Here is a 54,060-nt window from a genome sequence, read left to right as displayed (position 1 = left end):
GCCGCGCTGAAGGAGCGCAAGAAGGCGCTGGAAGAAACCAACCCGATGCTGGGCCATCGCGGCTGCCGCCTTGGCATCAGCTATCCGGAAATCTACGAGATGCAGGCGCGTGCCATCTTCGAGGCGGCCGTAGCGGTATCGAAGGCCGGCGGCAAGCCGGTCGAGCCGGAAGTGATGATCCCGCTGGTCGCCACCAAGGCCGAGATCGACATCCTCAAGGCCCGCATCGACGCCATCGCCGGCGCGGTGTTCAAGGAACAGGGCAAGAAGGTGAAGTATCTGGTCGGCACCATGATCGAGCTGCCGCGCGCCGCCCTGCGCGCCGCCGAGATCGCTGAGACCGCCGAATTCTTCTCGTTTGGCACCAATGACCTGACGCAGACCACGCTGGGCATCAGCCGTGATGACTCGGCGCTGTTCATGGAAGATTACCTGAAGGCCGGAATCTTCGAGCGCGATCCGTTTGTCACTATCGACCAGGCCGGTGTCGGCGAGCTGGTGAAGATTGCGGCTGAGCGTGGCCGCAGCGTGCGCAAGGATATCAAGCTCGGCATCTGCGGCGAGCATGGCGGCGATCCGTCGTCGGTGCGCTTCTGCCACAATGCCGGACTCGATTACGTGTCCTGCTCGCCTTATCGCGTGCCGATCGCCCGCCTGGCGGCGGCGCAGGCGGCGATTTCCGAGGAAAAGGCCAGCGAGGCCTGAGCCGAACGGCAGCCGATACGAAAAAGGCCGGACAGTGTCCGGCCTTTTTTTATGCCTGATGGATATCCGGGTTACTGAATGGTGATCTTCGGCATGCGGCTGGCGGCGGCGTCGCGGTCGATCTTCTCAGCCACTTTGGCGGCAATCGCGCGATAGGCCTTGGCCTCGTCGCTGTCGGGCCTGGAGGCCACGATCGGCGCGCCGCCATCGCTGGTTTCGCGGATCTCGATCTTGAGCGGCAGTTCGCCCAGGAAATCGCAGCCCAGCTCCTCGGCGGTTTTGCGGGCGCCGCCATGGGCGAAGATATCGCTGCGATGGCCGCAATTGGGACAGCAGAAATAGCTCATATTCTCGATGATGCCGAGCACCGGCACATCGACGCGGCGGAACATGTTCAGGCCCTTGCGCGCATCCAGCAGGGCGATGTCCTGCGGCGTGGAGACGATCACCGCGCCGGCCAGCGGCACGCGCTGGGCCATGGTCAGCTGGGCATCGCCGGTGCCGGGCGGCATGTCGACCACGAGCACGTCCAACTCGCCCCATTCGACATCGCGCAGCATCTGCTCCAGCGCGCTCATCACCATCGGGCCGCGCCAGATCATCGGCGTGTCTTCCGGCACCAGGAAGCCCATGGACATGCAGGGGATGCCCCAGCCCTGCAGGGGATGCAGGCGCTTGCCGTCGGGCGAATGCGGCTTGCCGGTGATGCCCATCATGCGCGGCAGCGACGGGCCATAAATATCGGCATCCAGCAGGCCGACCTTCTTGCCGCTCTGGGCCAAAGCCAGCGCCAGGTTGACCGCAGTGGTGGATTTGCCCACGCCGCCCTTGCCCGAGGCCACGGCGATGATCGACCGGATGCCGGGGATGGCGGGGCGGGCGCCCACTTCCGGCGCCTTGCCGGCCTGGCCGCCAGAGGCGGCGGGCGCGGCATGGCTATGTCCATGATCGTGCGCATGATTATGCGCATGGGGGGCTGCTTTGGCGGCGCCGGACTTGCCCTGGCTTTCGGCCGTCAGCACCACGGTGGCCGAGGTGACGCCCGGCAGGCGGGCGACCGCCTGTTCGGCGGCCCGGCGCAGCGGTTCCTTGGCGGCCCCCTCTTTGGCCGGCACTTCCAGCACAAAGCCGATATTGCCGCCCTTGATCACCAGCCCGGACACAATTCCGAGATCGACCACATTCTTGCCATGATCGGTGTCTACCACACCGCGCAGCGCGTCCATGATCTGCGCTTCTGTAACCCCGGTCATGCTTGAAATCCCTGTAAACGTTCCAATATTCTTGATCATCGGCAGGCAAAGCCGCGCTTATGCCAAGCGATTGATATATCGCGGGTAGGGGGCGCCGGCAATTCATCTGCCCAAGTGCTCTCGTTGGGCGCTGATCCGGGGTACAAGACTTGAAGACCGGGTGATCTTGACGACCGGGTAATAACGCAAATTTTCCGCCGCAGCGCCGTCCATGGTCGCATCGGACGGGTAGGCAAAGAAGGACAGTGGGATGCCCTGGAGCAATCAAGGTGGGGGTTTTGGCGGTGGCGGCAGCGGCGGTGGCGGCGGTCGTGGACCCTGGGGCCAGGGCGGTGGCGGCGGGCGTGGCCCGGGTGGCGGCAATGGCGGCGGCCCGTTTGGCGGCCCCAATCCGCCCAGCCTCGAGGAAATCCTGCGACGTGGCCAGGACAAGTTCCGCGGCATGCTGCCCGGTGGCGACGTTTCCGGCCGCGGTATCCTGTTACTGATCCTGGTCGCGGTGGCGATCTGGTTCGGCACCGGCTTCTACCGCGTCGATACCGACGAACAGGGCGTGGTGCTGCGCTTCGGCAAGGTGCATGCCGTGACCGAACCGGGCCTGCGCTATCGCCTGCCCTGGCCGGTTGATTCCGTGCTGACGCCGAAAGTGACCAGCGTGAACCGCGAGGAAATCGGCTTCCGCAGCCTGGGTGAGTCGCCCACGCGCGGCGTGCAGCAGCGCGATGTGCCGGAAGAAAGCCTGATGCTGACCGGCGACGAAAATATCGTCGACATCGATTTCACCGTGCTGTGGCAGGTGAAGGATGCCGGCCAGTATCTGTTCAATGTCGTCGAGCCGTCGCGTACCATCAAGCAGGTGGCCGAAAGCGCCATCCGCGAAGTGGTCGGCAAGAACAACATCCAGTTCATCCTGACCGAAGGCCGCACCAAGATCGCCGACGACACCCGCCGCGTGATGCAGGCGGTGCTCGATGGCTACAGTGCCGGCGTTGTCGTCACCCAGGTGGCGCTACAGCGTACCGAACCGCCGGCTTCGGTGATCGATGCCTTCCGCGACGTGCAGTCGGCCCAGGCCGACCGTGAGCGTGCGCAGAACGAGGCGGAAGCCTATCGTAACGACATCATCCCGCGTGCCCGCGGCGAGGCGCAGCGCCTGCTGCAGCAGGCGGAAGCCTACAAGCAGGAAACCATTGCCAATGCCCAGGGCGATGCCAGCCGCTTCAGCCAGGTCTATGCCGAATACCGCCAGGCCAAGGATGTGACCACCAAGCGCATGTATCTTGAAACCATGGAATCGATCATGCGCGGCACGACCAAGGTTATCGTGGACGGTCAGAATGGCGGCAGCGGCGTGGTGCCGTATCTGCCGCTGCCGGAGCTGCAAAAGCAGCGCCAGCAACCGGCGCAGCAGCGCTAAGAGAGGAGACGCATCATGAACCGTTCGCTCCTCACCATCGTCGTCATCGTCCTGGTCGCCCTCGGCTTCCTGGTCAAGGCATCGCTGTTCACCGTGCACCAGGCCCAGCAGGCCCTGGTGGTGCAGTTCGGCGATCCGCGCCGGGTCATCACCGAGCCCGGCCTGAATGTGAAGATCCCGCTGATCCAGGATGTGGTCTATTTCGACAAGCGCATTCTCGGCCTCGACGCGCAGCCGGAGGAAATCCTGACCTCCGACCAGCGCCGCCTGGTGGTCGACAGCTTCGTGCGCTATCGCATCACCAATCCGCTGCTGTTCTATCAGACCGTCCGCAACGAGCTTGGCCTGCGCGGCCGCCTGTCGCCATCGGTGGCCAACGCCTTCCGCGGCGCCTTCGGCCGCCTGGATGCCAGCACGATCATCTCGGGCGATCGTCCGGCCGCCATGCAGCAGGTCACCACCACGCTGCAGGAAGACAGCCGCCGCCTCGGCATCGAGCTGGTCGACGTGCGCATCAAGCGCGCCGACTTCCCCGATACCATCGGCCAGGCGATCTTCCGCCGCATGCAGACCGAACGCCAGCGCGAGGCCAATGAGCAGCGCGCCACCGGCTTCGAGCTGTCGGAAAAGATCCGGGCCGAGGCCGAGCGCCAGCGCACCATCCTGATTGCCGATGCGCGTCGCCGCTCGGAAATCCTGCGTGGTGAAGGCGATGCCGAACGCACCAAGATCTTCGCGGAAGCCGCCAATCGCGACCCGGAATTCTACAACTTCTACCGGTCGCTGCAGGCCTATACCAAGGTGCTGCAGCCGGGCGACACCACCATGGTGCTGTCACCGGATTCCGAGTTCTTCCGGTATTTTGAAAGCCCGACCGGCACGCCGCGGCGTCCGGCTGGTCGCTAAGCGTCGGGCTGCCGCGACAGCGGCAGCGAGGAGGGTATATGGGTGCGATGACACAGGTTCGCCTGATCCGGAATACTGCTCTGGCGGCAAGCCTTCTGCTCGGTCTCGGGCTGGCTTCGGCTGCCCAGGCCCGCGCACCGGAAGGTGATTTCGCCGATCTGGCGGAGAAACTGCTGCCGGCGGTGGTCAATATCTCGACCACGCAGACGGTGCAGAACAAGGGCGGCATGCCCGAGGGCCTGCCGCAATTCCCGCCGGGTTCGCCGTTCGAGGATTTCTTCAAGGAGTTCTTCGAGCGCCAGCAGCGCGGCGAGGGCAACCGGCCGCCGCGCCAGGTCTCCTCGCTCGGCTCGGGCTTCATCATCGATGCCCGCGGCTATGTGGTCACCAACAACCACGTGATCGCCGAGGCCGACCAGGTGCGCGTCATCCTGCATGACAACACCGAACTGGAAGCCAAGGTGGTTGGCCGCGATCCGGAAATCGATATCGCCGTGCTGAAGGTCGAGCCCAAGGGCCGCACGCTGACGGCGGTGAACTGGGGCGATTCCGACAAGATCCGCGTCGGGCAGTGGACTTTGGCCATCGGCAATCCGTTTGGCTTGGGCGGCACCGTCACCGCTGGCATCATCTCGGCGCGTGGCCGCGACATCAATGCCGGCCGCTACGACGACTTCCTGCAGACCGATGCCTCGATCAACAAGGGCAATTCCGGCGGCCCGCTGTTTGACAAGGACGGCAATGTCATCGGCATCAACACCGCGATCTTCTCGCAGTCGGGCGGCTCGATCGGCATCGGCTTTGCCGTGCCGGCCAACCTGGCCCGTCCGGTGGTGCAGCAGCTGATCGAATTCGGCCGTACCAAGCGCGGCTGGCTCGGCGTGCAGATCCAGTCGGTCACCGACGAGATGGTCGAGGCGCTCGGCCTGCAGCAGGCGCGCGGCGCGCTGGTCGCCAAGGTCGTGCCCGGCGGCCCGGCCCAGAAGGCCGGCATCGACTCCGGCGACGTGATCACCAGCTTCGACGGCAAGGCGATTGCCAGCACCAACGCGCTGACCCGCAGCGTCGCCGAGACGCCGGTGGGCAAGAGCGTGAATGTGGAGATTATCCGCAAGGGCAAGAAGCAGACCGTGAAGGCGACGCTGGGCGAGCTGGAAGCCGCCATGGCATCGGCCAAGCAGGAGAACAGCCAGAAGGCCGATGCGGCCCGGCCGAAAGCCGGCCGCAACGAGACCGACCTGGCCGATCTCGGCGTGCGTGTCGCGCCGTTGACCAAGGAGCTGCGCCAGAAGCACGACATCAAGGATGACGTGAAGGGCGTGGTGATCACCGATGTCGAGGCCGATGGCCCGGCGGCCAAGCGCGATGTGCGCGTGGGCGACGTGATCATCGAGATGGCGCAGTCGGAGATCCGCAACACCGAGGATGCGGTGGAGATGCTCAAGGCGCTGAAGGATGCCAAGCGCAAGGTGGCGCTGCTGCAGATCCAGCGTTCGGGCGAGCCGCGCTTCGTGCCGGTGCCGCTGAAATCCTGATCCCGGCCCCTGCCGGACCCCAAAGCCCCGGGTGACCCCCGGGGCTTTTTTTATGCCTGCGGCGGCCAACGGCTTGACCGAATCGATTTCCGTATATTGAAATAGTTTTCATGAATGTGAAAACAGCGGTCCGCACCCTCGACCTGTTCGAAACCTTCGCCCGCGAGGGCCGGCCGCTGCCGCTGTCCGAACTGGGGCGGCTGCTCGCCATCCCGGTCTCCAGCTGCTTTGCCCTGGTCCAGACCCTGCAGAACCGCGGCTATATCTACGAGGTGCAGCGCCGCAGCGGTTATTACCCGACCCGCCGCCTGCAGGCCGTGGCCGAGCAGATCGCCGCCAGCGATCCCTTGCTCGACCGTATCCGGCCGACCCTGCTGGAACTGCGCGACCAGACCGGCGAGACCGCCGTGGTCGGCAAGCTGCAGGACGCCCGGGTGCTCTATCTCGACGTGGCGGAATCGCAGCAGCGCATCCGCTACATCGCCAGCATCGGCGAGTTCCGCCAGCCACATGCCAATTCGCTCGGCAAGGCCTTGCTCGCGGCCCTGCCGCAGGGGGAACGGGCCCGGCTGCTGAAGGATTACGACTGGACGGCGCCGACGCCGCGCACACTCAGCAGCCCGGCAGCATTCGAGCGCGAGATGGAGGCGATCACGCAACGCGGCTGGGCGGTCAATGCTGGCGAGAGCGTGGCCGATCTGGCCGCCGTCGCCTGTGCGCTGCGCCTGAACCGCGACTGGTATGCGATCTCGGTGGCCGGGCCGCTCTATCGCATGGAGCCGCATCTTGCCGCCTATGGCGAAATGCTGCGGGCCGCCTGCGCCACCCTCACGGACGAAAGCTGAGACCATGACCAAGCGCCGCTATTTCATTCGTGCCGGCGAGGTGCCCGGCTATCACCCGGCCAATCATGTCGGCACGCTGAATCGCCGCCTGATCGGCCGCGAAACCGTCGGCGCCGAACAGCTGGAGGTGCTGCTCGGCGTGATCGAGAAGGGCAAGGGCGCGCTGCCCCATGCGCATCCCGGCATCGAACAGGTCTGCTACATGCTGGAAGGCCGCGCGCGTGCCGAAGTCGCCGGCGAGGTCTGCGAACTGGGCCCCGGTGACTGCTGCTTCTTCCCGCCCGATCAGCAGCACACCTTCACCGTGCTCAGCGACGAGCCGGTGAAGGTGCTGGTGATCTATGCGCCGCCCTATGAGGAAAATCCCGACCGGGTGATCCGCCCGGCCTGACGATTGCACAACACAGAACAAAAAACCGGAGGAAACACCAATGATCAGAACTCTTGCCACCTTTGCTGCGGCCCTGCTGCTGTCATCTGCCGCCCTGGCCCAGGCCTATCCGAATAAGGTGGTCAAGCTGGTGGTGCCCTTTGCCGCCGGCAGCGGCACCGATGCGGTGGCGCGCATCACCGCGCAGAACCTGACCGATGCGCTGGGGCAGCAGGTCATCGTCGACAACAAGCCCGGTGCCAATGGCGCGATTGCCGCCGAATTCGTCGCCCGCGCGGCGCCGGATGGCTACACGCTGTTCATGACCACCAACACCACCCATTCGGCCAATCCCAGCCTGATGAAGAAGATCAGCTACGATCCGGTGAAGGATTTCGCGCCGGTATCACGCATGGGCAACCTGCCGTTCATGCTGGTGGTCAATCCCGACCTGCCGATCAAATCGGTGAAAGACCTGATCGAGTATGCCCGCAAGAATCCGGGCAAGGTGTCGTATGGCACCGGCAACAGCACCGGCATTGTCGCCGGCGCGACCTTCGGGCTGGCCAACAAGATCGAGCTGCTGCATGTGCCATACAAGAGCACGCCGCCGGCGATGACCGATGTGATGGGCGGCCAGGTGACGATGATGTTCACCGATCTCGCGTCGGGCATCGGCAACGTCAAGGCCGGCCGCATGCGCGCGCTCGCCGTCACCACCGCCAAGCGCAGCGCACTGGTGCCCGACCTGCCGTCGATGGAAGAGGCTGGCGTGCCGAATTTCGATCTCAATTCGTGGAATGGCGTTTTCGCGCCCGCCGGCACGCCCGCCGAGATCGTCGCCCGCCTGAATGCCGAACTGGTGAAGATCGTGGCCCGGCCCGAGGTGAAGGATAAACTCGCCCAGATCGGCTTCGATGCCTTCACCAGCACCCCGGCCGAACTGGATGCCTTCGTCCGCTCCGAGCTGGTCAAATGGGCCAAGCTGGTGAAAGACGCCGGCATCGAGGCGGAATAGCACCATGGACTTCCAGTTCAACGCCGACCAGCAGGCGATCCGCGAGGCGGTGAGCCGCATCTGCGCGCGGTTCGGCGACGAATACTGGCTGGAGCGCGATCATGCGGGCGGTTTCCCGCATGATCTGCACCAGGCGCTGGCGAAAGACGGCTGGCTGGGCATCTGCATCCCGGAGGCCTATGGCGGCGCCGGCATGGGCATCACCGAAGCCGCGATCATGATGCAGGCGATTGCCGAATCCGGCGCCGGCCTGAGCGGCGCTTCGGCCGTGCATATGAATATCTTCGGCCTCAATCCGGTGGTGGTGTTCGGCACCGAAGAGCAGAAGCAGCGCATGCTGCCGCCGCTGATCGCCGGCCGGGAGAAAGCCTGCTTCGCCGTCACCGAGCCCGATGCCGGCCTCAACACCACCAAGCTGAAGACCAAGGCGGTGCGCGACGGCGACCATTATGTGCTGTCGGGCGCCAAGGTCTGGATCTCCACCGCGCAGGTGGCCGAGAAGATGCTGATCCTGGCTCGCACCACACCGCTGGAGCAGGTGACTAAGCCGACGCAGGGGCTCAGCCTGTTCTACACCGATCTCGATCGCCGCTTCGTCGAGGTGCGCGAGATCGACAAGATGGGGCGCAAATGCGTCGATTCCAACCAGCTGTTCATCGACGGGCTGAAGGTGCCGGTGGCCGACCGCATCGGCGAGGAAGGCCGTGGTTTCGACTATATCCTGCATGGCATGAACCCCGAGCGCGTCCTGATCGCCGCCGAGGCGGTCGGGCTTGGCCGTGTCGCGCTGGCCCGCGCCACGCAATATGCCAAGGAGCGCATTGTCTTTGACCGCCCCATCGGCATGAACCAGGGCATCCAGCATCCGCTGGCGCAGAACTGGATGGAACTGGAAGCCGCCAACCTTATGGTGTTCAAGGCGGCCTCGCTGTATGACGCCGGCCAGCCCTGCGGCGCCGAGGCCAATGCGGCGAAATACCTGGCCGGTGAAGCGGGCTTCAAGGCCTGCCAGCAGGCGGTGATGACCCATGGCGGCTATGGCTATGCCAGGGAGTATCATGTCGAGCGTTACCTGCGCGAAGTGCTGATCTCGCGCATCGCGCCGATCAGTCCGCAGCTGATCCTGTGTTTCATCGCCGAGCGTGTGCTCGGCCTGCCGAAATCCTACTGAGGAAACCCGCCATGGCCGGTCCGCTGGATGGCGTGCGCATCATCGACCTCACCACTGTGCTGATGGGGCCCTATGCCACCCAGATGCTGGCCGATTTCGGTGCCGATGTGGTGAAGGTGGAATCGCCGCAGGGCGATGTGATGCGGCGTGCCGGGCCGCATGGCGACCGCGCCATGGGGCCGCTCTATCTGCATGCCAACCGCAACAAGCGCAGTATCGTGCTCGATCTCAAGCATGCGCTGGGCCGCAAGGCGGTGATGGATCTGTGCCGCACCGCCGATGTGCTGACCTATAATATCCGGCCGCAGGCGATGGCCCGGCTGGGGCTGGGCTATGACGATCTGCGCGCGGTCAATCCGCGACTGATCTATGCCGGCATGTTCGGCTATGGCCGTAGCGGACCTTATGCGGCCTATCCGGCTTATGACGACCTGATCCAGGGTGCCAGCGGCATTCCCGGCGCGCTGCAGCGGGCCGGGAATGCCGAGCCGCGCTATGCGCCGATGAATATCAGCGACCGCACGGTGGGGCTTTATGCCATGGGCGCGATCTGCGCGGCGTTGTACGCGCGCGAGCGCAGCGGGCAGGGCCAGGCGGTCGATATCCCGATGTTCGAGACCATGGCGCAATTCGTGCTGTCGGATCATCTCTATGGTGAAACCTTCCGGCCGGCGGAAGGCCCGATGGGCTATGCCCGGCTGATGGCACCGGACCGCCGGCCGTTCCAGACCGCCGATGGCCATGTCTGCGTGCTACTCTATACCGATGCGCATTGGCGCAAGTTCTTCCGCATTGCCGGCCGCGAGGCTGACCTCGACAACGATCCGCGTTTTCGCGACCTCGCCAGCCGCACTGCCCATATCGGCGAGCTCTATGCCATCGTCGCGACCGAGATGCGCAAGCGTTCCACTGCCGACTGGCTGGTGCTGCTGGGCGAGGCCGATATCCCGGTGGCGAAGATGAACAGTTTCGAGGATCTGCTGGCCGATCCGCATCTCAATGCCACCGGCTTTTTCGAGGAAACCGAACATCCCACCGAAGGGGCGCTGCGCGGCCTGGCGGTGCCCAGCCGGTGGTCGGATACTGCACCGGCGCATCGCCATCCTGCGCCGCGCATCGGTGAGCAGACCGAAGCCATCCTGCGTGAGATCGGTTATGCGGGCGATGAGATCGCCGCTCTGCAGGCGGCTGGCGTTACCAAAGCTCAACCCTGACATAAAACATTCTTCTCCCGTAGAATTCGATTAAACGAATCCGGGAGAAACGCGATGTGCCGCTGGCTCACCTATCGGGGCGATCCGATCTATCTGGAAGACCTGCTGTTCGCGCCACGCTATTCGCTGATCGAGCAGAGTCTGCATGCCCGCAAGGCGGCAGTGGCCACCAATGGGGATGGTTTCGGTGTGGGCTGGTATGCCGAGCGCGACCTGCCGGGCACTTATCGCGACATTCTGCCAGCCTGGAACGATCCCAACCTGCGCAGCATCGCGCATCAGGTCCGCTCGGGCCTGTTCATGGCGCATGTGCGCGCCTCCACCGGCACCGCCACCTCGCGCGCCAACTGCCACCCCTTCGCCAATGGCCGCTGGCTGTTCATGCATAACGGCCAGATCGGCGGCTATGCGAAGCTGCGCCGCCGTCTGGAGGCACTGATCCCGGATGCGCTCTATGAACAGCGGCTCGGCACCACGGATTCAGAGGCGATCTTCTACCTGATGCTGAAGCACGGGCTCGACCGCGATCCGCTGGCGGCGATTGCGGCGGCAATCGCCGATGTGCGGCGGCTGATGCGGGACGATGGCATCACCGAGGCTTTCCGCATGACGGCCTCGCTCACCGATGGTCGCGCCGTCTATGCCATCCGCTATTCCAGCGATGCCGAACCGCCCAGCCTGTACTGGCATATGGACGAGGGGCGGCTCACCATCGTGTCCGAACCGCTGGATGAACATCCGCAGAAGTGGCTGCCGGTGCCGCCCGGCCATGTGCTGGTGGCAGGCGATGCAGGTGAGGCCGAACTGAAAATACTTGCGGCGTAGCTGTTATTCGCTCTGACACTCGAAAGGGGCTGTGCAGCGATAAGGCAAGGCGCAGACATGACGGGCAAGGTCATCTGCCATGCTCAGGCGTCCAGCGGCCTTGATATAGGCGGCATTCACGCAGGCTGATCCGACCTCACAGGCATCGTGATCTGCCTTGGCTTCAGCCCGCAAGACATTGGCGCGTGCAGCGGTAAGGGTCTCCGGGAAGGCGAGTATGCTCTCGACGGCAAGGCCGGGATTGAGGTTTTCAAGCTGCTTCGCCGGACAGATGCGGGCGAGGGCCTGGAAATAGGGGTGGTCCGGCGGCGGGTAGGTTTGCGCGAGACCCGAAAAAGTAAAAAGGGAAAGGGCAACACAGAGCGATGCCGCTTTCCCTTTCATAGTTGATACGTATTTACTCAGTCGAGTTCGCGGGCATTCTGGATCACCTTGCCGACCAGACCGTATTCCACGGCCTGCTCCGCGCTCATCCAGTAATCGCGGTCGGTGTCCTTCTCAACGCGCTCCAGCGTCTGGCCGGTTTCGCGGGCGAAGATCTCGTTCAGCCGCTTGCGCATGCGGATGATTTCCTTGGCCTGGATGGCGACATCCGAAGCCGTGCCGCCGGCGCCGCCGGACGGCTGGTGCAGCAGGAAGCGGGTATTGGGCAGCGAGAAGCGGTTTTCCTTCTTCGCCGCGGCAAAGATCAGCGCGCCGGCCGAGGCCACCCAGCCGGTACCGACGATGCGCACATCGGGCTTCACGAACTTGATCATGTCATAGATCGTGTCGCCCGATTCGACATGGCCGCCCTGGCTGTTGATGAAAATGGTGATCGGATCGTCGCTGGCCGACTGCAGGGCGAGCAGGCGGGCCGAGACTTCCTTGGCGATCTTCTGGTCGATGCCGCCATAGATCAGGATGGTGCGCGCCTTGAACAGGCGCTCCTCGATGCCGGGATTTTCCTTCTTGGCCTTTTCGGCCTCGCCGTTCTTCTCCGGCTTGTCGTCGTCTTCGTCATCGAGCCGGCTGTCGGCGGGCTGGGTAATGCGGTTCAGCATGCGGAAAAAGCTCCTGAAAAACGCGCCTGAAATGCTCTCATCTGGTATCCCATGGGGGCGCCGGGGCTGCAAGGCTCAGGCCCCCTGGGGCATCGCCTGGAGAGGGCCACGGCTAGGCAAAAGCCCCGCTTTTCCGCTAGGCTCCGGCCATACTCTCCAGCCGTATAAGAAAGGTCGCCCCATGCTGAAAGGCAAGTCCGCCGTCGTCACCGGTTCCACCAGCGGTATCGGCCTGGGGATCGCCCGGGCGCTGGCCAAGGAAGGCTGCAACCTGATGCTGAACGGCTTCGGCGATGCCGCCGAGATCGAAAAGCTGCGCGCCGGGCTGGCGGCGGAATTCGGCGTCAAGGTGCTCTATGACGGCGCCGACATGAGCAAGGGCGAGGCGATTGCCGCCTTCATGAAAAAGGCCGCCGACGGCCTCGGCGGCGTCGATATCCTGGTCAATAATGCCGGCATCCAGTTCGTCTCCCCGGTGGATGAATTCCCCGAGGCGAAATGGGAGGCGATCCAGAACATCAACCTCTCCTCCAGCTTCCACTGCATCAAGGCGGCGCTGCCTGGCATGAAGAAGAAAGGCTGGGGGCGCGTCGTCAACATCGCCTCGGCGCATGGCCTGATCGCCTCGCCGTTCAAGTCGGCCTATGTGGCGGCCAAGCATGGCCAGGTCGGCCTGACCAAGTCGGTCGCGCTGGAAGTGGCCGAGGCCGGCATCACGGTGAATGCGATCTGCCCGGGCTATGTGCGCACGCCGCTGGTGGAAAACCAGATCGAGGATCAGGCCAAGGTGCACAAGATGTCGCATGAGCAGGTGATCCGCGAGGTGATCCTCGCCGCCCAGCCGACCAAGAAATTCGTCGAGGTGGACGAGGTTGCGGCGCTGGCAGTCTTCCTCTGCGGCGATGCGGCAAAGTCGATCACCGGCACGTCGATTGCCATCGATGGCGGCTGGACGGCGCGGTAACGATCGAACAATCGTCATGCTCGGGCTTGACCCGAGCATCTTATGCAGATTGGAGAGAGGTCCTCGGCCAAGAAACGCTCCTTGGGTCCGAGGACGACGGGTGTGGATCAGCCGCGCCCGAAAATCTCGTCGGCGCGATAGCCCTGCAGATAGAGCAGGGCGCTGAGGTCACCGTGGCGGATGTTGATCTTGGCCTGCTGCTGCACCACTGGCTTGGCGTGATAGGCGACGCCGAAACCGGCGGCCCCCAGCATGGCGAGGTCGTTGGCGCCATCGCCCACCGCGATGCAGTCGCTGACGTCGATGCCCCTGGCTTTCGCCACGCGCTGCAGCGCTTCCAGCTTGGCTTCCTTGCCCAGGATCGGCTCGGCGATGCCGGCAATCACATCGTTTTCCAGAATCATGTGATTGGCCTGCTGCTCGTCGAAGCCGAGCTGCTCGGCGATCGGCTGGGTGTAGTAATCGAAGCCACCCGAAACCAGCGCCGTGTGCACGCCATGGCTTTTCAGCGTGTTGATCAGCACAGAGGCGCCCGGCATCAGCTTGATGCGCTTGGCAGCATCGTCCAGCAGGCTGGCCGGCTGGCCCTTCAGCAGGGCGACGCGCTCACGGATCGCGGCATAGAAATCGAGTTCGCCATTCATCGCCTTGCGCGTGATCTCGGCCACCTGCTCGCCGATCTCGGCCAGGTAGGCCAGTTCATCCAGCATCTCGTTGCGGATGATGGTCGATTCCATGTCGGCCACCAGCGCCTTCTTGCGGCGGGTGGGCGTATTGGCCTGGGCCACCACATCGACCGGTGCATTGCGCAGCGCGATGCGTGCCACCTTTTCAGCCTCTTTCAGCTCGACGCCATCGAAGGGAATGTCGCAGGCGATGCCGGCATCGAGCCAGTCGGCCGGTCCGACCCGGCCGCGGGCGAGCGCCAGCGCATCGCGCACGGCACTGGCCAGCCTTGGCGTCAGCACGGCGTTATGGGGCGCGGTGATCAGGCTGAGAATGTTTTGCATGCGCCACTTCTAGGCCTGTAAAAGGGGCGGCGCAACCGATAGGCCTTTCATATGGACCCGAGTAAAGCCCCGATCATCGTGCTCGCCGGCCCCACCGCCAGCGGCAAGTCGGCGCTCGGCATCGCCGTGGCCGAGCGGGTCGGCGGCACCATCATCAATGCCGACAGCATGCAGGTGTATCGGGACCTGCGGGTGCTGACGGCGCGGCCGACCGATGTGGAAATGGCCCAGGTGCCGCACCGCCTCTATGGCGTGCTGGATGGTGCCACCCATGGCACGGCGGCGGTCTGGGTCGGGCTGGCGCGGCAGGCGATTGCCGAGACGATTGCCGAGGGCCGGGTACCGATCCTGCTGGGCGGTACCGGCATGTATCTGCGCAGCCTGTTCGAGGGGCTGGCCGAAATTCCAGTGATCCCGGACGATATCCGTGCCGCGGCGCGAGCCCGGCTGGACGCAGAAGGTCCGGCCGCCCTGCATGCGGCGCTGGCTGCTGGCGACCCGGTTACCGCTGCCCAGCTGAAAGCCGGCGACAGCCAGCGGCTGGTGCGGGCATGGGAGGTGCTGCAGGCCACCGGCCGCGGCCTGGCGGCCTGGCAGGCCGATACCCCGGCGGAGCCGCCGCTGGCCAATCCGGTGTTCCGGCTGCTGCTGCAGCCGCCGCGCACCGCGCTCTATGAGCGGATCGACCGGCGTTTCGAGGGCATGCTGGCGGCGGGGGCGCTGGACGAGGCACGCGCCGTGCTGGCGCGCCACGACATCCCGGCCGATGCGCCGATGCGCAAGGCCCATGGACTTCCCGAGCTGATACAATATCTTAAGGGGGAGATCGGCCTGGATGAGGCGATCCGCATCGGCCAGCTCAACACCCGCCATTATGCCAAACGGCAGACCACCTGGTTCCGGCACCAGTTCGCCGCCGACCTGGTTGTGGAAAAAGACTTAAGTCAGCAAGAAAATTTCAACCTGGAGGCAGAAATCTTTCCATTCATTGTGAGATACCTATTGACCGTGCGCGGAGTGGCCGTTTAGGTTGGCGCCGATTTTCAACGGCCGGAACGGCGTGTTCCGGCCGATTTTCGTCTAAAAGGGCAGTCCGCCCAACGGATTGCCGAAATGTTTTGGCGGATTGCCAAAAGGATTGGTTGTCATGTCTACCGCTGCGCAGGCTGCCCAGATGCCGGGTCAGCAGATGTCTGGTGCCGAAATGCTGATCAAGGCCCTGATCGATCAGGGTGTTGAGGTGGTCTTCGGCTATCCGGGCGGCGCCGTGCTGCCGATCTATGACGCGCTGTTCAAGCAGAATGCGATCCGCCACATCCTGGTGCGCCATGAGCAGGGCGCCGTGCATGCCGCCGAAGGCTATGCCCGCTCGACCGGCAAGCCCGGCGTGGTGCTGGTCACCTCGGGTCCCGGCGCCACCAATGCGGTGACCGGCCTGACCGATGCGCTGCTCGATTCGATCCCGATCGTCTGCCTGACCGGCCAGGTCGCCACCCATCTGATCGGCAACGACGCCTTCCAGGAGTGCGACACCACCGGCATCACCCGGCCCTGCACCAAGCACAATTACCTTGTGAAGAATGTCGATGACCTCGCGCGCATCGTGCATGAGGGCTTCTATGTCGCCACCAACGGCCGTCCCGGCCCGGTGGTGATCGACCTGCCGAAGGATATCCAGGTCGCCCAGGGCACCTATACGGCCAAGGACAATATCCGCCACAAGACCTATCGCCCGCGTGTCGATGGCGAGGATGCCAAGATCAAGGAAGCGGTTGCGCTGATGGCGGCTGCCGAGCGTCCGGTCTTCTACACTGGCGGCGGCATCATCAATGCCGGACCGCGCGCCTCCGAGCTGCTGCGCGAATTCGTGCAGCTCACCGGCTTCCCGATCACCAACACGCTGATGGGTCTGGGCGGCTATCCCGCCACCGACCGGCAGTTCCTCGGCATGCTGGGCATGCACGGCACCTGGGAAGCCAATCATGCGATGCATGATTGCGACGTGATGATCAATATCGGTGCGCGGTTTGACGACCGCATCACCGGCCGCTTGAATGCCTTCTCGCCGGGTTCGAAGAAGATCCATGTCGATATCGATCCGTCCTCGCACAACAAGACCGTGCGCTGCGACCTCAATATCGTCGGCGATGCCTGCCGCGTGCTGGAGCAGATGATCGCGGCCTGGAAGCAGGGCGGCTACAAGCCGAACCAGAAGGCGCTGGACAAGTGGTGGCAGCAGATCGACCAGTGGCGTGCCCGCGACAGCCTGAAGTACAAGAAGGATTCCAAGATCATCAAGCCGCAGCTCGCCATCGAGCGGCTGTATGAGCTGACCAAGGACCAGGACACCTTCATCACCACCGAGGTGGGCCAGCACCAGATGTGGGCGGCCCAGTTCTACAAGTTCAACAAGCCGAACCGCTGGATGACCTCGGGCGGCCTGGGCACCATGGGCTACGGCCTGCCGGCCGCCATCGGCGTGCAGCTCGGCCATCCGGGCAAGCTGGTGGTGGATATTGCCGGCGAAGCCTCGATCCTGATGAATATCCAGGAGCTGGGCACAGCGGCGCAGTTCCGCCTGCCGGTGAAGGTGTTCATCCTCAACAACGAATATATGGGCATGGTGCGCCAGTGGCAGCAGCTGCTGCATGGCGGCCGCTATTCCCAGAGCTATTCGGAATCGCTGCCCGATTTCGTCAAGCTGGCCGAGGCCTTCCATTGCCGTGGCCTGCGCGTCACCGATCCGGCCGATCTCGACGGCGTGATCAAGGAGATGATCGCCATCGACGGCCCGGTGGTGGTGGATGTCGCCGTCGACAAGGCGGAGAACTGCTTCCCGATGGTACCCTCGGGCGCGGCGCATAACGAGATGATCCTCGCCGACGACAAGCCCAAGGATGCGAACAACGCCTCCGTCAGTGAAGAAGGCATGGCCCTCGTCTGAGGCCAGCAGCAAAAAGAAGAACACGTCCCATGTCCGCGCCGCAGCAGCCGATCCAGTCCCATATCCTGTCCGTGCTCGTCGATAACGAGCCTGGCATCCTTGCCCGTGTGGTCGGGCTGTTCTCCGGCCGCGGCTACAATATCGAAAGCCTGACGGTGGCCGAGGTTTCCGATGCAGCGCATCTGTCGCGCATCACGGTGGTCACGTCTGGCCCATCCAATGTGATCGAGCAGATCAAGGCCCAGCTCGGCCGCCTGGTGCCGGTGCATAACGTGCATGACCTCACCGTCGAAGGCCCGCATATCGCGCGCGAACTGGCGCTGATCAAGGTGGCTGGCACCGGCGAGAAGCGCGTGGAGAGCTTGCGCATCGCCGACATCTTCCGTGCCCGCGCCGTCGACAGCACGATCGAATCCTTTGTCTTCGAGCTGACCGGCGCGCCGGAGAAGATCACCGCCTTCGTCGAGCTGATGAAGCCGCTCGGCCTGGTCGATGTCTCGCGCACCGGCGTGGTGGCGATCAGCCGCGGCCCCAAGCCGCTCTAATTCACCAGATACGAAATAACGACGCTTTATCCCGAGGAGAGACTGAGATGCGCGTTTACTACGACCGCGATGCGGACCTGAACCTGATCAAGGGCAAGAAGGTTGTCATCGTTGGCTATGGCAGCCAGGGCCATGCCCATGCGATGAACCTGAAGGACAGCGGCGTGAAGAATATCGCCGTTGCGCTGCGCAAGGGTTCGGCCGGCACCAAGAAGGCCGAAGAAGCCGGCTTCAAGGTGATGACCCCCACCGAGGCCGCCAAGTGGGCCGATGTGGTGATGGTGCTGACCCCCGATGAGGGCCAGTCCGACCTGTGGACCAACGACCTGCGCGACAACATGAAGGAAGGCGCAGCCCTTGCCTTCGCGCATGGCCTGAACATCCACTTCAACCTGATCGAGCCGCGCAAGGATCTTGACGTCTTCATGATCGCGCCGAAGGGTCCGGGCCATACCGTGCGTTCGGAATACCTGAAGGGCGGCGGCGTGCCGTCGCTGGTTGCCGTGCACCAGAATGCCTCGGGCAACGCGCTGGAAATCGCGCTCAGCTATGCCTCGGCCAATGGCGGCGGCAAGGCCGGCATCATCGAGACCACCTTCCAGGAAGAATGCGAAACCGATCTGTTCGGCGAGCAGGTCGTGCTCTGCGGCGGCCTGGTCGAGCTGATCAAGGCCGGCTACGAGACGCTGGTGGAAGCCGGCTACGCCCCGGAAATGGCCTATTTCGAGTGCCTGCATGAAGTGAAGCTGATCGTAGACCTGATCTACGAAGGCGGTATCGCCAACATGAACTACTCGATCTCGAACACGGCCGAATACGGTGAATACGTTACCGGTCCGCGCATCGTGACCGCCGAGACCAAGGCCGAGATGAAGCGCGTGCTGGAAGACATCCAGTCCGGCCGTTTCACCCGCAACTGGATGCTGGAAAACAAGGTCAACCAGACCTCGTTCAAGGCAACCCGTGCCAAGCTGGCCCAGCATCCGATCGAGGAAGTGGGCGCCAAGCTGCGCGCCATGATGCCCTGGATCGCCAAGAACAAGCTGGTCGACAAGGCCCGCTCGAACTAAACCGCTTCCATACGGAAGACCAGGCGGCCGCCGGAGCAATCCGGCGGCCGTTTGCATTTGTGCCGGCCGTCACAGCCTATCGGATTGAAAGTTTCCATGGAAATGATATTGATTTCCATGGAAATTACAAACGGAGGCGACAATGGCTGTGTCACGACGTGGATTCATCCGGGTTATCGGCGGTGCCGCGATCGGTGCGGCAGCCCTGGGCGGCGGGCTGCACAGTTGCGACGGCATGCCCGCATCGGCGGTGGCGCCCTGGCGCGGGCCCCTGACAACTGAAACCGACCCGCGCCGGCGCGCGCTGGCCTGGGCGCTGCTGGCGCCCAATCCGCACAATATGCAGCCTTGGCTGGTCGACCTGCGCCGCGAGGGCGAAATCCTGCTTTATGTCGATGCCACGCGGCTGCTGCCGGAAACCGATCCATTCGCGCGCCAGATCGTGATCGGCCATGGCACGTTTCTCGAACTGCTGGCGCTGGCCGCCAATGCCGATGGCCATGCCTGCAGCATCGATTATTTTCCCGATGGTGAGCCGGCTGCGGACGCTATGGATCACAGGCCGCTGGCCCGTATCCGCCTGAGCCGCGGCAATGCCGTGGCTGATCCGCTGTTTGCGCAGATTCCGCACCGGCGTTCAACCAAGGAGCCATATGAGGCGCAGGCTCTGACCGGTGATCATCTGCGCGGCCTACAGGGTGCACATCAGTCGGCGAACGCGGCGCTGATCATCAGCAACGCGCCCGAGCTTGCCGCCCGTTTGCGCAGTCTGACCGAGCGCGCCATGCTGACCGAGCTGGAAACCCCACGCACGCTGCGCGAAAGCATCGAGCGCACTCGTATCGGTGCCGATGCCATCGCCGCCCAGCCGGACGGCATCGACCTGCATGGGCCGCTGTTCTGGTGGCTGTCGAAGCTCGGCCTGATGACCGCAGAAAAGGCCATGATCCCGGGGACCATGGCCTATCAGGGTGGCATCGACTATGCGCTCGGCTGGGCGCGGGCCACACCGGCTTTCGGCTGGCTGGTGACCACCGGCAATGACCGCATCAGTCAGATCGAGGCTGGCCGCGCCTATGTGCGCCTCAATCTCAAGGCGACAGAGCTGGGTGTTGCCATGCATCCGGTCAGCCAGTTGCTGCAGGAATATCCTGAAATGGCGGCACTGCAGCAGGATTTCCGAATGGCGATTGGTGCCGCGGCCGGACAGACGGTGCAAATGCTGTTCCGGCTTGGCTATAGTGCAGCCGTGCCGCCATCGCCACGTCGGCCGCTGGATGCCCTCTTGATGAGTTGAGATGCCTCGATCCGTTTCAAAGGATGCTGCACCCGCCGGTTCGCCGCCCAGCGCCGTTGCTGGCCCGGACCGGCGCTTTCGCATCGTCAACTGGATCGGGATCATCGATCAGCTGGCCACCACCAAGGCCAATCGCGTGTTGCGCGACCATGATCTGCCGATGCCGCAGTTCATCATGCTGAACCATTTCAGCCACCGGCCGGAGGAGGGCAAGACCGCGGCCGGCATTGCGCGCGCCATGCAGCAATTGCCGCCGGCGGTGACCAAGACGACCCAGAAGCTGGTCGCCAAGGGTTACCTGCGGGAGGTGGCCAGCCCGCAGGATGCGCGCTCCAAGCTGCTGTTCGTCACGGCGCGCGGCCGGGCCGCCCATGGTCGCGCCATCGCTGCCGTGCTGCCGATCCTGGCACCTGCCTTCGCTGACTGGCCGGAAGCGGATCTGGAGCAGTTCTGGCGCTATCTCGATCGCTTGAAAATCTGGTTCGACGAAAACCGCTAACCGCACACCTGCAAATATTGCGCGCGCAGCATGCGATGATATGCGCGCCGCCTGCGGTCACCCGAAAGAACGATGGTGCCTGACGTCCTGGCCTCATAGCATCAGGCGGCACTCTGGCTTGAGGGCATCATGCGTCTGTCGTCGCTGTTGTTGGGGCTGTTGCTGCTTCTGGGTCTGGCGTCGCCGTCAGTCTCTGCGAACGAGGCGCGCGGGCAATGCCAGGCGCCTGTCGGCCGCGATTTTCCTGCGGCGCCGCAGGAGGTCGGCGCCCTGGCTGGCCCGCTGCTGAAGATCAACGAAGCGCTTGATGCCGGGAAGTATGATTTCCGCAGTCTGCTGGTTGTCCGCAACTGCAAGCTCATCTTCGAGCGCTACAAAGACGGCATTGGTCGCGACCACAATCATACGATTTATTCCGTCACCAAATCCTTTGCCGCGACCCTGGTAGGCGCATTGCTGCATGCGGGTAAGCTCAAATCGATCGACGCGCCCATATCCACCCTTCTGGAAAAACCTCCCAGCCTGACGGACGAGGCATGGGCAGCCAACAACCGCATCACGCTGCGCAACGTGATGCAGATGTCATCGGGTCTGGAATATTTCCATGACCCCGCGAATAACCCGATATATCGCCTGAAATCCGACCGCCTTGCTGTCGCGCTGGCAACAAAGGCCGTGGCCGAGCCGGGTACAAAATACAATTACTCCGATGGCGATGCCTCGGTGACCGGTGCGATGATTGCGGCGGCATCGGGAAAGGATCTCTACAACACGGCCAAGGAACTGCTGTTCGTGCCGCTGGAGATGGTGAACCACGATTGGTGGTTCATGGATCTGGCCGGACGCTATCCCGGCGGCTGGGGCTTGCGCCTGCGGCCGATGGACATGGCCAAACTCGGCCAGTTGTATCTGCAGGGCTGTAACTGGAACGGCCAGCAGATATGCGATCGCTCCTATGTTGCGATGGCCTGGACGGCGGGCCCGAGCAAATACTATGGCTTGCATTGGTGGATCGGCCGGACGGCGACGGGCCTCGACTATTTCTATGCCAGCGGCGTGAAGGGGCAACGCATCTTCGTTCTGCCGGCTCTGGGGATCGTCGCCGCCATTACCTCGATCACGCCGCACAACGAGATGCGCGGGATCGAGGCCATGATGTTTGCGGCCATTGCCGAGGCCCCGGCTGACGCCGGACCACCGGACGAGGCGGTGTTGGCCCAACTGGCCAAGGTGCAGAAGACCGGGTTTACCGGGCGGAACCGCAGCCTGGCCATCGAAGACCAGGATTATCCGCGTCCACCCCGGTGAAGGGCTGACGAGGCCGATATGGCGGGGTTGCGCCAATTTCACCGTGATTTCAGGGGATTAGAGGAATAGGGTTGTAAGTCTGGTCCATTCACCCCTTTTTAAGCCCGGTATTGCAGAGTAGCCATGCAAGTGCCTGAACCTCTTTGATTTTTCGGCCTTTGCGGCGACCCCGCCGGAGCGTGTAGACTATGGTTAAAGCACGGAAACCACGGCAAGATTCCGGCATAACCGCTTCGGTCGAGGCGGCGGTGCGGGCGAGAGGGATTTAACATGACGACAGCGGCGAGCAGCAGCGCGCGCGAGCGCGTCATCATCTTCGACACCACACTGCGCGACGGCGAGCAGTCGCCCGGCGCCTCGATGAACCTTGAGGAAAAACTGAAGATCGCCGCCGTGCTCGAAGGCATGGGCGTCGATGTGATCGAGGCCGGTTTCCCGATTGCATCGAATGGCGACTTCGAAGCTGTCAACGAAATCGCCAAGCGCGTGACCAACTCCACGGTCTGCGGTCTGAGCCGTGCCGGCAAGAAAGATATCGATCGCGCCTGGGAAGCCTTGAAGCCGGCCAAGCACGCCCGCATCCACACCTTCATCTCCACATCGCCGCTGCATATGAAGTTCAAATTGCAGATGGAACCCGATGCCGTGCATCAGGCGGTGATCGACAGTGTCAGCCATGCGCGCAACCTGTGCGACGATGTCGAGTGGAGCTGCGAGGACGGCACGCGCTCGGATCGCGAGTTCCTCTGCCGCGTGATCGAGAGCGCGATCAAGGCCGGCGCCACCACGATCAACGTGCCGGATACGGTGGGCTACACCGTGCCGGAAGAATACACGGCGCTGATGCGCTATCTGATCGAAAACATCCCGAACAGCGATAAAGCCAGGTTTTCCGCGCATTGCCACAATGATCTCGGCCTCGCGGTGGCCAACTCTCTCGCTGCCGTGATGGGTGGTGCGCGCCAGGTGGAATGCACGATCAACGGCTTGGGCGAGCGCGCAGGCAATGCGGCGCTGGAAGAGATCGTGATGGCGCTGCGCACGCGCCCCGATGCGATGCAATTCGAAACCGGAATCAAAACCACCGATATCATGAAGGCCTCGCGCCTGGTGTCCGCCGTCACCGGTTTCGTGGTGCAGCCGAACAAGGCCATCGTCGGCGCCAATGCCTTTGCGCATGAAAGCGGTATCCATCAGGACGGCATGCTGAAGCATGCTGGCACCTACGAGATCATGACGCCGGAATCGGTTGGCCTGAATCGCTCGACCCTGGTGATGGGCAAACATTCCGGCCGCCATGCCTTCCGCAAGAAGCTGGAAGAACTCGGCTTCAATCTGGCCGAGAACCAGTTGAACGATGCCTTCGGCCGCTTCAAGGATCTGGCCGACCGCAAGAAGGAGGTCTTTGACGAAGACCTCGTTGCGCTGGTCGATGACACGGTCGCGCATGACAGCCACCGCATCCGTTTCGTTTCCCTGCAGGTGATTGCCGGCTCGAAGGAGCCGCAGAGTGCCGAACTCGAGCTGGAAATCGATGGCGCGGTCAGATCGGTGAAGGCGACCGGCAACGGCCCGGTCGATTCGATTTTCAACGCGATCAAGGCCCTGTTCCCGCATACCGTCAATCTGCAGCTGTACCAGGTCCATGCCGTGACCCAGGGCACCGATGCCCAGGCCGAGGTGACCGTGCGGCTGGAAGAGGGCGGCAAAACAGTCAATGGTCAGGCGTCCGATGCCGACACGCTGGTGGCGAGTTGCCGGGCTTATATTCACGCACTCAACAAGCTCCTGGTGAAGCGGGAAAAGACCGCACCGGCAGCCATGAGCGCGTGATTTTTCATGGCCGGCGCAGACCGGAAAATATGGGGGCTGGGGGTTGCGCTGCTCCGGCATCCGAGGCGATAACGGCGCGATTTTACGCTGGTGAGGGTTTTTCTCGATGTTTTCGCGTTTGATGGGTTTTATGTCGGCCGATATGGCCATCGACCTGGGCACGGCCAATACGCTGGTTTATGTCAAAGGTCGCGGCATCGTCCTGAACGAACCGTCGGTCGTCGCCATCGCCAATAACCGCGGCAAGAAGCAGGTTCTGGCCGTCGGCGACGAGGCCAAGCAGATGCTGGGCCGCACGCCGGGCAATATCGAGGCCATTCGTCCGCTGCGCGACGGCGTCATCGCCGATTTCGAAGTGGCGGAAGAGATGATCAAGCATTTCATCCGCAAGGTGCACAACCGGCGCAGCTTCGCTTCGCCGCAGGTCATCATCTGCGTGCCGTCGGGTTCCACTGCGGTCGAGCGCCGCGCCATCATGGATTCGGCTGAATCGGCCGGTTCGCGCCGCGTGTTCCTGATCGAGGAGCCGATGGCTGCCGCAATCGGTGCCGGCCTGCCGGTCACCGAGCCGACCGGCTCGATGGTGGTCGATATCGGCGGTGGCACCACCGAGGTGGCCGTGCTGTCGCTTGGCGGCATCGTCTATTCGCGCAGCGTGCGCGTCGGCGGCGACAAGATGGACGAAGCCATCATCGCCTATATCCGCCGCAACCATAACCTGCTGGTGGGCGAGGCCTCGGCCGAGCGCATCAAGAAGCAGATCGGCTCGGCCGCGCCGCCGGAAGACGGCAACGGCCTGTCGATGGAAATCAAGGGCCGCGATCTGATGAACGGCGTACCGAAGGAACTGGTGATCAACCAGCGCCAGATCGCCGAAAGCCTGGCCGAACCGGTCGGCGCCATCGTCGAGGCCGTGAAGGTCGCGCTCGAACACACCGCGCCGGAACTGGCTGCCGATATCGTCGACAAGGGCATCGTGCTCACCGGCGGCGGTGCGCTGCTCGGCAATCTCGACCTCGTGCTGCGCCATGCCACCGGCCTGCCAGTCTCGATCGCCGACGAACCGCTCAGCTGCGTGGCGCTGGGCACCGGCCGCGCGCTGGAAGAAATGAAGACGCTGAAGCACGTGCTGTACAACCCGCCCTACTAAGGGCGACTGAGACCGGAAGAGGGCTGACGGGGGCTCATGGCAAGACGGACCGGACGCAGTGCCTGGATTGCAGCGCCGATACGCGCGCTGCTGCAGCGCTTTGCGTTCCTGCTGCTGCTGGCCGCCGCCGTCGGCCTCATCCTGGTCAGCCGCATCGATCGCCCGGCGGTCGAGCGCACGCGGGCCCTGGTCGCCGATGTGGTCGAACCGGTGCTGACAGCCGTGGCGCAACCGGTCGGCGTGATCAACGCGGCGATCGGCTGGGTCGACGATATCCTGTTCGTGCATGAAGAAAACTTCCGCCTGCGCACCGAGAATGCGCGCCTGCTGCAATGGCAGGAAGTGGCGCGCCGGCTGGAGCAGGACAATGCCAGCCTGCGTCGGCTGCTCGCTGCCGGCCCCGATCTCACCAACACCTTCGTCACCGGCCGGGTGATTGCCGATGGCGGCGGTTCGTTTGTGCGGACGGCATTGCTCAACATCGGCGCCAAGGATGGCGTGCGCAAAGGCCAGGCGGTGATCGGCGAGGGCGGGTATGTCGGCCGCGTTGCCGAGGTCGGCTATCGTGCCGCCCGCATCCTGCTGCTGACCGACCTGAATTCGCGCCTGCCGGTGATGCTGCAGGAGGGCGGCCACCGCGCCGTGCTGACCGGCGACAACTCGCCTTTCCCGCGGCTGGAATATCTCACCGGTGCGGCCAAGCCGGCGATCGGCATGCATGTGGTCACCTCGGGCGATGGCGGCCAGTTCCCCGCCGGGATCCCGGTTGCCGAGATTGTCTCCACCGATGGCGGCGTGCGGGTGCGCCCGCTGGTCGATCTCGGCCGGCTCGATTTCCTGCGCGTGATGCAGTTCGACGAAACCCGCATCGATGCGGAAGACCCGTCGGCTGTATTGCCGCCGCTGCTGCCGCAGACCCAGGCATCGGTCCAGTCTCCGGCCCCGTCTTCGGCAGCGCCCTCGGCGTCCGCTCCGGCGCCGAAGCCAAGGCCCTGAGGAAGTCGCGGAATGTCCGCGCTGCTCCGCCAGACCAGTCGCCGCATCCGCGCCCTGCTGCCGATCCTCAGCAGCATTGCCTTGGTGATGTTCGGCCTGCTGCCGATCGGCCTGCCGCATTTCGACAGTGTCGGGCCGGCCTTCGCCCTGATGGCGGTGTTTTACTGGAGCATCTTCCGCTCGGATCTGATGACCATGGTGGGTGCCTTCCTGATCGGGCTGCTGCTCGATCTGCTCTCGGCCGGCCCGCTCGGCCTGAATGCGCTGGCGCTGGTGCTGGTGCATGAACTGGGCATGGCGCAGCGCAAGGTGTTTCTCGGCTCGTCCTTCCTGATGAACTGGGCGGCCTTTGCCCTGGTGCTTGGCGCCGTGCTGCCGGCCGGCTGGGTGATCGTCTCGCTGCTGCACTGGCGGCTGCAGCCGACCGTGCCGCTGGTGGCGCAACTGCTGCTGTCGCTGACGCTTTATCCGGCCGTCTACTGGGCCCTGAGCAAGCTTGAGCGTCGCTGGCTGCGTGCTTCGGTGGCCGTCTGATGGCGATCAATCGCCGCGACAACGATCTGCAGCGGGTGTTTACCCGCCGCGCGCTGCTGCTGGGCACGGCGCAGCTCGGCCTGTTCGGCGCCCTGATCGGCCGGCTTTATTACCTGCAGGTGATGGAATCCGACAAATACACGCTGCTGGCCGAGGAAAACCGCATCAACATGCGGCTGCTGTCGCCGCGGCGCGGTCGCGTGCTTGATCGCTTCGGCACCGAACTGGCCTCGAACCGGCGCAACTACCGCGTCACGATTGTGGCCGAACAGACCCGTAACGTTGATGCCACCCTGGAAGCCTTGTCGAAGCTGATCCAGGTCGACGACACCCAGCGCGCCCGTGTGAAGCGCGAGATCGAGCGGCGGCGCAAATTCGTGCCCGTCGTGGTGGCCGAGAACCTGTCCTGGGACGATTTCGCCAAGGTCAACCTGCATTCGCCGGATCTGCCCGGCGTGCAGCTCGATGTCGGCGAGACCCGCGACTATCCCTATGCTGGCACCTTCAGCCATGTCGTCGGCTATGTCGGCGCGGTATCGGAAACCGAGATTGGCGATGATCCATTGCTCGAACTGCCGGGCTTCCGCATCGGCAAGAGCGGCGTCGAGAAGGTCTATGACGAACGGCTGCGTGGGCGCGCCGGTCACAGCCAGATCGAGGTCAATGCCTATGGCCGCGCCATCCGCGAGCTGGAACGCCATAACGGCGTGCCGGGCGAGGATATCGTGCTCACCATCGATGCCGACCTGCAGCGTTTCGCGCAGGAGCGTTTTGGCGAGGAGAGCGGCGCCGGCGTGGTGATGGACATCCATACCGGCGACATTCTCGCGCTGGTCTCCAATCCGGGCTACGACCCCAACTGGTTCAATGTCGGCATCACCGGGCCGCAATGGCGCCAGCTCAATGGCGACAAATACAAGCCGCTGATCAACAAGGCGATCCAGGGCCAGTATCCGCCGGGCTCGACTTTCAAGATGCTGGTCGGCCTGGCTGCGCTGGAAGCCGGTACGATGACGCCCGATACGCGCGTGTTCTGCCCCGGGCATATGGACTTCGGCAACAACACCTTCCATTGCTGGAAGAAGGGCGGCCACGGCACCATGAACATGGCCTCGGCGATCGAGGAAAGCTGCGACGTCTATTTCTACGAGGCGGCGCGGCGCACCGGTGTCGACAAGGTGGCCGAGATGGCCAAGCGGCTGGGCCTGGGCGAATTCACTGGTATCGATCTCACCGGGGAGCGCCGCGGCCTGATCCCCACCCGGGCCTGGAAGCAGGCCGTGCTGGGACAGCCGTGGGCGCAGGGCGAGAATCTGGTGATCGGTATCGGCCAGGGCTATGTCACCTCCACGCCGCTGCAGCTGGCGGTGATGACGGCGCGCCTGGCCAATGGCGGCTATGCCGTGCAGCCGCGTATCGTGCGCAGGGACGATGCGCTGGGTCCGACCACCGACCCGCGGCTGGCGCCGCAGCGCTGGCCCCATATCGGATTGAAGCGCGAACAGCTTGATCTCGCGCTGGAAGGCATGATCCGTGTGACCACGCCGCCGCGCGGCACGGCATCCGGCGCCCGCATCACGCTGGCACAGTATGCCATGGCGGGCAAGACCGGTTCCAGCCAGGTGCGACGTATCAGCCGGCTGGAGCGCGAAACCCGCGTGCGCAAGAATGAGGAAAAGCCGTGGGAGGAGCGCGATCACGCGCTGTTCGTCGCCTATGCGCCGATCAGTGCGCCGCGCTATGCCTGTGCGGTGATTGTCGAGCATGGTGGTTCCGGTGCCAAGATGGCGGCACCGATTGCCCGCGATATCATGCTGGAAGTGCAGAAACTCGACCCCTCGCGCAAACCGCGCACGGCGCCGGGCCCGACCACCGCGGCAGGTCCCGTCGCGCCGAAGGATGGGGGCTGAGATGGCGCATTGGTCCAGTCGCGGTAACGATCTGTCGTTCGGGCGCAAGCTGCGCGATGTCAACTGGGGCCTGGTGTTGCTGATCACCCTGATCGCCTGCATCGGCTTCTCGGCGCTGTATTCGGCGGCTGGTGGCGATATCGACCCCTGGGCAGACCGGCAGATGGCACGCTTCGCCATCGGCCTGGTGATCATGGTGATGATCGCGATCACCGACATCCGCATCTGGATGCGCTTCTCCTATGTCGTCTATGCGGTGGGCGTGGTGCTGCTGATCGCTGTGGATCTGGTCGGCCGTATCGGCATGGGCGCCCAGCGCTGGCTCGATCTGGGCGTGGTGCATGTGCAGCCATCGGAAATCATGAAGATCGCGCTGGTGCTGACGCTGGCGCGCTATTTCCATGGCCTGTCCTACGAGGATGTCGGCCGCATCCGCTGGCTGGTGGTTCCGCTCGCCATCGTGCTGGTGCCGGTCGGCCTGGTGATCAAGCAGCCCGACCTGGGCACCGCCATGTTGCTACTGGCCTCGTCCGGTGCGGTGTTCTTCTTTGCCGGCGTGCGGGCGTGGAAATTCCTGCTGGTGATCTTTGGCGGCGGCGCGGCCCTGCCGGTGGCGTGGAATTTCCTGCACGACTACCAGAAGCGCCGGGTGCTTACCTTCATGAATCCGGAGCAGGATCCGCTCGGTTCGGGCTATCACATTCTTCAGTCGAAGATTGCGCTGGGGTCTGGCGGCTTTTCCGGCAAGGGCTTCATGCAGGGCACGCAAAGCCATCTGAGCTTCCTGCCCGAGAAGCAGACCGATTTCATCTTCACCATGTATGCCGAAGAGCATGGCCTGATCGGTGCGCTGGTGTTGATCGCGCTTTACATCCTGCTGATCGCCTATGGCTATGCGATCGCGCTGCGGGCGCGCAGCCAGTTCGCCCGGCTGCTGGCCGGCGGCCTCACCACCATGCTGTTCCTCTATGTCTTCATCAACATCGCCATGGTGTCGGGTCTGGTGCCGGTGGTGGGCGTGCCGCTGCCGCTGGTGTCCTATGGCGGCACGGCGATGATGACCCTGCTGGTTGGCCTCGGCCTGCTGATCAACTGCTATGTGCACCGCGATGTGGAAATCCCGCGCCATATGAGCGGGCTGTGACCCATATTCGCCGCCGAATCGAGGCGATTTAAGCCCTTGAGCGGCCGCAGGAATTTCCTTGGGTTGAAGCGCTTGCAATTCCGGCGAATCCGGGTATTTTCCCCCAGCTTTCGACGACCCGTGGGCGCATAGCTCAGTTGGTAGAGCAGCTGACTCTTAATCAGCGGGTCCCAGGTTCGAGCCCTGGTGCGCCCACCAGTCCTTAGAACGCTAAGTGATTGCCCGGTCTTGTCAAAAGCCCAAAGGCCCCGGAAACCCCGGGGCCTTTTTGCTGCAGGCGTCCAAGTTCAGGACTTGGACGCGTCCAAGTCGGGCGCCTTTTTTGTTCTGGCTTCGGTGCCGGTGCGCACCCATAGATGCCGCCGATCGGCGCTGATCTGCACGTCCAGAATGACGTGATTGCTCTTGGCGCCGCGGTGCATTTCCCAGTCGGCTTCGATGCTGAAATATCCGGCGCGGCGCATGGCGCGCTGCTCGCGGCGTGCGGCCAGGATGCTTCGTGTTCGTGCCGTCACCTTCATGCCGGATCCTCGCGGCTTGCGCAGGCGGCCATATCCTGCGGGGCTATGCTGGCCGGCCAGATGAACGTGAAGCCGATGGCCTTCATCTGGTGAAAGGCGCCATCCGCGGTGATCAGAAGCGGCAGGGCTGTGCTGGCCTGGTAGAGCGTCTGGCCTTCGGTCAGCAGGCGTTCGCACAGCCATCCGGTTTTGGCCGTCAGCAGGATCACCGGTTCTTCTTCCGCGCCTTGGTTTTCCAGTTCCATGGCCAGCTGGCGCAGCGCATTGGCAAGGCGGCTCATGCCTTCCCTCCGATCGCTTCGGGTGCCTCGCGCTGCAGGTAGGTGGCCAGCTTTTCGCCGGCCTTGTCGGCAAAGCCGGCAGACAGATCGATGTAGTGTTTCAGAACATCGGTGACGCCTGCGCGGCTGTGGCCGCTCCAGCTGCAGATCTCGTCCAGGGTACATTCGGCCAGCGCCAGGCGCGTGATCGCGGTGTCGCGCAGATCCATGAACAGGGCCGATGGCAGGCCGGCGCCTTCGTCGCCTAGCAACGAGGGGCAGGATTTTGCCGCCTGGGCGCGGATCTCGCTGAACACATGGCGGAAGTGATCCTTGCTCCAGCCGGCTTTCGTGGTTTCGCAGATGATCAGCTGCGGTGCATCGGGGGCCAGGATCTGCGCGCGCGCAAGTGCGGCCGGCAGGCGATCGGAAATCTGCTGCAGGTTGGCCACGGGGATGCGCACCACGGCCTTGGTCTTGGACTGCGTGAAGCGCAGGTGGCTGGTGGTGTAGGCCATGCGCGGCACGGTCAGCACGTCGCCCTGGCGCTGGGTGGTGTACAGCGCCGTGATCACGGCATCGCCGATGCTGGGCAGGCCGGCGCGATCGGCCGCAGCGATAATGCTGGCAGTCTCCTGCTCGCTCCAGAAGCGCACGCGCGGCGTGGTTCCGGTCAGGCCCATATTGTTGCAGGGGTTGGTGTGCTTGCCGCGGATCTCGATCCGTTCGGCATGAGTGAACACGATCGAGAAAATCCGCATGCGCGCGTTGGCATAGTGGATATGGCCAGTATCCAGCAAGGCTTCATAATATTCTTCGATCATAAGGCTACCGATCTTCTTGGCAGACATATCGCCATACACGGCTTCGATCTTGGCCAGGTGGTTGGTGTAATCGCGCTTCGTGCTGGCGGCCAGCTTCGTGAAGTGGCGCGATGATTTGTAATTCGCAATCACGCTGGCTACCAGATCCGGGCGGCGGATCAGCGGTGCCAGCTGCTGCGCGTCTGGCTGCTGCGCCATCGCCGCGGATAGCGACGGCTTCACCGTGCCGGCGATGAAGCCATTTGCGATCGCGTTCAGCTGTTCGGCCTGGCGCGCGGCGTCGTTGAAATCATCCTGCAGGCGGCGTTCGGCCAGGCCCGCTTCGGCCAGCACCTGCGCCACGCTAAAACCGGCCGTGGCGATGGCGCGGATTTTCAGCTTGTCGGGCTGCCAGTAATGCCGGGCGGTGCCGTTGGCATTGGGCTTGGCGACAAGATAGGGGATCTGGAAACGGGCCATGGGATCCTCAGATGCGGCCGGCAGCCGCCTGCTGCTTCATTCTTTCGCGGGCGACGGCGGCCAAGTCAACCTCTGTCTCGGTGTCGTTCGCTGCCGGCACAGCCCCCGGAATGCTCTGGGCTGTCGGCGCGGCGGGCGGTTGGGGTTCACCATAAGCCCATGTCTCCACGGGCTTTCTGACCCACCACAGGCCCAGCACGGCTTCATTGCGCGGCCGGGGGAAGCCCGCGGCATACAGGGCTTCGCGGTTCTCGCGCACATACAGCCAGGCGCGAGACTTCCTGATGATCTTGGCCACTTCGCCGATCGGGATCAGTTCGTCATCGGGCTGCATGATGCATCCTCCCCAAAGAGATCGCCTGCGGCCTTCCTGCTGCGGATTGTGGCGGCGGCGTTGCGGCGGCGGTGTGCCTGGTCATAAAGGTTGTGGCACCGCTGGCACCATGCGCGCAGGTTTTCCGGATCGCAGTTCTCCGGCTGGTGATCAAGATGCGCAACGGTGATGATGATCTGCACGATGCGCAGGTGCATCGGCCTATGTCCGTCGCGGTAGCACCATGCCTCGGTGCCGCGTGCCGGCATGCGTCCGCTGCAGTCGATCGAGCCGGCGCTATACCAAAGGCCGTCTGCGTCCCTGCCACCCAGTGCAGCGTGCTTGACGCCGCATTTCTGGCAGCGCCACCGGGCACCATCCTTGATGGCCTGCGCGATCTGCGGCCAGTCAGCCGGATAGCGGCTGCGGTTCTCCGGCTTGATCGGCATTAGGGCTGCGCCTCGGTGAACTGTTCCCAGCGGATCAGCACGCCTTCAAATACGGCCAGGCCGGGGTGCGTCTTGTGCCAGAACGCCTTCATGTCCTGCCAGTCGCGGAAGCCATCTGACTGCGCAAACTGATCCAGGGCCTTGCTGCTCGCCCATGTGTCCAGGCTGCCATCGTTGGGGCTGGTGGTGATCACCTTGTTTGCTTCCAGCTGGATCTTGATCGCCATGGTCTGGAAACAGCGGGCCGTGCCGATCAGGGCGCAATGCTTTGTGCGCATGCCCTGATACAGCTGCAGGGTTTCGCCCGGCCGGGCATGGCGCGGGCGGGGCTTGCGGATCGTCTGCTGCTTGCGGCCGGTGATGATCGGCAGCGCGAATTGCTTGTTGAAGCTATAGGCGACCATGTGACCTCAGAGCGTTTTTGTGATGCCGGCGATCTCGTCGGCTGTCGGGATCTCCACTTTCAGCGCCAGGCGGGACTTCACCTGCCAGTAATGCCGGCCGGGAAACTCCTTGCTAGGCAGGCGTTCGGCATTGGCCAGTGCCAGCTTCCACGGGCCGGCCATGCCGGGTTCCATTTCCCGGTACACATCGCCCTGCAGCAGATCCTTCACCTCGCAGTCCTGCACGATCCCGTTGGGCATGCGGCGCTGAATGTAATGCAGGCCGGTGTTTGGCATGGCCTCGCGCTGGGCCTTGATTGCTGCGTGTGCGCGGCGGGTGTGGCGGTTCATGCTGCCTTGGCTCCCTGATGGCTCCAGACGTGGCGGATGAGGCTGCGACAGATAGCGAGTGCCGGCGTTGCGGCCGACAGGGCATAGATTTTCATGTCCATGTCGGTGGCGGCTGGTGTGATCGCTGCTGCATGGCGGTGCATCACCGGGGCATCCAGCAGGAGATTGCGTGGTGCTGGCGACCAGATCACCATTCGCCAGTCGGATCCGATCATCGCGTTTGACCAACGCATGGCGGCGGCCATATCCGTGCTGATGCGCGGCAGGGCGCACCAGACATTGCGGCCGTAATGGTGATCGAGGTAGCGCCAGCAATAGCCCTTGTCCTGCGCGCGCTTAACGCTGCTGCCAAGGGCCTCGATCATGTCGGCGTCCAGATCTCGGTTGCCGTAATCGGCGGCGAGCAGCACTTGATATAGGCGTTCGTATTGCTCAGTGGTGAGCATCGCCGCCATCCATCACCTGTTCACGCTCGGCCGGCGTCATGCGGGCAAAAGCCGGCTTCACCCAGCGCGTGCCACCCTCGGCGCTTTTCACCAGCGTGGCGCGGCCGGGGATCCGGCAGATCACCTGCACCACTTCGCCGTCGCGTGTCGTCGTCGTGTTGCGGTCACTTGACATGGGGGGCGCTCCCTTTGACGGCTTCGCTGCTGAGTCCGGTTCCGATCGCGGAACCGGTATCGGTGGCGGCCTGGCAGGAATGGTGCAGGATCTGGTGAACGTCGCCGGCCTGTTCTTCGATCTCGTTGGCGATCGCTTCCAGTGTGTCGGCGTCGCCCTGATCGATGGCCTCGCCGGAATTGATGAAGCGATCGAGCCCGGCGACAGTGCGCAGATCATCGCGGGCCGATAGCAGGCTGGCTTCGGCCTCGGCCAGCAACAGCTGGCGTTCGTCCAGTAGGCCACTGGTCAGCCGCCCGGCTTTGCCGGGAACCATAGCTGCGTCGATCGCGGCATCCAGATCGCGGCCGTTCATCACCGTGTTGTCCGGTACCGTGCCGGCGAAGATGCCGCCCTGGTCGATCGTGTTTAGATCGCGGCTCCGCAGATAGCGATATCGATCAGCATCGCAAAGGCGGTTTGCAATCTCGGCGGCGTTCTCGGGTGTGTCGGCTTCGCAGACGCAGAAGCCCATGGAAATGGCCCCGGTGGTCGGGTTGGTCTTGGGTGCGACAAAAACCGCTCTGCCATCGGCATAATAGGGCTGTCTGTCTTTGCTGCTCATGGCTTCCTTCCCTCTGTCACCAGATGCTTGTGCGTTTCGTAGTCAAAGGTCAGCGTGCCGGCTTCGAGTGCGTCGGCCTTCTTCTCCAGATCCGCCGCCACCTCGTTGTAATCGGCGGCCTCGGCAGCATCGCCAAGCTGGATGGCGGTGCGTTCATTGTCGCGGGCTCGTTTGGCCAGGCGGCGCGCGCCGATCACGGCAAGGTCTGTCATGGTCGGCGGTTTCTTTGGCGGCAGTGCGGGCGCGGCCGGCCGGCGCCTGTAGAGCATGCGCGTGGTCATGCCGCTTCCGATCCGGGCAGCGGTTTCAGATGCGCCAGATCCAGCACGATCGGCGCGGCGCTCCGGATCTGCGGCTGGGATCCGGCCACAGTCTCCACCAGCGCCACCAGCTGGTTGCGCACGGTGCGGTCCTGGATCCGCGCGAAAGCATGCTGCAGGCGGATGGCGCCGAAATTGCTGCTGCGATCGTCGCCGGTCACGGTCGCGCTCTCGAAGATCCGCGCGGCCGTGGTGCCGAACAGCGTGGCCATCTGCACGATGCGGCCGGCGCTGATGCGATTGGACCCGGTTTCGTATTTCTGGATCTGCTGATAGCTGATGCCGATGCGGTTGCCCGCTGCGGCCTGGGTGAAGCCGGCGCGCAAACGCTCCTGCTTCAATCGTTCACCGATCTGGCGGTCAATTTCACGGGGATCGGGAAGCGCGGCCGGGGCTGATGCGGCCGGAATGATTGTCATGGTGGCAAGCCTCCGTTCGGTTAGAACCGAGGCGAGCATTACAGCCGAAAGGGGTTAGTCGTCAACCCCAATCAGCTGTTTCATGTGAAACCTCTGCCCTTAAGGCGAGGGGTTTTCATCCGAACTGCTCTGGCTCTGGTATTCGGAGCTCGGTGCGCAGGCCGGAATGATTGCCATTGCAATTTGATCGCGTGAGGGCTGTGGCAACGGTGCGCTTTGCCCGCTGCCATCGTCAGTCGGCCACAAGGCAGCAATCTGTGAGGCTAGTCGAGACCATAGACCCGCTAAGCGGGCGTCATCCCTTACAAAATTGTGTGCCGGGTTATCACGGCTAAACCTGTTCGACACGCCCAAAACCCCCCATCCTGCCCATGCGCGCGCTCGCGCCGGTGGGCAGGCAAATCGTTGATCATCGGTTTGCCTGGCGGGTTCCAGCCCGTGGCATGCCTGAGGGGTAATCAGGCTGCCCCCGCCGCCTCTGGTGCATAACACCGGATGCAGCAAGAGCATTAGTATGCAACCCTGTCGGGCAGGCGCCTGTCAACGGGAAATTTATGCCGGGGTAACGCGCGGGGCGGGTAGTGCTTACGCCTGAGGGCGGCGGCGGCGCTCCGCGCGCAGGCTCTTGGCTTGGCCGCGGACGAATAGCTGCAGCTGAGAGAAATCCGGGCGGTGGCCCATTTCGGCGTTCTTCATATCCAGCAGGTAGACCGTGGCCACGATCTCGTCCAGGCGCTGATCGCTGGGCTGCTGGATCTCGCGGATCTGGGCAAGTTCGTTCGATGTGAAGCGCTGGAGTTCTTCCCACCTAGCCCGATCGAAGTTGGCGATCGGCTTTCCCATTTCGTCAGCAGCCTGCGCCAGCGCAGCAGGGATCGCGGCTTGTGGCGATACGGGCAGGGAAAGATCCATTCCGCCGACAACCTCTAAAACCGCGCGCCGCCTGCTCTCAGGGAGCATCCGCAGTTTCTGGATCAATGCGAATTCTTCGTCGTTGGGTTCATCAGGGCCGAAATACAGCTGGCGCATATTGATGCCCAGCGCAGAAGCCAGGCGCCTTGCCTGCTGTGGGACCAAGTCCCGTTCTCCGTTCTCAAGCTTTGCGATGTGCTGCTGAACGGTGCCGGCGAGTTCGGCCAGGGCTGCTTGGCTGAGTTTTTTTGCTGTCCGCCAGTGGCGAAGGAAATGCGTCGCGCGGCTCTCAATGTCCATGCCGGTCAACCTCACCCCTAACGGGGTAAGGTTCAAACAGCCCTTAGGTTCGCTTTGCGACAGCATGGCTTGACAATAACCCCCGAGAGGGGTTAAGCCCAAGCCACGAAATGTAGGGGGTTTATCGTTCGAACCCCCCAGATGTTGCCTCCAAACGGGGTTAAACGATGAACCGTGGTGCACTGGCGATGCTGGATTGGCGGAAAAGGCAGCCCAAAAACCCCAAGATGGACACTGGCCCGGTAGGGATCAGCCAGGATGAGGCAGCGCGGCGTGCCCAGATCAGTCAGACGGCATGGGGGCGGTACGAATTGGCGCAGCGGCTGCCGACTGCATGCGCGCTGGGTCAGCTGAAGCGAGCGTGCGGTATCGATCCCAATCTGTTCCTTGATGAGATCTCCGTGGCGTCGATCGCTGCGGCGGTGGCCGGCTCGCAGCCGGTTATTTCCTCCCTGCGTGAAACTCCGGCCGGTGTGTCAACCTCTGGGGCGCCGGCCGCTTTTTCCGAGGGCGGCCATGACTGATCGCGAACTGAGCCGCGAGGAAACTTCTGCGCTGAACCGTCGAGCCAACCAGCTGGTGCAAGCCGCCTGGCCGGAAGTTCGGTTGGATCTGAAGCGCCAATATTTGGCTCGAACCGGTAGCGATGCCGCGCTGGTAGCGATCGAACAATTGACGTTGGTGCCTCCGGCTGGTGTTGCGCCTGGTGAAGATCTGACGGAGTTCCTGCTGTCGGCACCCGCTGAGTGGTGGCTAATCTATCGGCGGTTTGAGCGCCGCTTGGCAGATCGCCTCAGTGAAATGTGGCCGCAGCGGGTGCGGCCATGACTGATCGCCATCTGCCCGGCCATGTGCTTCCCGGTCGGCGCCTGTCGATCACGCATGCGATCGAGCTGGATGGCCAGCCCTGCCTGTTCTCGATCGGCTTTGACCGGCAGGGCATCGCGCGCGAAATCTTCGTGACGGCCAACAAGGTCGGATCCGAGCGTGAAGGCACGCTGCAATCGCTGTGTGTCGCGCTGTCGCTGCTGCTGCGCAGCCATGCCTGCGCGGATGATCTGCGCCACCGGATCGGCCTGCCGGGATCGCTGGCCGATCGGCTGCTGGATCGTGCGGCGCAGCTGGAGGCATCGGCGCGGGTGGGGATCATGGAAGCCTATGCGGCGGCCGATCGCCTGCAGGATCCCGCTGCCGTCAAGGTGCTGTCGTGACGGTGCCGGATCGGATCCAGCTGGTCGAGCAAACCGGCAATCACGATTGCGGCGCGGCCTGCCTCGCCATGGTGCTGGGCCTGCGATCATCGGTGATCGCGCAGCAGCACCAGCTGCTGCGCACAGTCGGAGAACTGCAAGATAGCGAGCCGATTGCTGGCGATGACTGCACGGTGGGCGTGGCCGCATGTGAAATCATGGCGGTGTTGTGGGATCGTGGCATCCTGGCGCTGCATATCATTCCGCCCTGCGTGAAGGATCCGCGTTCGTGGTATGACCGCGTAGCCGATCAGATGCCTGTGCTGCAATCGCTGCGGCGCATTGAAGATCATCTGGACGATGGCGGCGTGGCCATCCTTGGCGTTGCCTCGCGCAAGATACCGGGCGGTGGCCACTGGATCGTGGCGCAGGGCCATGCGCTGTTTGATCCGAACCCTGCATCCGGCAATCCCTATACCAATCTGCAGGCCGATGGCCCGCTAGAAGTCTCGGAAGCCATCCTGATAGGTGACGCATGGGGATCGTAAAAGGTCGCCGGCATCATGCCATCCTGATCGGCGTGCTGGTCGCGCTGTTTGGTGCACCTGTCGTGGTGCTGCTGCTTGGTCTGGTGTCGCGCCTGGCGCCGTCGCTGCTGCTGATGGGGGGCAACTGAATGTCGCCTGTGGCGCCGCGCCGTTACGAGATCGCCGAACTGATCGGCATGCTCAAGCTGCGCACGCTGGATCTGTGCATGGAACTGCTGCCGGGCGGCGTGAAGCGCGGCCAGGAATGGAAATGCGGATCGCTGGCGGGGGAAGCCGGCAACAGCATGGCGGTGCATCTCAGCGGGCCGCGCGCCGGACTGTGGATGGATGGCGCCACGGGTGAAACCGGCGATGTGTACGATCTCATTGCGCAGGTTCTGTTCAACGGCGACAAGAAAAAAACCTATCAGTGGGTGCTGCAGCATCTGGGGCTCGAAAATCCCGGCCGTGGTGCGCCGCAGATCCAGCGACGGGTGAAAAGCCAGGCGGAGATTGACGCGGAAAAACGCGATGCGATCGAGGAAAGCGAGGCCACGCGCAAGCGCGCGCATGCGATCTGGCTGAGTGGCCAGCCGATCGAGGGCACGCCAGCTGCGGCCTATCTGGCGGGGCGCGGCATCGATATTGCGCGGCTGGGCCGCTGGCCGCGATCGCTGCGCTATCACGCCAAGGTTTATCACGGCCTGGTGCAACAGCATTTCCCGGCCATGGTGGCCGTGATGGTGGATGCCACCGGCACGGTGCGGGCGATCCATCGCACCTTCCTGCAGATCCACGACGATGGCCGCGTGACCAAGGCGGCGGTGCTGGGCAAGGAAGCCAAGCTGTGTCTGGGCGCCTATGGCGGATCCTCGATCCATCTGTGGCGCGGCAAGAGCGGCAAGCGCTTCACCGATGCGCCGCTGGATGACGTGCTGGCGATCGCGGAAGGCATCGAAGAAGCCATGACGATCGCGATGGCGCATCCCGACTGGCGGATCATCAGCGGTGTTTCGGTCGGCGCCATGTCGTCGCTGCAGCTGCCGCAGCGATTTCAGCATGTGGTGCTGTGTGCGCAGAACGATCCCGAGCTGCACCCCGACCCGGCGCGGGCTGCGCGTGGCGAACGGCATCCGGCGCGGATCGGCCTGGACAAGGCGGCGCAGGAACTGAAGCGCGATCACATGCTGGTCGAAGTCGTGCGCCCGGATCCGCGCTTCAAGGACTGGAACGACTGGCTCTGCAACAAACCGATGGTGGGGGAATGAAACAGGTGGCTGCACTCTTTGTTGAGACAGGCGGCTGCTATTTCGATCAGCCTGGCATCGAACCGTGGGATCGAACGCGCGATGCTCGCATGTACGCAGGTCCCCATCCTGTTGTGGCGCATCCGCCCTGCGAACGGTGGGGTCGCTATTGGGGGGGGCGCCATTGACTAGCCCGCGCCTGATCAAAGGCAATGATGGCGGCTGCTTTGCCACCGCACTTCACGCGGTTCGGATCTGGGGTGGCGTGCTAGAGCATCCGGCCGATAGCGCGGCATGGGACTGGTTTCAGTTATGCGCACCTCCGCGCGGCGGTGGATGGGTGCGAGCCGACTGGCTCGGCGGTTGGACGTGCCGGGTTGAGCAAGGTTATTACGGCCATGCCGCTCGAAAGGCGACATGGCTCTATGCTTTTGGCATCGATCCGCCAGTGCTGAAATGGGGACGCGCGCCTGGTGACTTCGTAAAATTTGAGGATGGCTATTCCTCCAGCGAAGAGCGTGCAACAGCGAAAGCGCGCGCGATTAAAACCGGTGCGTGCCAGCTGCTCTCAAAAAAGCAGCGTTTAGCGACGCCAGCCGAATTTCGGGATCTGCTGATCGATATGGCCAGATCCGTGCAGGTATCAAGGCAAGCCGCATGAAGCAACTCGGCGAAACCCAGCGCGCTCTGCTTGCCCGCCTGCAGACTGGCCGCGCGGCAACCCTCAAGGAACTGATTGAAGCCGTCTGGGGCGAGGATCCCGATGGTGGACCCGATGACGCACCGGATGCGGTGCGCGTTGCGCTGCGGCGCCTGAAACGGCGTGGCGTGCCGATCGAGCGCGAGCGGCAGGAAGTGTGGCGACTCAATCAAAATCAGGATCAAGGGGTGGCGGCGTGACTGAACAGCAGCAAGGCAATGGCCCGGATCTCGCCGCAATCTCCGTGGCGCTGGGCAATCGCCAGCGGGTCGAGCCGCAGCGTGAAAGCGATCAGGCGGATCAGCTGATCGAACAGGCCATTGCCCTGGTGCGGCGCGAGGGCAAGGCGTCTGTCTCCTTCATCCAGCGCAACCTGCAGATTGGCTACAATCGCGCCGCGCGGATCATGGAATATCTGGAACAGGTGAAGGTGGTTGGCCCGGCCAATCATGTGGGCAAGCGTGATGTGCTGCCGGCGCAGGATGAAGATCGCAGCCGCGCCGCGCCGATCGAGGAAGCCGAGGAAGCCGAGCGCGATCCGCCAGGCGATCAGGGATCCGGTGGCAGCGATGATCCGCCGCGTGAAGGCCGCAAGGACCGGCTGCCGGCTGACTGCCCGGTGGTGCCGCTGGGCACCAAGGATGGCAAGTTCTATTACCTTGATGCGATCGGCCAGATGCGCGTGCTGAAAGCGCGCGAGCATGGCCGGCTGGATCTGGAGGCGCTGTTCGGATCCAGCCAGATCTGGCTCTATCGCAATGCGCCGCGGCTGAACAAGGAAGGAAACATAACCGGCTTCCAGGCGGAGAAGATCGCATCCAAGCTGATCGCCAGCTGCTCGCGCAAGGGCGTGTTCTCGCTGCTGGAGCGGCGCCGCGGTGCTGGTGCCTGGCTTGGCGACGATGGCGAACTGATCCTGCATTGCGGTGACAAGGTGCTGGTGTTTCACCAGCCGGAGAAAGGCAAGGTCGATCCCCCGACCCGGCAGGAACACAAGCCGGGGCCTTATGGCTATCACGTCTATCCGGCATCCGAGCCGATCGGCAGCCCGAGTGCGATGGGCACGGGCAAGGCGGAAGCCGATAAGCTGTATGAGATCCTGAAATCATGGGCCTGGAAGCGGCCGGGCGTGGATCCGCGGTTGATCCTGGGCTGGATCGGCGCGGCGCTGATTGGCGGCGCACTGGCCTGGCGCCCCAGCATGTGGATCACGGGTGGTGCCGGCACCGGAAAATCCATGCTGCAGAAGCTGCTGGATCTGCTGTTCGGCCGCGGTGCGCTGGTGCGCACAACGGATGCTTCTGCAGCTGGCCTGTGGCAGAAGATCGGACAAAGCACGCTGCCGGTGGCCTTCGATGAAATCGAGGCCGAGGAAGATAACCGGCGCATCAATGCGGTGGTGAAGTTCGCCCGCCTTGCTTCCTCTGGCGGCCTGGTGCTGCGCGGTGGCGCGGACCATGAAGGCGCCGAATTCGTCGCCAGATCCTGCTTCCTGTTCTCCAGCATCATTGTGCCCCCGCTGCTGCCGCAGGATCAGGCGCGCATTGCGGTGCTGGATCTCGCGCCGCTGCCGGCCGGCCAGCCGCTGCCGGATTTCTCGCAGCTGGGCCTGATCGGATCTGCGCTGCGCCATCGCATGGTGCTGGGCTGGCCGCGCTATGTGCCGGTGCTGGAAAGCTATCGGCATGCGCTGATGAAGCGCGGGCACGGCGCGCGCGGTGCTGATCAGTATGGCACGCTGTTGGCCTGCGCGGATCTGCTGCTGAATGATGCGGTCGAGTTGACGGTGGAAGGCGGTGCGCTGCCGGAAGCCAGTGAACTGGATGACATGCTGGACGGGCTCGATGCCGCATCGCTGGCGGAGCGCGACGATATAGCGACCGATGAACAGCGGTGTCAGACCCATCTCCTGACCTCTGCCATAGAATTGTTTCGCGGGCAGGTACGCACGATCGGCCAGTGGCTGGTGGATACCTGGCGGCCGATCACGGGCAATGATGACGCGGAATACAAGGACAAGATCCAGCGCGATATTCAGGGCTATGGGCTCAAGATCATCCGCCGCGGTGACGTGGATTACCTGGCGGTGGCGAATACGCACAGGCGGCTGGCGGAGATCTTCGCCGGCAGCGCATGGCAGGCGCGCGCGGGCGCCACGGGCGGCTGGCGCCAGTCGCTGCTGCGCCTGCAGGGTGCCGAGACAAATGGCGGCCTGCGGTTCGCCGGCATGCAGCAGCGGGCCATCATCGTGCCCATGCACATCATGTTCCCTGATGTGATCGAGCAAAAAAGCGGGCAGCCGCGCGTCACCGGCTATTGCGCTGACGCTGGATCTGTCGGGCGCGCGGCTGCTCCTCATTCCGGACAGGGGGAACTTGGCCCTTGACCCCGACCCATGGTTTCATGCAAGGATTTCGCGCGAGCGTTGACCGGTGCCTATGGGTCCGGGTGAAACGGGTGAAACGGCAGCGTTTCAGCCAGCGTTTCAGACAAGCCGCTGATACTCCTGCACAATCTGACACTGAAACGCTGAAACGGGTCTTTCGGCATACCTACATGCGCGCGCGTATGCGCGGGCATGTGTGTGCGATCATGCTTTATACCTGTTTCAGCGTTTCAGATAGGTCTTTAACCTTATCTTACGGGTACTTAACTGAAACGCAGGCTGAAACGCTGCCGTTTCACCCGTTTCAGGCCCTGCCGCCCGTTTCGCGGGCCATGCAATGCGCTGGCTGCATGCCGCGCCGATCCTCTCAAAACCGGTCGAATAAAATAATGGAGGTCAGCCGCTATGGCCGATGACGGCAAACCGGTGCAGCAGGTGCTGCTGCCGTCGCCCGAGGGCGCGGAAGAACAGCCGGCCGGCCCGCGCGGGCGCGGCCGGCCGAAAGGCAGCGGCAACAAGCGCACCGATGGCACGGTGGATGCGATCGGCCGCATGTTCGGCCTGCCGCTGGAAGTCCTGGGCCAGATGTGGGCCGAGCCGGCGCGCAAGAAAGCCCGGCGCCTGCGGATCTCGATGGCCGAGGCCGAGCAAGAGCGGCGCCAGGCGGCAACGGCCGGCCTGCCGTACATGCACCAGAAGCTGCCGCTGGCGATCAAGTCGGAAGGTGGCCGGACCACGCTGGTTTTCAACATGGGCGATGGATCCGCGCCGCCGAAACAGGATCAACAAAATCAACCACTTATCGATGGCGTGGCCATCCGCTTGGACGGCATGGACTTGGACGTGACTGATGTTCTGGCGGAAAACGGGGATAAAGACCAATGAAAACCACTGATGCCAAATCAGCCGGTTCGCCTGCAGCTGCCAGCTGGAAGGCGGCCCAGCCGCGCCAGGCTGGCCAGGATCGCGCGGATCTCGATCGGCCGGCCATCGGGCTCCAGGCGCAGGGGGGGGCCCCCACGGCCGCCCGTGCCTGTGGTGGGGGGGTGCCTCGGAAATGCGCTGATGTTTCGGCGGGGGCTCCCGGCAGCCGAAACGCTGAAATACGCCGCACAGGGGCCGGGGGCGCCGAACATTCAAAATACGCCGCTCCGGGGCGCGGGGATGCGATCGAGGCGGCAGCCGTCGCGCAGTTCGGCCGCGATGCTTGCGCAGCTTATCGGCGGCTGTCGTTTGGCGGGATCGAGTTTGTGGAGGATCCGGATCTGCCGCCTGATGTGATCGAGTGGCGGATCCCGAGGGCGCGGCCATGAGCGACAACACCACGATCCCGATGACGCCGGCCGGGCCGGTGTCGGAAGCCTATATCCGCTCCAAGCTGCCGGTGAAGGCCCTGATGGGGCCAACCGGATCCGGCAAGACGATCTCAACATTCCAGGCGGTGATCTTCGCGGCCTGCCAGTTCGTGCGGCCCGGCCCTGATGGCGTGCGGCGATTAAAGGCGGGGTTCCTGTCGAAAACATATTCCTCGGCAAAGACCAAGCTGATCCCCTCTTACAAGCAATGGCTGCCGCCCACGATGGCGGGATCCGATTTGAAGGGCGATGGGCCAATCCTGGGTGAGATCCGGCTTGATGTGCCCGGCATCGGCAAAGTGGATATCGAGATCGAATTCCTGGCGATCGGCGACAACCGCGCGGAAGATATCCTGCGCGGCTGGGAAGGAAATATCCTTTGGCTGAATGAAGCGGATCTGTTTGATGAAGATGTTCTGGATCTGGCGATCAATCGCGTGGGCGATGGCCGCTATCCGGCGCCGCACCTGCGGCCTAAAGGCGAAGTGTTCGGCACGGTGCTGCTGGACTTCAACGCGCCATCAATCGATCACTGGATCTTCCGGCGCTTCATTGAAGAGAAGCCCGATGATTTCGGCCTATTCGTCCAGCCTGGCGGGCTGGATCCAGCGGCTGAAAACATTACGCCGCAGCGCCTGGCGCACTACCAGCGGCAGGCAAGGATCTGGGCGAAGTCGGCGCCCGACAAGCTTCAGCGGCTGATCAACAACAAGTTCGCCTTCTCTCGGCGCGGCAAGCCGGTGCATCCGGAATACAACGATGGTTTGATGGTGGCGCGCGCTTCGCTGATCCCGGTGAGTGAATTCGGCCTGATCCTCGGCATCGACGGTGGCGGCACGCCTGCGCTGACGGTGCGCCAAATGTTTCCGGATGGGCAATGGTGGTGCCTGGCGGAACTGATCTCGCCGCATGATGAAAACACCGGGCCGGAGCGGTTCGGCCGCAACCTGAACCGCTTGCTGGCGGAGCGTTTCCCCGGCTGGCCGCGGCGGCGCATCCGGGGCTACGCGGATCCGGCGACGATGTATGGCGCTGACAAGAAAGGCGGCCAGCTGGACTGGCTGCAGAAGCTGGCCAAGGAAACGCAGCTGGATCTGCAGCCGGCCTATCACAACAACGATCCGATTAAGCGGCGCGGTGCCCTGCGCGCATCGCTTGCGCCGCTGGATGACGGGCGGCCGGGCACGCTGTTTGATCCAAGCGTGCGCACGTTGCGCGCGGGCTACTCCGGCAAATTTCACTTCGAGAAAAGCGGCGATGACTGGGCGCTGGCGCCAGTGAAAAACAAATGGAGCCATGTCTGTGAAGCTGATGAATATGGCGTGCTGGGTGGTAGCCGCTTCGGCGATCTGGCCGATCGAGCGGCAACCGGCAGCCGCAATGGCGGCGGGCCTATCATCGCGTCCAGTGATTTTCAGGTGCGCTGATGCTGCGCGCGGTGATCGTGTTCTGTGATCTGGAGCCGTTGCCGATCGCGGTGCGCACGCCTGCGCGGGTGCTGCTGCGCTGGCTGGTTGAACGCACCATGCGGCCTGGCTTCCGGCATTGCATGGTGGTGCTGCAGCATCCGAGTGGCGGGCTGACCGTGCTGGATCCGACGATGACGGGGCTGCGGATCCACCAGCTGGCCAGCGATAGCTATCTGGATGATCTGGCGCTGGGCCAGGTGCTGGAGCGCGTGCGGCTGGTGGTGGTGCCAGTGCCAGCGGAGGATTGGCAGATCCGTTTCGGCTGGCGCACCTGCGTGGGTTTTGTGCGCAACCTGCTGGGCCTGCCGACCCGTCGCCTGGTGTTAACGCCTTGGGCGCTATACCGCGAGATCTCGGGCATAGAACGGCAAGAGGCTGGATTATGAGCATCGGCGGCGGTCCAAAGGCTCCTGACACATCGGCGCAAGACAAGGCGGCGGCAGATGCCAAGGCCGAAAAGGACAAGCTGAAACGTGAGAACGACGCCAAGCTGAAGGCCCGCCGTGGCCGCAGTTCTGGCCGCGGCCTGCTGACCACATTTGGTGAGGCCGGCGTTTCCGATCTGCAGAACACGCTGGGCTGATCATGGCCAAGGCGGCGTGGCGGTCGCGGTACGAACACGCCAAAAAGGATGCCGATCTGTGGCTGCAGCAGATCAAGGATGGCCACTATTATGCCTTGCCGGCGCATTACGTGGCGCACCAGGCCGAGGGCAGCAAGCAACCCGACAACGCCAAAGTTTTTGACGCAACCGCCGTGGATGCCGTAAGCCGGCGCCAGGCGGATCTGCACCAGAAGCTGTTCCCCGCCTTCCGCACCTGGACGGACTTTTCGGCCCCCGGTGCTGAGAACAATCCTGCGGCCAAGGCGGCGCTGAAAGCGGTGCGCGAAAAATTCCACGCAGCCATCATGCGGTCGAATTTCCATCTGGAGGTTCACGCCGCGCTGGGTGATGCGCTGGTGTCGATCGGCTGCCTGGCGATCCACAAAGGCACGATCAACAATCCGCTGCGCTTCGAGGTGATCCCGTCCGCCGAACTGGTGGTGGCCGAGGGGCCGGAAGGCATGCTGGATGACACCTGGCGGCGGCACAAGACAAGCGTGGAACGCCTGAACCATATGTGGCCGGGTATCGATCTGCCGCAACGCTGGAAGGATCTGCTGGACAAGAGCCCGGCCGAGAAAGTCGATGTGATCGAGGCATGCACGCGCAACCTGCAAACCGGGCGCTGGGAAATCTGCGTGCATGCCGGCGATGAAAGCGGCGGGCAGGAAGATCAGCCGCTGTACAAGGCAGAAGCGGGTACCAATCCGCGGCCGGCCTTCCGCGTGACCAAGGCGCCCGGCACGTCAATGGGCTTTGGCCCGGTGCTGCGTGCGCTGCCAAACATCAAGACCGCCAACAAGGTGGTGGAGCTGGTGCTGAAAAATGCCGCCATCGCGGTCACGGGGATCTGGCAGGCTGATGATGATGGCGTGCTGAACCCGGCGAATGTGAAGCTGGTGCCGGGTGCGATCATTCCCAAGGCGGTGGGATCCAATGGCCTCACGCCTTTGAAGTCGCCGGGGCAGTTTGACGTGTCGCAGCTGGTGCTGAGTGAATTGCGGCAAAAGATCGAATTGACCATTGAAGGTCCGCTGCCACCCGATAACAGCCCGAGTTCGCGGCGCACGCGGTATGAAGTCATGGTGGATGAACAGCGCCACGCCAAGGTGGAAACGCCAATGGCGCTGCAGCTGATGACCGAGGCGCACGAACCGATCGTGAAACGCTGTGTCGAGATCCTGGCGGATCCGACGATGGCGGGATCTGATTTCTTCCTTGGCGAAGTCAAGGCCGGCGATGCCGAACTGGAAGTGTGGCCGGTGTCGCCGATGGTGCGGCAGCAGGATGAAGAGGACGCAGACCGCACCCTAAGCGCACTCGCCAATGGCCAGGCGCTGTTCCCGAATGAAAACGCGGTGCTGGTGAAGGGCATGCAGGTGCTGCGCGGATATTACGATTTCAAGGGCGTGCCGGGCGAATTCATCCGCACGGAAGATGAATTGAAGGCAGAGCAGGCGCGGCAGGATGAAGCGCAGCGGAGCGCGCAGGCCACCGCTGTCATGGCGCCGGCCGTGGTTGAAGCTGGCAAGGCCGCGGGCAAGGCTGCCGGCGAAAGGATCGTTGGTGGCGGCGGACAAGTCTGAAAATCAGGTTGCCGCCGCGGCGGCTGCCTGTCTTGGTCATGGCCAGGGGCCGGCCTTGATGGCGTATCTGCAGCAGACCACGATCATGCGTGAACTGCCGCCAGATGCCAGTGACGCTGAATTGCGCGATCTGGAAGGTCAGCGCCGATTGTTCCGCCGCATTGCGCGGCTTGTTCAAGCCGGCATGGAGGGTTCCCCCGGATCCTTCATCGCCGATACTCAGGAGACATAAGCGATGCTCAAGACTTCCGCAGCCAGCCTGTCAGTCGCTCCGGCGCTGATCCTGCCGTTTGCCGCGCGGCCGGCCGTGGCCATCGGCCATGCGCGCCACTACGGCCCCGATCTGCTGCAGATGGGTGGCGGTGGTGATGACGGCGACGGCGGCGGCGATGGTGGTGGCGATCAGGGCGGCGGCGACGGCAAGGGCGGTGCCGGCGATGGTGGTGGCGATCAGGGCGGCGGCGACGGCAAGGGCGGCGACAAACAGGAACGCTTCATCACCGGGCCTGACGGGCAGAAAATCGCCATACCGGTGAACCTGTGGGATCCCAAGGCCAATGACGGCAAGGGCGGGCCGAACGTGGCCGCTATCCTCAAGAGCCAGTCGGATCTGCGCCAGCGGCTGGGCGCGGTGCCCGGCAAGTATGAAGTGAAGCTGGCGGGCGACCTGGCCGAGAAATACGAGATCGCGGCGGAAGATCCGTTCGCCGTGAAGGCGGTGGAGATCATATCGAAACACAAGGGCGTAATGAGCCAGGCCGCCTTTGAGGAACTGACCACGGCCTTTGCCGAACGCGAGATTGCGCGCGAAAGCGAGGGTGCCGCCAAGGAAGTCGAGCGCCTGCAGAATGATCACAAGGTGCTGGAGGAAGCCTGGGGCCAAAATGCGGCATCCAATACCAAGGCGCTGGATGGCTGGCTGAACCAGATGTTCAAGGGCAAGGCGGGTGCGCTGGAAGAGGTGCGCCTGATGCGCGCCTCCGCCGATGGCACCATGGCGCTGTTTACGCTGTTCGAGGCCGCCAAGGGCAAGGGCCTGGCCAAGCCGGGTGGCGGCGGTGGCGCGGCCGAGATCCTGACGGAAGCCGAACTGGAGGCCATCCAGAAATCGGACGCCTATCAGAACCCCAACCACAAGGACTATGCCGCCACGCGGAAAAAGGTGAGCGAGGGTTACAAGCGGCTGTATCCCGACGACTAGCCGTCGCCTGCTGTTAACCCCCGCCATGTTAGGCGGGGGAATGCGCCGCCAATCCTGGCCAGACCGGCGCAACTGCTGGCCCGCAAGATGAAGCGTCAATCATCCATTGCTTCGGCGTTATCAGCGCGCGGAGCCTCCGGGCCGATCTGGGTGATGGACCCCGGCAGTACGAACCCGCCGCACGGTGCGTGAACCGGGCAAAGGATCGACTGTCAACCGGAGGACTGCCAGCATGGCAAACACGATTTCCACCGCCTTCACCAAGCAGTATGAACGCGACGTTCATATTGATTTTCAGCGGGTCGGCTCCAAGCTGATCAGCGCCACCCGTTCGCGCACGAACGTGAAGGGCAGCAGCACCAACTTCCGCCGCGTCGGCAAGGGTACGGCTGGCACCAAGGGCCGCAACGGCCTGGTGCCGGTGATGAACCCTGATCACAGCATGATTGAATGCGTGCTGACCGATCACTATGCCGGCGAGTTTATCGATGATCTCGATGAAGAGAAGTTGCAGGAACAGGAAGATGAACGCCAGATCATGGTGCGCACCGGTTCCAATGCGCTGGGCCGCAAGCAGGATGAAATCATCATCCTCAAGCTGGATGCCACCACGAACTATGCCGGCAACGACGGCAGCGATGGTCTGACCAAGGCCAAGGCCCTGGCGGCGATCCAGGCGCTGAATGGCGCTGATGTGCCCGACGATGGCCAGCGGTTTGCGGCGGTCGGCGAAAAGCAGTGGACCGATCTCTACAATATCCAGGAATTCGCCGATGCCGATTATGTCGGCGATGATCTGCCGTTCAAGGCAACGGGCGATATGCGCTTCTGGCTCGGCGTCTGGTGGATGCGCCATACCGGCCTCACGCTCATGTCTGGCAGCAAGCGCCGCTGCCATATGTGGCACAAGACCGCCGTGGGCACGGCCAGCGGCAAGGGCGTCAAGACGGATATCAGCTGGGAAAACACCCGCAGCGCGCATTTCGTCAATAACCGCATGTCGCAGGGCGCCTGCGTGATCGATGCCACTGGCGTCGTTTCCATGCGCTGCCTGGAAAGCTGATCGGACGGCATAGCCGCCCGATCGGATCCCTTCGTTTCTCTTAGAACTGGAGACAGGCAATGGCCCTGAACGCAAACAACCTGAGTGCTATCGGTTATGCCAACGGCTTCACGCTGTGGCACTACACCACCAGCGACACTGCCGCCACGGTGGATACCGCTGGTTATTTCAATGGTGTGGCCGGCCAAGTGCGCGTTGGCGACTTCATCATGTGCAATACCGGCGTGGGCGGCACGCCTGCCCATGGCTTCGTTGTGGTGCTGTCGAATGACGGCAGCACTGTGGACGTGGGCGATGCGGTCGCCCTTGGCGGCAGCGATACCGACTAATCCGGATCTCCGGATCTGACAACGGGCGGGGCCTTCGGGCTCCGCCCGCCTGTGTCCAAAACCCTGCAGGTGATGCGATGGCCAGCAAGAAAAAGCAAAACACCCCCGCCAGCAAGCCGGTTGCGCCGAAAGCGCCCAAGCCCAAGGCGGATCCCAAGCCCATGGTGGAACAGGCGGTGGGTGACAAGGCGGTGCGGTTCAAGCATCGCAGCATCACCTTTATCCGCGCCGCGGTTCCGGTGAAGGGTTAAGCCCATGTTGAGCGGCGCGCAGCTTTGCGCCGCGGCATTGGTGAAGCTGGGCGAAAAGCCGATCGACAGCCTGGAACAAGGCGGCGTTCCGGCCGGTGTCGCCAAGGTGCTGTATCCTCCGATCCGCGATGCCCTTTACTCGGTTATGCCGTGGTCGTTCCTGACCGTGGTGACGGCGTTGAACCGGCTGCCGGAGGCAACCCCGGAAGGTTTCAGCTATGCCTACCGGTCGCCGGCCAGCATGCTGCGGGCGATCACGCTGGGCGATGGCCGCGCCGATGGCCGCGCGCCCTATCGCATATTTTCCAACCGCGAGATCTGGACGGATGCGGAAGCACCGCTGCTGACCTATGTGGCGCGGGTGGATGAAAGCCTGCTGCCGCCGTTCTTTGATCTCGCGCTGATAGACCGGCTGGCGGCCGATTTCTGCATCCCGATCACGGAAGATGCCGTGCGCGCCGCATCGCTCAACAAGATTGCGGACTCGTCGCTTGCCCGTGCGCGCCTGGCGGATAGCCAGCAGAACACCCCGCAGGTGATGGTGGATGACACGCTGATTGCGGTGCGCGGATGAAAGTGCATACCACGCAAAGCGCCTTCACCAGCGGCATGCTGGATAGCGATGTTTGGGGCCGTGCGGATCTGAAAGCCTATTATCAGGGCGCGGCGGATCTGACCAATATGCTGGTGCTGCCCAAGGGCGGCGTAACCCGCCGCTGGGGCAGCGATCGGATCTACCGGTTTCCCGGCGCTGCGCCATCCGGCCGCAAGCTGGAGGCGTTCATTTTCAGCGCCACGCAGAATTACGATATCGCGTTTCTGCCGGGCGGCTTCAACATCTTCCACAATGATGCGCTGGTCTACACCAATACCAGCATGCCCTGGACGGCGGCGCAGATCGCGGCGCTGGATCTGACGCAAGACCGCGATGTGATGATCATTTCGCATGAAGCGTTTCAGCCGCGGCGCCTGTCGCGGCAGGGATCGCATACCGCCTGGCAGGTGGATCTGCTGGAATTCACCAATGTGCCGGAATACGAATACAAGAAAACCTTTGCCACTGTTTCCCTGACGCCGGCAGCCGTCAGCGGCAGTGGCATTGTGGCCAATACCAGCGGCGACTGGTTTCTGGCCGGCGCCGTTGATGTGGGCGCGACGATCGCCGGCAATGGCGGCGTGGCCACGGTGGCGTCGGTGGTGTCGGCAACGCAGGTGACGCTGAATATCACCACGCCTTTTGCGAACACGTCAGCGATCGCGGCGGGCGCATGGTCTTTCGACAAGGACACGGCCGGCACAAAGGCGGAGCCCTACTGGTCGAACCGGCGCGGCTGGCCGATGACGGGCCAGTTTCATCAAGGCCGCTTCTATCCTGGCGGCTGGCAGTCCCGGCCCAGCACCGTGCGCGGGTCGGAAGTCGATGAATATTTTTCCTTCAAGGAAACCGCCGATGCGCTGGCCGATGAAAGTGTGGAGGCCACGCTGACCGGTGAAGCCCTGCCGATCATCCGCAAGCTGTTCAGCAAAAGCAGCAACCTTTTCATTTTCACGGCCGATGGCCCCTATCTGGCTTCGGCCTCGCCGATCACGCCAGATGACTTCTACCCGGAACGCCAGGGCGATATGCCCTGCGCTGCCATCGATCCGGTGGAACTGGAAGGGGCGCCGGTTTTCGTCGGCGCGGTCGAGGAAGGCACGCGGCAGGCGATTTACGAACTGCAGCTGAGCAACAACGATGCGAACAAAGACAGCTATGTGCCCGATGAACTCAGCCTGTTGTCGTCGGAGCTGATCCGCGAGCCTGTCCAGGGCATGGTGGTGCATAAACGCAACCAGAAAAACACGGCGCTGTACCTGGTCGTGGTGAATGGTGATGGCACGGCGGCGGTGCTGAATTCGCGGCGGCGGCAGAACATCACCGCCTGGGTGCCGTTTGTGACGCAGGGTTATTACCGTGATGTTTCGGTGCGCGCCGGGTCGCTGAATATGCTGGTCGAGCGCGATGGCGCGCTGTTTCTGGAGCGGTTCAACCCCGACAAGATGACCGATTGCACCATAACCCTGACGGCTGAAACGCCGCAGACGGCGTGGAGCGGCCTTGATGATCTGGAAGGCATGACCGTGCAGCTGCGCGGCGATGGCCGGGATCTGGGCGATGCGGTGGTGGATGGTGGCGCAGTCACCACGCCGGTTGCCGTTTCGGTGCTGGAAGCGGGCCTTGGATTTGAATGGGCGGTGGAGCCCATGCAGGTGGAAGCGCAGCTGGAGGATGGCACGGCGATCGGATCCAGCCATCGGCTTGTGCAGACGATCGTGAACCTGCTGAACACCGGCGAACTGGTCGTGGATGGTGTGCGGCAGGATCTGCGGCAGATGGGCGCGCAGCTGCTGGATCAGCCGGTGCCGCTGTTCACCGGGCAGTATGCTTTCCGGCGCCTTGGCTGGTCGAACGCGCGCGATCAGCGCCGCGCCAGCACGCGCTTCACCGGCACGCGGCCGTTGCCGGCCACCATTCTTTCCGTGACCTGCGAGGTGAAGGGCTGATGGGCAAGGTTGCTGCAATCGCGTTGCCGCTCGCCGGTCTGGCCGCCCTTGGCGTTATGACTGGCGGGTTCGGCCTGCTTGGTGCCGGCGCCGCAGCGGGGGCTGGAGCAGGCGCGGCCGGGGCCGGCGCAGCGGCAGCGGGAACAGCTGCCGCTGCGGGCACCGGGGCGGCGCTGACCACGGGCGCGGCGGCTGCAACCACGGCCGCCACCACAAGCGCGATCGCGGCCGGTGATGTGCTAGCCGGTGCGGCGGCATCCACTGCGGCATCGGCTGCCGCCGTGGGTGCGCCGGCCGCTGCCGCCAGTCCCGGCCTGTGGTCGTCATTCCTGGCCGCGACGGGCCTGACCGGCAAGGAAGTGGCCGGGCTCGGGCTGAGTGCCGTGGGATCCGGCGCGTCGGTTATGAATGGGGCGGCGCAGGCGCGGGCGATCGAGGGGCAGCAGCAGCTGAAATCGGCCGAGGATGCCCGCGTGGTGGCTGAGGCCGAACGCGATAGCCAGCTGGAACTGCGCGCCCTGCTGGCGCAGCAGAATGCAACGGCAGCGGCCGAGGGCGTGGATGGTGGCTCGGGATCTGCGCTGGCCTTGAGTGAAGCGGCGGTGACGGCGGCGGATCGCAGCGCCACCAGCTTTGCCGCGCGCGCGCGCGCCGATCGGGAAGCGGGTTTCCTGACCATGCTGGGCGCGCGACGCAAGCGCCTGGCGAGTGGCGCGGGTGGCCTGCTGAGTTTCGGCGGCGACGTGGCTGACGTGTTGCGGGCGTGATCTGATGGCTGTTCGCACGGGTTCAACTCTCTCGGGCTACGGATCCGGCTTCGGCCGGGCCGGTGCGGCGCAGCTGGGCGATATCGGCCGGGATATGTCTGCCACGGGTGATATCGGCGTGGCGATCAGCCGCTTTGCCGGCCAGGTGCTGCAGCAGGGCCAGGCCGAGGAAGAGGCCGCCAAAAAGCTGAAGGTGACGGCCGAGGGTCAGCAGGAAGGCCAGGCGGCAGCCGTTGGCGATCGCTCTCCGGCGCTGCGTGATGGCAAGACGGCCGAGGATCTCGCTTTCAACAAGTCGGTGCTGACCGCGTATTTCTCGCGGCAGCGGCTGGTGGTGGAGGATCGTTCGCAGCAGATCCTGCTGGATCATCCGGACGATCCCGATGCCTTCAACAGCCGGTATGACAAGCTGAAATCAGAAGTGATCCAGCGGCTGCCGCCGATCCTGAAAGGCGATGCCGAACAGTATATGGAAGAGTACCGCCTGGAGCCGCTGGCCAAGGTGCGGGTGGCGCAGCGCAAGAAAGCCGAGGGTACGGCCAATGCCGTGCATGTCGAAACGATCACGCGCGGCGTGGATGACATGGCGCAGGCATGGC

63 protein-coding genes, 1 tRNA gene and 1 pseudogene (2 of these 65 cut by a window edge) are annotated in these 54,060 nt (G+C 63.8%); 48 read left to right on the top strand and 17 right to left on the bottom strand.

The window, feature by feature from the left end; all coding sequences use genetic code 11:
- Window positions 1-705: the 3' portion of a pyruvate, phosphate dikinase gene (gene ppdK / locus AAG821_RS02605; protein WP_341909564.1), read on the top strand. It extends 2,130 nt beyond the left edge of the window; only the last 705 of its 2,835 coding nucleotides appear in the window; its start codon lies off the left edge, out of view; the stop codon is at window positions 703-705.
- A gap of 71 nt (window positions 706-776) precedes the next feature.
- On the opposite strand, the gene apbC is transcribed toward ppdK, so the two are convergent.
- Window positions 777-1,958, bottom strand: a complete 1,182-nt coding sequence (gene apbC / locus AAG821_RS02600) for an iron-sulfur cluster carrier protein ApbC (RefSeq protein ID WP_341909566.1) — start codon at window positions 1,956-1,958, stop codon at window positions 777-779.
- A 250-nt stretch (window positions 1,959-2,208) separates the two neighbouring features.
- On the opposite strand from apbC, the gene hflK reads away from it, so the two are divergent.
- From hflK to AAG821_RS02555, 9 genes are all read left to right on the top strand, one after another.
- The gene (gene hflK, locus AAG821_RS02595; RefSeq protein ID WP_341909567.1) at window positions 2,209-3,375 is read left to right on the top strand and encodes an FtsH protease activity modulator HflK; all 1,167 of its coding nucleotides are present in this window, start codon (window positions 2,209-2,211) and stop codon (window positions 3,373-3,375) included.
- Between the two features lie 15 nt (window positions 3,376-3,390).
- Entirely contained in the window at window positions 3,391-4,281 is an 891-nt protein-coding gene (gene hflC / locus AAG821_RS02590; protein WP_341909570.1) for a protease modulator HflC, read from the top strand.
- Window positions 4,282-4,319: 38 nt separating this feature from the next.
- Window positions 4,320-5,816: a DegQ family serine endoprotease gene (locus AAG821_RS02585; protein WP_341909572.1), complete on the top strand. Its 1,497-nt coding sequence runs from the start codon at window positions 4,320-4,322 to the stop codon at window positions 5,814-5,816.
- 110 nt (window positions 5,817-5,926) lie between these two features.
- The gene (locus AAG821_RS02580) at window positions 5,927-6,661 is read left to right on the top strand and encodes an IclR family transcriptional regulator (protein ID WP_341909573.1); all 735 of its coding nucleotides are present in this window, start codon (window positions 5,927-5,929) and stop codon (window positions 6,659-6,661) included.
- 4 nt (window positions 6,662-6,665) lie between these two features.
- Complete coding sequence (locus AAG821_RS02575) at window positions 6,666-7,052, top strand: cupin domain-containing protein (protein WP_341909575.1); 387 nt, start codon at window positions 6,666-6,668, stop codon at window positions 7,050-7,052.
- A gap of 40 nt (window positions 7,053-7,092) precedes the next feature.
- Window positions 7,093-8,049: a tripartite tricarboxylate transporter substrate binding protein gene (locus AAG821_RS02570; RefSeq protein WP_341909577.1), complete on the top strand. Its 957-nt coding sequence runs from the start codon at window positions 7,093-7,095 to the stop codon at window positions 8,047-8,049.
- 4 nt (window positions 8,050-8,053) lie between these two features.
- On the top strand, window positions 8,054-9,220 hold the full coding sequence (locus tag AAG821_RS02565) for an acyl-CoA dehydrogenase family protein (protein WP_341909579.1): 1,167 nt from the start codon (window positions 8,054-8,056) through the stop codon (window positions 9,218-9,220).
- Window positions 9,221-9,231: 11 nt separating this feature from the next.
- Window positions 9,232-10,434: a CoA transferase gene (locus AAG821_RS02560; RefSeq protein WP_341909580.1), complete on the top strand. Its 1,203-nt coding sequence runs from the start codon at window positions 9,232-9,234 to the stop codon at window positions 10,432-10,434.
- Between the two features lie 54 nt (window positions 10,435-10,488).
- Window positions 10,489-11,259, top strand: coding sequence for a class II glutamine amidotransferase (locus AAG821_RS02555; protein ID WP_341909582.1), 771 nt, complete (start codon window positions 10,489-10,491; stop codon window positions 11,257-11,259).
- A 3-nt stretch (window positions 11,260-11,262) separates the two neighbouring features.
- Here the strand turns inward: AAG821_RS02555 and AAG821_RS02550 are convergent, their stop codons facing one another.
- Both AAG821_RS02550 and AAG821_RS02545 read right to left on the bottom strand, forming a co-directional pair.
- Window positions 11,263-11,643 carry a hypothetical protein gene (locus AAG821_RS02550; RefSeq protein ID WP_341909584.1) on the bottom strand — a complete coding sequence of 127 codons (381 nt, stop codon included), beginning with the start codon at window positions 11,641-11,643 and terminating at the stop codon, window positions 11,263-11,265.
- Between the two features lie 17 nt (window positions 11,644-11,660).
- Window positions 11,661-12,302, bottom strand: coding sequence for an ATP-dependent Clp protease proteolytic subunit (locus AAG821_RS02545; RefSeq protein ID WP_341909585.1), 642 nt, complete (start codon window positions 12,300-12,302; stop codon window positions 11,661-11,663).
- 181 nt (window positions 12,303-12,483) lie between these two features.
- Between AAG821_RS02545 and AAG821_RS02540 the strand changes: the two genes are divergently transcribed.
- Window positions 12,484-13,266, top strand: coding sequence for a 3-hydroxybutyrate dehydrogenase (locus tag AAG821_RS02540; RefSeq protein WP_341909587.1), 783 nt, complete (start codon window positions 12,484-12,486; stop codon window positions 13,264-13,266).
- Window positions 13,267-13,373: 107 nt separating this feature from the next.
- Here the strand turns inward: AAG821_RS02540 and serB are convergent, their stop codons facing one another.
- Window positions 13,374-14,276, bottom strand: a complete 903-nt coding sequence (gene serB / locus AAG821_RS02535; RefSeq protein ID WP_341909589.1) for a phosphoserine phosphatase SerB — start codon at window positions 14,274-14,276, stop codon at window positions 13,374-13,376.
- Between the two features lie 51 nt (window positions 14,277-14,327).
- Between serB and miaA the strand changes: the two genes are divergently transcribed.
- The 14 genes from miaA (at window position 14,328) to AAG821_RS02465 (ending at window position 29,704) form a co-directional block, all read left to right on the top strand.
- Entirely contained in the window at window positions 14,328-15,305 is a 978-nt protein-coding gene (miaA, locus tag AAG821_RS02530) for a tRNA (adenosine(37)-N6)-dimethylallyltransferase MiaA (RefSeq protein WP_341909591.1), read from the top strand.
- A 145-nt stretch (window positions 15,306-15,450) separates the two neighbouring features.
- Window positions 15,451-17,220, top strand: a complete 1,770-nt coding sequence (locus AAG821_RS02525) for an acetolactate synthase 3 large subunit (RefSeq protein ID WP_341909686.1) — start codon at window positions 15,451-15,453, stop codon at window positions 17,218-17,220.
- A 29-nt stretch (window positions 17,221-17,249) separates the two neighbouring features.
- Entirely contained in the window at window positions 17,250-17,765 is a 516-nt protein-coding gene (gene ilvN / locus AAG821_RS02520; protein ID WP_341909593.1) for an acetolactate synthase small subunit, read from the top strand.
- Between the two features lie 47 nt (window positions 17,766-17,812).
- A complete protein-coding gene (gene ilvC, locus AAG821_RS02515) occupies window positions 17,813-18,835 on the top strand; it encodes a ketol-acid reductoisomerase (protein WP_341909596.1) in 1,023 nt (340 codons plus the stop codon).
- A gap of 142 nt (window positions 18,836-18,977) precedes the next feature.
- Window positions 18,978-20,132 carry a hypothetical protein gene (locus tag AAG821_RS02510; protein ID WP_341909598.1) on the top strand — a complete coding sequence of 385 codons (1,155 nt, stop codon included), beginning with the start codon at window positions 18,978-18,980 and terminating at the stop codon, window positions 20,130-20,132.
- 1 nt (window position 20,133) lies between these two features.
- Window positions 20,134-20,631, top strand: coding sequence for a MarR family transcriptional regulator (locus AAG821_RS02505; RefSeq protein ID WP_341909600.1), 498 nt, complete (start codon window positions 20,134-20,136; stop codon window positions 20,629-20,631).
- A gap of 129 nt (window positions 20,632-20,760) precedes the next feature.
- Entirely contained in the window at window positions 20,761-21,939 is a 1,179-nt protein-coding gene (locus AAG821_RS02500; protein ID WP_341909601.1) for a serine hydrolase, read from the top strand.
- Window positions 21,940-22,209: 270 nt separating this feature from the next.
- The gene (locus AAG821_RS02495) at window positions 22,210-23,772 is read left to right on the top strand and encodes a 2-isopropylmalate synthase (RefSeq protein WP_341909603.1); all 1,563 of its coding nucleotides are present in this window, start codon (window positions 22,210-22,212) and stop codon (window positions 23,770-23,772) included.
- A gap of 106 nt (window positions 23,773-23,878) precedes the next feature.
- On the top strand, window positions 23,879-24,922 hold the full coding sequence (locus AAG821_RS02490; RefSeq protein WP_144066920.1) for a rod shape-determining protein: 1,044 nt from the start codon (window positions 23,879-23,881) through the stop codon (window positions 24,920-24,922).
- A gap of 36 nt (window positions 24,923-24,958) precedes the next feature.
- Window positions 24,959-25,918, top strand: a complete 960-nt coding sequence (gene mreC, locus AAG821_RS02485; RefSeq protein WP_341909605.1) for a rod shape-determining protein MreC — start codon at window positions 24,959-24,961, stop codon at window positions 25,916-25,918.
- Window positions 25,919-25,930: 12 nt separating this feature from the next.
- The gene (mreD, locus tag AAG821_RS02480) at window positions 25,931-26,452 is read left to right on the top strand and encodes a rod shape-determining protein MreD (protein WP_341909607.1); all 522 of its coding nucleotides are present in this window, start codon (window positions 25,931-25,933) and stop codon (window positions 26,450-26,452) included.
- Window positions 26,452-28,362 (top strand): penicillin-binding protein 2, encoded by a 1,911-nt coding sequence (gene mrdA, locus AAG821_RS02475; protein WP_341909609.1) that lies wholly within the window; start codon window positions 26,452-26,454, stop codon window positions 28,360-28,362. Before mreD ends, mrdA begins: the two co-directional genes overlap by 1 nt.
- Window position 28,363: 1 nt before the next feature.
- The gene (gene rodA, locus AAG821_RS02470) at window positions 28,364-29,506 is read left to right on the top strand and encodes a rod shape-determining protein RodA (protein ID WP_341909611.1); all 1,143 of its coding nucleotides are present in this window, start codon (window positions 28,364-28,366) and stop codon (window positions 29,504-29,506) included.
- A 122-nt stretch (window positions 29,507-29,628) separates the two neighbouring features.
- Window positions 29,629-29,704 (top strand) — tRNA-Lys (locus AAG821_RS02465).
- Between the two features lie 89 nt (window positions 29,705-29,793).
- On the opposite strand, the gene AAG821_RS02460 is transcribed toward AAG821_RS02465, so the two are convergent.
- The 13 genes from AAG821_RS02460 to AAG821_RS02400 form a co-directional block, all read right to left on the bottom strand.
- Window positions 29,794-30,027, bottom strand: a complete 234-nt coding sequence (locus tag AAG821_RS02460) for a hypothetical protein (RefSeq protein WP_341909613.1) — start codon at window positions 30,025-30,027, stop codon at window positions 29,794-29,796.
- The gene (locus AAG821_RS02455; RefSeq protein ID WP_341909614.1) at window positions 30,024-30,308 is read right to left on the bottom strand and encodes a hypothetical protein; all 285 of its coding nucleotides are present in this window, start codon (window positions 30,306-30,308) and stop codon (window positions 30,024-30,026) included. The genes AAG821_RS02460 and AAG821_RS02455 overlap by 4 nt, the downstream gene beginning before the upstream one ends.
- The gene (locus AAG821_RS02450) at window positions 30,305-31,570 is read right to left on the bottom strand and encodes a hypothetical protein (RefSeq protein ID WP_341909616.1); all 1,266 of its coding nucleotides are present in this window, start codon (window positions 31,568-31,570) and stop codon (window positions 30,305-30,307) included. Before AAG821_RS02450 ends, AAG821_RS02455 begins: the two co-directional genes overlap by 4 nt.
- Before the next feature lie 7 nt (window positions 31,571-31,577).
- Window positions 31,578-31,904, bottom strand: a complete 327-nt coding sequence (locus AAG821_RS02445) for a hypothetical protein (protein ID WP_341909618.1) — start codon at window positions 31,902-31,904, stop codon at window positions 31,578-31,580.
- A complete protein-coding gene (locus AAG821_RS02440) occupies window positions 31,883-32,332 on the bottom strand; it encodes a hypothetical protein (RefSeq protein WP_341909620.1) in 450 nt (149 codons plus the stop codon). The genes AAG821_RS02445 and AAG821_RS02440 overlap by 22 nt, the downstream gene beginning before the upstream one ends.
- Window positions 32,332-32,736 (bottom strand): hypothetical protein, encoded by a 405-nt coding sequence (locus AAG821_RS02435; RefSeq protein WP_341909622.1) that lies wholly within the window; start codon window positions 32,734-32,736, stop codon window positions 32,332-32,334. Before AAG821_RS02435 ends, AAG821_RS02440 begins: the two co-directional genes overlap by 1 nt.
- A 6-nt stretch (window positions 32,737-32,742) precedes the next feature.
- The gene (locus tag AAG821_RS02430; RefSeq protein WP_341909623.1) at window positions 32,743-33,066 is read right to left on the bottom strand and encodes a hypothetical protein; all 324 of its coding nucleotides are present in this window, start codon (window positions 33,064-33,066) and stop codon (window positions 32,743-32,745) included.
- Window positions 33,063-33,512, bottom strand: coding sequence for a hypothetical protein (locus AAG821_RS02425; RefSeq protein ID WP_341909625.1), 450 nt, complete (start codon window positions 33,510-33,512; stop codon window positions 33,063-33,065). Before AAG821_RS02425 ends, AAG821_RS02430 begins: the two co-directional genes overlap by 4 nt.
- A complete protein-coding gene (locus AAG821_RS02420; RefSeq protein ID WP_341909627.1) occupies window positions 33,499-33,687 on the bottom strand; it encodes a hypothetical protein in 189 nt (62 codons plus the stop codon). Before AAG821_RS02420 ends, AAG821_RS02425 begins: the two co-directional genes overlap by 14 nt.
- Entirely contained in the window at window positions 33,677-34,291 is a 615-nt protein-coding gene (locus tag AAG821_RS02415) for a hypothetical protein (protein ID WP_341909629.1), read from the bottom strand. The genes AAG821_RS02420 and AAG821_RS02415 overlap by 11 nt, the downstream gene beginning before the upstream one ends.
- Window positions 34,288-34,572 carry a hypothetical protein gene (locus AAG821_RS02410; protein WP_341909631.1) on the bottom strand — a complete coding sequence of 95 codons (285 nt, stop codon included), beginning with the start codon at window positions 34,570-34,572 and terminating at the stop codon, window positions 34,288-34,290. Before AAG821_RS02410 ends, AAG821_RS02415 begins: the two co-directional genes overlap by 4 nt.
- Window positions 34,569-35,030, bottom strand: a complete 462-nt coding sequence (locus AAG821_RS02405; RefSeq protein WP_341909633.1) for a helix-turn-helix transcriptional regulator — start codon at window positions 35,028-35,030, stop codon at window positions 34,569-34,571. The genes AAG821_RS02410 and AAG821_RS02405 overlap by 4 nt, the downstream gene beginning before the upstream one ends.
- 585 nt (window positions 35,031-35,615) lie before the next feature.
- On the bottom strand, window positions 35,616-36,242 hold the full coding sequence (locus tag AAG821_RS02400) for a helix-turn-helix transcriptional regulator (RefSeq protein ID WP_341909635.1): 627 nt from the start codon (window positions 36,240-36,242) through the stop codon (window positions 35,616-35,618).
- Between the two features lie 167 nt (window positions 36,243-36,409).
- On the opposite strand from AAG821_RS02400, the gene AAG821_RS02395 reads away from it, so the two are divergent.
- The 23 genes and pseudogenes from AAG821_RS02395 to AAG821_RS02285 all read left to right on the top strand — a co-directional run.
- Complete coding sequence (locus AAG821_RS02395; RefSeq protein WP_341909636.1) at window positions 36,410-36,766, top strand: helix-turn-helix transcriptional regulator; 357 nt, start codon at window positions 36,410-36,412, stop codon at window positions 36,764-36,766.
- On the top strand, window positions 36,759-37,070 hold the full coding sequence (locus AAG821_RS02390) for a hypothetical protein (protein ID WP_341909638.1): 312 nt from the start codon (window positions 36,759-36,761) through the stop codon (window positions 37,068-37,070). The genes AAG821_RS02395 and AAG821_RS02390 overlap by 8 nt, the downstream gene beginning before the upstream one ends.
- Window positions 37,067-37,453 (top strand): hypothetical protein, encoded by a 387-nt coding sequence (locus AAG821_RS02385; RefSeq protein WP_341909640.1) that lies wholly within the window; start codon window positions 37,067-37,069, stop codon window positions 37,451-37,453. The genes AAG821_RS02390 and AAG821_RS02385 overlap by 4 nt, the downstream gene beginning before the upstream one ends.
- Window positions 37,450-37,980, top strand: a complete 531-nt coding sequence (locus AAG821_RS02380; RefSeq protein ID WP_341909643.1) for a hypothetical protein — start codon at window positions 37,450-37,452, stop codon at window positions 37,978-37,980. Before AAG821_RS02385 ends, AAG821_RS02380 begins: the two co-directional genes overlap by 4 nt.
- Window positions 37,968-38,108, top strand: a complete 141-nt coding sequence (locus AAG821_RS02375; RefSeq protein WP_341909645.1) for a hypothetical protein — start codon at window positions 37,968-37,970, stop codon at window positions 38,106-38,108. Before AAG821_RS02380 ends, AAG821_RS02375 begins: the two co-directional genes overlap by 13 nt.
- A complete protein-coding gene (locus AAG821_RS02370) occupies window positions 38,109-39,227 on the top strand; it encodes a toprim domain-containing protein (RefSeq protein WP_341909648.1) in 1,119 nt (372 codons plus the stop codon). It begins immediately after the preceding gene.
- A gap of 163 nt (window positions 39,228-39,390) precedes the next feature.
- Complete coding sequence (locus AAG821_RS02365) at window positions 39,391-39,867, top strand: hypothetical protein (protein WP_341909650.1); 477 nt, start codon at window positions 39,391-39,393, stop codon at window positions 39,865-39,867.
- The gene (locus AAG821_RS02360) at window positions 39,864-40,106 is read left to right on the top strand and encodes a hypothetical protein (protein WP_341909652.1); all 243 of its coding nucleotides are present in this window, start codon (window positions 39,864-39,866) and stop codon (window positions 40,104-40,106) included. Before AAG821_RS02365 ends, AAG821_RS02360 begins: the two co-directional genes overlap by 4 nt.
- Before the next feature lie 104 nt (window positions 40,107-40,210).
- Window positions 40,211-40,378 (top strand): annotated as a pseudogene (locus AAG821_RS02355) (DNA translocase FtsK); the annotation flags it as partial.
- A 2,319-nt stretch (window positions 40,379-42,697) separates the two neighbouring features.
- Window positions 42,698-43,177 (top strand): hypothetical protein, encoded by a 480-nt coding sequence (locus tag AAG821_RS02350; protein ID WP_341909653.1) that lies wholly within the window; start codon window positions 42,698-42,700, stop codon window positions 43,175-43,177.
- A gap of 499 nt (window positions 43,178-43,676) precedes the next feature.
- Entirely contained in the window at window positions 43,677-45,074 is a 1,398-nt protein-coding gene (locus AAG821_RS02345) for a hypothetical protein (protein WP_341909655.1), read from the top strand.
- Window positions 45,074-45,502, top strand: a complete 429-nt coding sequence (locus AAG821_RS02340; protein WP_341909657.1) for a hypothetical protein — start codon at window positions 45,074-45,076, stop codon at window positions 45,500-45,502. The genes AAG821_RS02345 and AAG821_RS02340 overlap by 1 nt, the downstream gene beginning before the upstream one ends.
- Window positions 45,499-45,699: a hypothetical protein gene (locus tag AAG821_RS02335; protein ID WP_341909659.1), complete on the top strand. Its 201-nt coding sequence runs from the start codon at window positions 45,499-45,501 to the stop codon at window positions 45,697-45,699. Before AAG821_RS02340 ends, AAG821_RS02335 begins: the two co-directional genes overlap by 4 nt.
- Window positions 45,700-45,701: 2 nt before the next feature.
- On the top strand, window positions 45,702-47,306 hold the full coding sequence (locus tag AAG821_RS02330; RefSeq protein ID WP_341909661.1) for a portal protein: 1,605 nt from the start codon (window positions 45,702-45,704) through the stop codon (window positions 47,304-47,306).
- Window positions 47,287-47,538 carry a hypothetical protein gene (locus tag AAG821_RS02325; RefSeq protein ID WP_341909663.1) on the top strand — a complete coding sequence of 84 codons (252 nt, stop codon included), beginning with the start codon at window positions 47,287-47,289 and terminating at the stop codon, window positions 47,536-47,538. The genes AAG821_RS02330 and AAG821_RS02325 overlap by 20 nt, the downstream gene beginning before the upstream one ends.
- A gap of 3 nt (window positions 47,539-47,541) precedes the next feature.
- Complete coding sequence (locus AAG821_RS02320) at window positions 47,542-48,507, top strand: hypothetical protein (protein ID WP_341909664.1); 966 nt, start codon at window positions 47,542-47,544, stop codon at window positions 48,505-48,507.
- Window positions 48,508-48,739: 232 nt separating this feature from the next.
- Complete coding sequence (locus AAG821_RS02315) at window positions 48,740-49,570, top strand: phage capsid protein (protein WP_341909666.1); 831 nt, start codon at window positions 48,740-48,742, stop codon at window positions 49,568-49,570.
- Between the two features lie 59 nt (window positions 49,571-49,629).
- The gene (locus AAG821_RS02310; protein WP_341909669.1) at window positions 49,630-49,899 is read left to right on the top strand and encodes a hypothetical protein; all 270 of its coding nucleotides are present in this window, start codon (window positions 49,630-49,632) and stop codon (window positions 49,897-49,899) included.
- A 77-nt stretch (window positions 49,900-49,976) separates the two neighbouring features.
- Window positions 49,977-50,150: a hypothetical protein gene (locus AAG821_RS02305; protein ID WP_341909671.1), complete on the top strand. Its 174-nt coding sequence runs from the start codon at window positions 49,977-49,979 to the stop codon at window positions 50,148-50,150.
- 4 nt (window positions 50,151-50,154) lie between these two features.
- Window positions 50,155-50,724 carry a hypothetical protein gene (locus tag AAG821_RS02300; protein ID WP_341909673.1) on the top strand — a complete coding sequence of 190 codons (570 nt, stop codon included), beginning with the start codon at window positions 50,155-50,157 and terminating at the stop codon, window positions 50,722-50,724.
- On the top strand, window positions 50,721-52,694 hold the full coding sequence (locus AAG821_RS02295) for a hypothetical protein (protein ID WP_341909674.1): 1,974 nt from the start codon (window positions 50,721-50,723) through the stop codon (window positions 52,692-52,694). The genes AAG821_RS02300 and AAG821_RS02295 overlap by 4 nt, the downstream gene beginning before the upstream one ends.
- Window positions 52,694-53,461 carry a hypothetical protein gene (locus tag AAG821_RS02290; RefSeq protein WP_341916206.1) on the top strand — a complete coding sequence of 256 codons (768 nt, stop codon included), beginning with the start codon at window positions 52,694-52,696 and terminating at the stop codon, window positions 53,459-53,461. Before AAG821_RS02295 ends, AAG821_RS02290 begins: the two co-directional genes overlap by 1 nt.
- A gap of 4 nt (window positions 53,462-53,465) precedes the next feature.
- Window positions 53,466-54,060: the 5' portion of a hypothetical protein gene (locus AAG821_RS02285; protein ID WP_341913702.1), read on the top strand. The gene runs 1,643 nt beyond the window's last position; the window shows 595 of its 2,238 coding nt (coding positions 1-595); its start codon is at window positions 53,466-53,468; its stop codon lies beyond the right edge, outside the window.

This window comes from Ferrovibrio terrae (genome assembly GCF_943372915.1).
In the GTDB taxonomy this organism is placed as follows: domain Bacteria; phylum Pseudomonadota; class Alphaproteobacteria; order Ferrovibrionales; family Ferrovibrionaceae; genus Ferrovibrio; species Ferrovibrio terrae_A.
Note: the sequence above shows the minus strand (reverse complement) of the source record. Positions and strands in the feature narration are given on the sequence as shown.

What these genes read in the sequence shown, in the direction of transcription:
- apbC (WP_341909566.1), bottom strand. Translation starts at nt 1,958, where the DNA reads ATGACCGGGGTTACAGAAGCGCAGATCATGGACGCGCTGCGCGGTGTG.
- hflK (WP_341909567.1), top strand. Translation starts at nt 2,209, where the DNA reads ATGCCCTGGAGCAATCAAGGTGGGGGTTTTGGCGGTGGCGGCAGCGGC.
- hflC (WP_341909570.1), top strand. Translation starts at nt 3,391, where the DNA reads ATGAACCGTTCGCTCCTCACCATCGTCGTCATCGTCCTGGTCGCCCTC.
- AAG821_RS02585 (WP_341909572.1), top strand. Translation starts at nt 4,320, where the DNA reads ATGGGTGCGATGACACAGGTTCGCCTGATCCGGAATACTGCTCTGGCG.
- AAG821_RS02580 (WP_341909573.1), top strand. Translation starts at nt 5,927, where the DNA reads ATGAATGTGAAAACAGCGGTCCGCACCCTCGACCTGTTCGAAACCTTC.
- AAG821_RS02575 (WP_341909575.1), top strand. Translation starts at nt 6,666, where the DNA reads ATGACCAAGCGCCGCTATTTCATTCGTGCCGGCGAGGTGCCCGGCTAT.
- AAG821_RS02570 (WP_341909577.1), top strand. Translation starts at nt 7,093, where the DNA reads ATGATCAGAACTCTTGCCACCTTTGCTGCGGCCCTGCTGCTGTCATCT.
- AAG821_RS02565 (WP_341909579.1), top strand. Translation starts at nt 8,054, where the DNA reads ATGGACTTCCAGTTCAACGCCGACCAGCAGGCGATCCGCGAGGCGGTG.
- AAG821_RS02560 (WP_341909580.1), top strand. Translation starts at nt 9,232, where the DNA reads ATGGCCGGTCCGCTGGATGGCGTGCGCATCATCGACCTCACCACTGTG.
- AAG821_RS02555 (WP_341909582.1), top strand. Translation starts at nt 10,489, where the DNA reads ATGTGCCGCTGGCTCACCTATCGGGGCGATCCGATCTATCTGGAAGAC.
- AAG821_RS02550 (WP_341909584.1), bottom strand. Translation starts at nt 11,643, where the DNA reads ATGAAAGGGAAAGCGGCATCGCTCTGTGTTGCCCTTTCCCTTTTTACT.
- AAG821_RS02545 (WP_341909585.1), bottom strand. Translation starts at nt 12,302, where the DNA reads ATGCTGAACCGCATTACCCAGCCCGCCGACAGCCGGCTCGATGACGAA.
- AAG821_RS02540 (WP_341909587.1), top strand. Translation starts at nt 12,484, where the DNA reads ATGCTGAAAGGCAAGTCCGCCGTCGTCACCGGTTCCACCAGCGGTATC.
- serB (WP_341909589.1), bottom strand. Translation starts at nt 14,276, where the DNA reads ATGCAAAACATTCTCAGCCTGATCACCGCGCCCCATAACGCCGTGCTG.
- miaA (WP_341909591.1), top strand. Translation starts at nt 14,328, where the DNA reads ATGGACCCGAGTAAAGCCCCGATCATCGTGCTCGCCGGCCCCACCGCC.
- AAG821_RS02525 (WP_341909686.1), top strand. Translation starts at nt 15,451, where the DNA reads ATGCCGGGTCAGCAGATGTCTGGTGCCGAAATGCTGATCAAGGCCCTG.
- ilvN (WP_341909593.1), top strand. Translation starts at nt 17,250, where the DNA reads ATGTCCGCGCCGCAGCAGCCGATCCAGTCCCATATCCTGTCCGTGCTC.
- ilvC (WP_341909596.1), top strand. Translation starts at nt 17,813, where the DNA reads ATGCGCGTTTACTACGACCGCGATGCGGACCTGAACCTGATCAAGGGC.
- AAG821_RS02510 (WP_341909598.1), top strand. Translation starts at nt 18,978, where the DNA reads ATGGCTGTGTCACGACGTGGATTCATCCGGGTTATCGGCGGTGCCGCG.
- AAG821_RS02505 (WP_341909600.1), top strand. Translation starts at nt 20,134, where the DNA reads ATGCCTCGATCCGTTTCAAAGGATGCTGCACCCGCCGGTTCGCCGCCC.
- AAG821_RS02500 (WP_341909601.1), top strand. Translation starts at nt 20,761, where the DNA reads ATGCGTCTGTCGTCGCTGTTGTTGGGGCTGTTGCTGCTTCTGGGTCTG.
- AAG821_RS02495 (WP_341909603.1), top strand. Translation starts at nt 22,210, where the DNA reads ATGACGACAGCGGCGAGCAGCAGCGCGCGCGAGCGCGTCATCATCTTC.
- AAG821_RS02490 (WP_144066920.1), top strand. Translation starts at nt 23,879, where the DNA reads ATGTTTTCGCGTTTGATGGGTTTTATGTCGGCCGATATGGCCATCGAC.
- mreC (WP_341909605.1), top strand. Translation starts at nt 24,959, where the DNA reads ATGGCAAGACGGACCGGACGCAGTGCCTGGATTGCAGCGCCGATACGC.
- mreD (WP_341909607.1), top strand. Translation starts at nt 25,931, where the DNA reads ATGTCCGCGCTGCTCCGCCAGACCAGTCGCCGCATCCGCGCCCTGCTG.
- mrdA (WP_341909609.1), top strand. Translation starts at nt 26,452, where the DNA reads ATGGCGATCAATCGCCGCGACAACGATCTGCAGCGGGTGTTTACCCGC.
- rodA (WP_341909611.1), top strand. Translation starts at nt 28,364, where the DNA reads ATGGCGCATTGGTCCAGTCGCGGTAACGATCTGTCGTTCGGGCGCAAG.
- AAG821_RS02460 (WP_341909613.1), bottom strand. Translation starts at nt 30,027, where the DNA reads ATGAAGGTGACGGCACGAACACGAAGCATCCTGGCCGCACGCCGCGAG.
- AAG821_RS02455 (WP_341909614.1), bottom strand. Translation starts at nt 30,308, where the DNA reads ATGAGCCGCCTTGCCAATGCGCTGCGCCAGCTGGCCATGGAACTGGAA.
- AAG821_RS02450 (WP_341909616.1), bottom strand. Translation starts at nt 31,570, where the DNA reads ATGGCCCGTTTCCAGATCCCCTATCTTGTCGCCAAGCCCAATGCCAAC.
- AAG821_RS02445 (WP_341909618.1), bottom strand. Translation starts at nt 31,904, where the DNA reads ATGCAGCCCGATGACGAACTGATCCCGATCGGCGAAGTGGCCAAGATC.
- AAG821_RS02440 (WP_341909620.1), bottom strand. Translation starts at nt 32,332, where the DNA reads ATGCCGATCAAGCCGGAGAACCGCAGCCGCTATCCGGCTGACTGGCCG.
- AAG821_RS02435 (WP_341909622.1), bottom strand. Translation starts at nt 32,736, where the DNA reads ATGGTCGCCTATAGCTTCAACAAGCAATTCGCGCTGCCGATCATCACC.
- AAG821_RS02430 (WP_341909623.1), bottom strand. Translation starts at nt 33,066, where the DNA reads ATGAACCGCCACACCCGCCGCGCACACGCAGCAATCAAGGCCCAGCGC.
- AAG821_RS02425 (WP_341909625.1), bottom strand. Translation starts at nt 33,512, where the DNA reads ATGCTCACCACTGAGCAATACGAACGCCTATATCAAGTGCTGCTCGCC.
- AAG821_RS02420 (WP_341909627.1), bottom strand. Translation starts at nt 33,687, where the DNA reads ATGTCAAGTGACCGCAACACGACGACGACACGCGACGGCGAAGTGGTG.
- AAG821_RS02415 (WP_341909629.1), bottom strand. Translation starts at nt 34,291, where the DNA reads ATGAGCAGCAAAGACAGACAGCCCTATTATGCCGATGGCAGAGCGGTT.
- AAG821_RS02410 (WP_341909631.1), bottom strand. Translation starts at nt 34,572, where the DNA reads ATGACCACGCGCATGCTCTACAGGCGCCGGCCGGCCGCGCCCGCACTG.
- AAG821_RS02405 (WP_341909633.1), bottom strand. Translation starts at nt 35,030, where the DNA reads ATGACAATCATTCCGGCCGCATCAGCCCCGGCCGCGCTTCCCGATCCC.
- AAG821_RS02400 (WP_341909635.1), bottom strand. Translation starts at nt 36,242, where the DNA reads ATGGACATTGAGAGCCGCGCGACGCATTTCCTTCGCCACTGGCGGACA.
- AAG821_RS02395 (WP_341909636.1), top strand. Translation starts at nt 36,410, where the DNA reads ATGAACCGTGGTGCACTGGCGATGCTGGATTGGCGGAAAAGGCAGCCC.
- AAG821_RS02390 (WP_341909638.1), top strand. Translation starts at nt 36,759, where the DNA reads ATGACTGATCGCGAACTGAGCCGCGAGGAAACTTCTGCGCTGAACCGT.
- AAG821_RS02385 (WP_341909640.1), top strand. Translation starts at nt 37,067, where the DNA reads ATGACTGATCGCCATCTGCCCGGCCATGTGCTTCCCGGTCGGCGCCTG.
- AAG821_RS02375 (WP_341909645.1), top strand. Translation starts at nt 37,968, where the DNA reads ATGGGGATCGTAAAAGGTCGCCGGCATCATGCCATCCTGATCGGCGTG.
- AAG821_RS02370 (WP_341909648.1), top strand. Translation starts at nt 38,109, where the DNA reads ATGTCGCCTGTGGCGCCGCGCCGTTACGAGATCGCCGAACTGATCGGC.
- AAG821_RS02360 (WP_341909652.1), top strand. Translation starts at nt 39,864, where the DNA reads ATGAAGCAACTCGGCGAAACCCAGCGCGCTCTGCTTGCCCGCCTGCAG.
- AAG821_RS02350 (WP_341909653.1), top strand. Translation starts at nt 42,698, where the DNA reads ATGGCCGATGACGGCAAACCGGTGCAGCAGGTGCTGCTGCCGTCGCCC.
- AAG821_RS02340 (WP_341909657.1), top strand. Translation starts at nt 45,074, where the DNA reads ATGCTGCGCGCGGTGATCGTGTTCTGTGATCTGGAGCCGTTGCCGATC.
- AAG821_RS02335 (WP_341909659.1), top strand. Translation starts at nt 45,499, where the DNA reads ATGAGCATCGGCGGCGGTCCAAAGGCTCCTGACACATCGGCGCAAGAC.
- AAG821_RS02330 (WP_341909661.1), top strand. Translation starts at nt 45,702, where the DNA reads ATGGCCAAGGCGGCGTGGCGGTCGCGGTACGAACACGCCAAAAAGGAT.
- AAG821_RS02320 (WP_341909664.1), top strand. Translation starts at nt 47,542, where the DNA reads ATGCTCAAGACTTCCGCAGCCAGCCTGTCAGTCGCTCCGGCGCTGATC.
- AAG821_RS02315 (WP_341909666.1), top strand. Translation starts at nt 48,740, where the DNA reads ATGGCAAACACGATTTCCACCGCCTTCACCAAGCAGTATGAACGCGAC.
- AAG821_RS02310 (WP_341909669.1), top strand. Translation starts at nt 49,630, where the DNA reads ATGGCCCTGAACGCAAACAACCTGAGTGCTATCGGTTATGCCAACGGC.
- AAG821_RS02305 (WP_341909671.1), top strand. Translation starts at nt 49,977, where the DNA reads ATGGCCAGCAAGAAAAAGCAAAACACCCCCGCCAGCAAGCCGGTTGCG.
- AAG821_RS02300 (WP_341909673.1), top strand. Translation starts at nt 50,155, where the DNA reads ATGTTGAGCGGCGCGCAGCTTTGCGCCGCGGCATTGGTGAAGCTGGGC.
- AAG821_RS02295 (WP_341909674.1), top strand. Translation starts at nt 50,721, where the DNA reads ATGAAAGTGCATACCACGCAAAGCGCCTTCACCAGCGGCATGCTGGAT.
- AAG821_RS02290 (WP_341916206.1), top strand. Translation starts at nt 52,694, where the DNA reads ATGGGCAAGGTTGCTGCAATCGCGTTGCCGCTCGCCGGTCTGGCCGCC.